Origin of the sequence: Actinospineispora spinosispora DSM 44797 (assembly GCF_000429025.1) — a bacterium.
Taxonomy (GTDB): Bacteria; Actinomycetota; Actinomycetes; order Mycobacteriales; family Pseudonocardiaceae; genus Pseudonocardia; species Pseudonocardia spinosispora.
In genome coordinates, this window is record NZ_KE386837.1 from 279,121 (window position 1) to 334,817 (window position 55,697).

Here is a 55,697-nt window from a genome sequence, read left to right on the forward strand (position 1 = left end):
TTTCGGCCTTGTCGCATGGCGGCGGTGGCTCGGTGTTTGCCGTTCCAGCCCTCGGCTACGCCGTGTTTGTTGACCACCACGAACGGATCACCGTCGCCGCCTTCCCACACGGATCTGGTCAGGTTCGGGTTCTGCATGTACCGGCGGACCCACGCTTCGTCGACGGGGGTGTCTGCCCACTTGACCTTGCGGGGATCGATCCAGCGTTTCTTGGCTTTGTCGTAGTCCGGTGTCGCGTACCTGCGCCCGTGCCCGGGTGTCTTGGTTGTGTCTTGCTTGGTCGGTTCTCCCCAGGAGAAGAAGCCCATCGGTGATTGCCTCCGGATTTCGGTGTTGAGGTGGTGGCGCACGGTCGGTGGCAGCGGTCGAGCCGGGCGCGTGGCTGCCCGGTAGGTGGCCGCCGCCGGGTGCTTGAAGGTCGAGGCTGGAACGGGCCCGTTCTGTCACTGTGTGTGAGCGTGGTGGGCAGTGGGTTGCCAGTGGACGGGCCAGTGGATGGCGGGTGGCCAAGTGGATCCCCACTTGGCCACCCACTGAGCCCATCCACTGGCCCTGAACTGGGCATGATCCGGTTCAGTGGGTCAGTGGATGTCCCTCCACAGAGCCCGAAACCGGCCCTGTGGAGGGTGTTTGACCCGGTACGGGTCATCCACTCACTGACCGTCGGCGGCGAGCGCTTCATGCACGCTGCGTGACCAAATGAACCAGTAGCCGTCCCGCTGTTTCGCCTCGACATCGCGTTCGGCCAGCTCGGCGCGCAGGGCTGAGCCGGTGAACTTCTTGCCGTAGGCGCCGTATCCAGGCCCGGCGAGGCGGCGCAGCCGGACGACCAGGTCGGTGTCCTTCGCGCGTTCCTCGTCGGGCTCGAACACCTGCGCCAGGTCCTCCAGGAGGTCCCGGACCACCGGTGCCTCGGCCCGGTGGATGACGCCGGCCCGGAGGGTTTTGGCGCGTTCGGCGATGTCGTGGGCCTGCGTGGTGTTGATGAAGTGGGTGCGCACGGTGGTGTGCGTGGCACCATTGGGCAGGTCCATCGACTCACCCGGAGCCAACACGACGGTTCCCCGGTCCAGCCCGGGGCGCAGGGCGTGGGGTGCTGCTCCGGTGTCCACCGCCGCTTCACCGAGGGCCATCTTGGCGATGGACTCGGTGCCCACGAACAGCGAGGCGCGGATCATGGCGCCTTCGCGGACGATCGCGGGGAAGTTGGCGTTGGTGGGGTTCTGGGAGAACTGCAGCAGGTGGATGTTCACCGCACGCGCCTGGTCGTGCAGCGCCTGCGCGGCCCGAGCGGCACGGGACTTCTTGCCGTTGCCGCCGATGTCGCCGCCGTCGGGGTGCTCGGTGGCGCAGCCGTAGAGCTTCTGTACCTCGTCGACCACCACGAACAGCGGCTCGAACCCACTACCAGGACCAGCGTCCGCGCGGGCGATGTCGCCCTTGCGGCCCATCTCCCGCCACACCTCATAGCGGCGGGCCATCTCGGCTACGGCGGCTTCGAGCATGTCGCAGGTGGCGATGAAGTTCTCCGCGCCGGCCCCTTCGATCAGGGTCTCGGCCAGCCCGTCGAACATCGACCAGTCGCCGAACCCCTTCAGGTCGGCCAGCCACAGCTGGCTGGAGGGGTCCAACATCAGCCACAGCACGAGCGCGCGGGCGGCGGCGGTCTTGCCCTGCTTGGACAGTCCCGCCAGCAGCAGGTGCTGCTGCAGCAGGTTCAGCTCTACCGGGTCGGCCTTGATGTCCACACCCCACGGCATCAGGTCGCGGTAGACATCGACTGGCCCGAACTCCTCATCGAGTAGCGGTGAGGGCGGCAGTTCGCCGTCCAGGGCCCCGGAGTCGCCTACCCAGATGAGGGCTTCGCGTTCGGAGTCGGAGCTGATCTCGATGTGGACCTCGTGGGCCTTGCGGTCCAGGTTCCCCGCGAGGATGGGGCGTTTGTCCAGGATGTGGCCGGCGGTGACCTGGGGCGGGAACTTGACCAGGACCTGCGCGCCGGGCCCGTAGCGGGTGATCAGCCCCAGCATCCACGCCCCGGCGTCCGGGTCGGCCTTGATCGCATCCCGCAGTGGCTTGATCCCCAGATCACGCAGCGCGGCGATCATGATGGCCGGGGTCAGGTTCACCACCTCACCCGGCGCCCGCACCTCGGTCGGTGCCATCCACGCCGGCGCCTCGGTGCGAGTGCGGCCGGTGTTCCACAGATAGGCGACCATGCAGGCGGTGGCGGTGAGTAGCAGGGTGGCGCCGTAGACGGTGAAGAACCACACCGCGAACACCACCGCGTTGATCAACCCGATGATCGGGGCGAGGATCCACGAGGCGTCTTTGTTGCCGACCGCCAGCAAAACCCCCAGGCCCAGTAGCAGCCCGGTGACCGCGAGGATGGCGATACCGATCGCCTTGATCAGGTCGATCGGTGAGCGGACCCAGTCCATCACCCGGTCATGACGGCGCTGCTTCTCGGTGACGTCGCGGGATTCCCATTCCAGCAGCGCCTCGCGGTCACCGGCGAGTTCGGCCTGGCGCATCATCCGCTCATAGCGGTTCGCGCCGTGCGCATCACGCCACCGCTTGGCCACCACGGCGGTGCCGGTGATCGGGTACCACAGGTTGCGCACCACAGCTTTGCCCGTGGTCTTCGTGTGCGGGTGCGTCACCGCCGCCCGGGTCCCCACGAGGACCTTCACTGTGCCGCGTGCGGTGGCGCTCCCGGCGCGACGCAACACCACCGCTGTACCCGGGCGCCGGCCACCGCTCACGCCGGTGTCCTCGGCCGTGCCGTCGGCGTCGATGTCGAACGTGGGCTGGTCTGTCTCGGTCACCGGCCCCGGCCGGTAGATGAACTCCTCCTCATCCTCGACCTGGCGAGGCGTTTCGCGGGGTGCCTCGCGAGTGGTGTGCTCGGTGCCGCCGCGCTGCGGGAAGCCGATCACTCGGCCACCCTCGGCCACCGCTTCGTCGTGGTTGGTGTGGTTGGCGGTGGGTCCTTTGCTCGGCGGGGATACGGGCTGTTCACTCATGACTGGGTTCCTTGCTGTCGGTCTGGTGGTTGGGTGAGCAGGTGCTGAGCCGCAACGTCTTGGTGGAGGGCGCGGCCAGCGCCATGAACGTGGGAAATGCCGTGAAGATGGGAGATGCGGTGAAGGTGGGAGTCGGGGTCATAGGGCGCTCCCGCTGAGGCGGTGCTCGCGGGCTAGGCGGACGGTGTAGCGGTCGAGGTAGTCGCCCTCGCGGACCAGCAGCCGGTGGGCCTGGTCGAACGCCCACCGCTCGGTGACTTCGCGGCCCAGCCCGAACTCACGGCGCCAGTCACGGAAGTTGTGGTAGTCCCCGTCGGAGACGTCTCGGGCGAGGGTGAACGCGGCCTTGAAGCTCATGCCCAGATACACCTGGCGAAACCGGGTCTCAGCGGCATGACCAGCCAAATCCGACACCAGCCGGCCGATCTGCCGCCGACGTGGCCACTGGGCGCTGGGCATCTCGTTGGTCTCACACATTCCGCCGAGGACCCCGCCGAACAGCCCGATGTTCAACCACACACGCTTCGGTCGTGCCCCGTTGGCCATCGCGGCGACCGCATGCCCGATCTCGTGCGCGGCCGCCGACAAATGCCGCGGATTACGGCCCCGGTCCAACGCCGCGATGATCTGATCGCTCACGCCGCACGCTCCGTCCTGTTGGCGAGTTCCTGGCTGGTCGGGTTCGCGAGCCGTCCCGCCGGTGTGCTCGTGCTGGCGTTCGCGACCGCGCTCGGGGTGGGCTCGTGGGTGGTGTTCGCGAGGTCCGCGCGCAGCGTCTTCGCGAGGAACACCGAGGTACCGTCCGAGCAACCGGTCATCCGCTTGCACCACACCGGCGACGGATCAACACCTGCCCCGGCGGCCGCGAGGTGCTCGCGGGCCTCGGCCAGGTAGTCCGCCCGCAACCTGCGCGGCTGCGGCCGCCGGCCCTTGCGCCCGGCCCGCTTGGCCGGCTTCCGCACCGCCGCAACCGGCGCGCCGGTGGGCGCCGGTTCGATGGCCGGCGGTCCAGTCAGAGCGGCCACCGAGGCAGCCAGCGAGGCGGTCACAGCGTCGGTGTGCTGACCGGCCACAACGTCTGCTGTGGCGGGCACCGGCGCGTCCTGGTCGGTGGCGTCGGGCTGGTTGGTGTCGTCGAGCAGGTGGTGCAGGGCAGCGCCGGCGCCGAGGACGAACACCGGAAGGCAGGCCACGAACACCACCACCGCGACCGGCGCGGTGACGTAGCCCCATTTGGTGAGCAGGTGATACACCACCTGCCCGACCAGTCCCAGGCCCAGCGACGCGAACGCGGACCACTTCGCGAAGCTGCGTGCCTTCGCGCTCAGCGTGCGTGAGGACAACCACGCGCCGAGGGCGTAGGCGCTGTAGGCCTCCATCCCGATCGGCAACGTGATCGCCGTGTTCAGCTCCACCCGGTCAGCGATCCCGGGCAGCAGCTTCACCACCCCGAACCCGCACATCCCACCGAGCCCAACCCATCCAGCCCAGATCGACACGGCCGCCGGCACAGCCAGTACCCACAGTGGCCACCGTCGCGCGGCGGCCCGGGTCTTTTCCGGCGTCTTGGTTATGGTCTTGGTCATCGTTTTCCTCCTTTCTCCTTGTGGCGCTCCAGGGCCGCGATGGCCTCTGAGATCGGGTCGCCCGTGTCCAGGGCAGCGCGGTATTCGCCGTCGTTGATGAGCAGGTCATCGAGGTTGCTGTGGTGGGCGCCGACGGCCTGTTCGCGGCGTTGGCGCACGCAGTCAGCCCAGGACACCCACGCCTGGTAGGCGCGTCGCAGCTCGTGCAGCGCGCGGCGCTCACTCGTCTCGATCCGAGCGCGGTACAGCTTTTCCAGCCGGGCCAACTTCGTAGGGTCCACCGCGATCACGCCCGCTTCCGGGCCAGTGCGATCTCAGCGAGCGAGCTGTTGCGTATCGCTGATTCCAGTGCCGCGCTGACCCGCTCGAACTCGGTTTTCGTCCACGGGTGCTCCACGATCAGCTCTTCTTCGAAAGCCTTCTCTTTCATCAAGCTGACCAGCCGCGCAACCTGAGCGGGTCGCACCTGATCCGAAACTCGTTCCGGCTGAGGCTTCTTGTTTGATTTGAACATCACAAGCAACTCATCTCTTGTTCTCTAGTGGCCGCGACGAAGGACTTTGTATTTCCAGTCCGGGACCCGCACGTATCGCCTTCTGCCCATCGCGTTCTTTGCCGCGATCGCGAGAACTTTCTTTTGAGGATTGGTGGGATCGACTCCGGTGTAGAAGCCAGGTGCCTCGGCCACCGTGAGCAACCCTTCCGGCAGCTCAATGCGATCACCAGGGTCCAGGTCCACAACCTGCACCATTCTGTAGCTACTCACCGCTGCTCGCTTCTATCGGTCTATCGGCTTCTGGGTCGAGAGCTGGCGCTGTCCAACTTTCCGAAGGCTGGACAGCGCCAGCTCTGGAAGGCGTCTAGCTATCGCTCGCCAGATTTGCGGTCCGTGCCCGCTACGCGGCGTTCGAGCCTTTTAGCTGACTCGTGATCGCCGTTCCGTCGGAACTCGGTAATGAGTTCGCGTGCTACCGGCCGCCAGTCTTTCCTGTTGGCCATCATGACTTCGATCTTATCTTTAAGTGCATACATTTCAGGTGTCGGATTCGGAGTAGACACGTCCTGTGAGTTCCTTTCGCAAGATGTGTATCGCTGTGTCTATGTCGGGTTAGTGGATGTGGTCGGCGACCAGGTCCAACTCATCGGCTACGCAGGTGTCGTGTCACCTCAGTTCCGCCTGCTCTTCTTCGGTGCGCGGCCACGACGATGACCGCGACGGTCGTGCTGGCTGATCAGGGCGGTGACGGTGATCAGCCGGGCGAGGCTGGCACCAGCCAGGACTGCCGGGATGCCGAACACCAACAGCACCGCCGCGATACTCAGTTCGGGTGTGCGGGTCATGACCAGCCACTGCACGCCGCAGATACCGGCCCCGATCACCACCGCGACCCCGGCGACAGCCCAGGTACGGATCACCTGGCGCCACGCCCGTTCAGCGGCCCGGCCAGCGCGAGCACCGGCCCACCACACGAGAACGCCGGCCACCGCGCCCGCGACGGTTAGCCCAGCGACGATGTTGGAATCCACCGGGCTCACCGGTGTTTGCTGACGTACTGGTACGCGGTGGATATCTCCTCGGGGGTGGAACTACGCTTCGCCGCGTTCAGCAACGCCGCAGTTTTGCGAGCTAGGGCGCCGTTCGCGGGCTTGCCTGCCCACCCTCGGGCGTGACGATCAGCGGTCATCAATTCGATGAGGCGATCGATCTGCTTCGGTCGCATGGTTGGTGCTCCTTCTTGCTGTCGTTCTGGTGGTTGGTGAACCGTGCTGGTGGTCGAACGTCTTGGTGGAGGGACGACCACACCGCGCGGGATCGCGTCGCTTAGCGACGGGCGGCCCGTCGCTTAGCGACGGGCGGCGGCTTTGCGCCGGTCTTTGTCCCGGCACGCGGAGCGGGCACACGTTGACGGGAAAGCCCCGCCGCCGTGGGGCTCCGGTATCGGCCGGTGGCACTGCTGGCAACGGCCCCGGACCCGCATCACCGGTCACCGCCCGCCACGCTCGTAGCGGGCGAGGTACCGCTCATGGCACTGGACCCGGGAACACACGTTGCCGACCCGCGAGCGGACCTGTCGGCCGCACATCCGGCAAAACACCTTCGTCGACCGGCCACCACTGCTGAACTCAACCTTGAACGCCATCTTCTGTCTCGCTTCCTCTCAACACTGTTTGTCCTGGTCACACACCTCCTGCCCAGTCCAGAACCCACTCCTCAGGGGCTGGACCCGCTACCATGAACACCTCCTTGCTGTCGCTCTGGTGGTTGGGAGAACCAGCCCGGTGGAACGTCTTGGTGGAGGGACCACCGGGCTGGACCGCAACTCGGGTCATCCGCCGCATAGGCGTCCGGTCGCTAGGCCACTTCATTCAGCGGCCCGGCCGCAGCGGTTCGAACCGGCAATGGCCGGACCACGTGCTCGTACACTCGCCGATCCGCTCGCCGGTACTTGCGTTCTGCCGCTGAACCGTCCGCTAGCGCTGCGGTAGGCCCGCTCCGAGCCACCGCCTGGCTTCTCATCTCCATGAGCAACTCATCGATCACGGTCTCGGCCAGCCCGTCCGGGCAGTACCTCGGCGAACCATCTCCGTGCGAATCGAACTGCATCTGTTTCCTCCTGTAGTTGGGTCCGTTAGTCCCCGAACCTCCACGCCATGTCCCCGCTCAAGGGCGCTCAGTGACGTGGAGGAACGGCGCACAACGGCGCCCGGCAGCCTTGTATGACCTCACATATCCCCAGTTCAGCGACCGGAGAGCGCGGGCAGGCATGCCCTTGCATGTATTGCTTCACTATTGAGTTCTCAATTAACAAAGGTGCAGCTGACCTCAGCGCTGCTGAGCAACTGAAGGTCCAGCGACCTGAGAGGGGCCCGAGCTACTTCGGGCTGTGGGGCGGAGCGCTGACTACGCCCGGGGTGTCCTAACTACGCGACGGTCGCGGCCGACGTGAGGCCCTGGTGGGCCGTGATTGCGCACGCGTCTTCGAACGGCTTGAGTGCGTACTCCGGGATGCGAACCGCGCCCTTGCTGCCGCCGATCCGCAACGCGGTCAACTGGCCGGACTCGATCGCCCGATAGATCGTGGCTACCGAGACATCGAACATCTCGGCTACTGCCTTCACTCGGTACATGCGCGTAACCTGCGACTGCATCGTTACTCCAGAGGTTTCGATGTGCGCCCCGGCCGGTGTTCCAGCACTGGTCGGGGCTTCTTGCGCGGCGCTGCCTTGAACTTGAGCGACACGAGAGACGTTAGATGAGAGGTTCAACAGTGTCAACTCTCTCATGTCTCAGGTAGCTCTGTTGACTCTCCGATAGCATCGGTCGCATGCAGAATCTCGACCCGAGCGACAGCCGAGCGCCCTACCTGCAGATTGCTGACGTGCTGCGCAAGGCCATCGCCGACGGCGAGTTCGAACCAGGAGCGAAACTGCCCGGCTTCCAGGCCGTTGCGACGAAATATGACGTGGCCCGGGGTACGGCCAAGAGGGCGTACGAGACCTTGCAGGCTGAGCGGCTCATCGTGATCCGGCACGGACAGGGCTCGTTCGTCCAGGCTGGTCGCGCTGCGACGGCCGACGACGGCGATCTGGCTGCCACCGTTGCCGAGCTGCGAGCGGAGCTTGCCGAGTTCGGGCAGCGGCTCGCTGATGTTGAGAGTCGACTGGCCGGCTCGTAGTGCTACTCCCCGGTGAGTCGGTCGAGGCCTGTTCGGTTGGGTTCCTGGTTGCGCTGCTGTTTCTGTCATAACCACATAAAACCGCTGGTCGTGGTGTTGTAATAAGGACACGGGGAGTACCCACGCTAGGTAAACCCGCCAGTAACAAACAGGGGGAGTGGAGTGGGTAGAGAACAACCGGCGGACTATCTGCCTCGTGACGTGCTTAAACGGCCCGACTTCGCTGCAGCTTGTGCGAGTCGGGACCTCGGCAAGGTCCTCCTCCTGGCAAAGCGGTGGGGAGGCGTGGGCTTCTCTGCGTCGCACCTGGCGCGACGGTGCGGGCTAACGGTCTCCCGCGTCCAGGACTACGTAGCCGGCCGTAGGCAGGCACAGCAGGTCGCCGTGTTCGAGCGTGTGGCGGACGGTCTTCACATTCCGGGTGCGATGTTCGATCTGGCTGACCGCGCCTGGGAGGTTGCCGCACCGGTGCCCGCGCTAGTGACGCCCGAGCACGTCGACCCGCTCTCCCAAGGGGACGTTGTCGTTCCGCCGAGCGGTCAAGCTGGACATGAGCTGATACCGACTGACTTCCTGTGGACGCCGGAGCCGGCTGGCACCAAGTACCTGGATTCAATCCGAACGAGCATCCAGAAGCTGTTGTCTCTGGACAATCGCGTCGGCGGTGCCGAGATCTCACGGCTGTCCGAGCAGGTCTTCGAGGCCGTCCACGAGAAGATCGGCTCAGGCGATTACGACCGGGCGATCCGGAAGGATCTGCTTGCTGCCGCCGGGGAACTCGGGGAAGTGGCAGGATGGCTGGCATACGACGCAGACCGTCAGGACGTTGTGCGCCGTATGAACCACGAGGCTCTGTACTTCACGCGACTTGCGGGCGATAAGAGTATGGAGCTGCTTACGCTGCAAAACGCCAGCATGCATGCCGGGTTTATGAATCGCCCAGCCGAAGCTCTGGACCTGGCCGAGATGGTTATCGAGGGCGACTACCGGTTGTCGCCTCGTCTTCGGGCGCTCTTCTTGACGCGGAAGGCGCGTGCCCTCGCGCAAGCTGGCGACGAATCGGCCATAAAAATATTTGCCGAGGTTCGCTCATTGTTCTTGGAGGGGACGCAAGACACTGATCCGCCGTGGGCCTGGTGGATCGATGAGCGGGAATTGGCCTGGCATGAAGCAATGTGTCAAAAGAACCTAGGCGATAGTCGACGTGCGATTGCGCAGTTCGAGAGGTCCGTCGAAGCCACAGCGCCGGGTGAGATTCGCAGTCAGTATCTGCATCGTGCTTATCTACTGGACGCGCAGGTCGGTGTCAGGTCGTGGCGTTCAGTCGAGCGCACACTAGAGGAGCTGGTGCCACTCATTCCTGAGGTTGCCTCAACCCGGACGGCTGTTCTCATTGAGAAGTCTATAGCCAGCCTGCGTCGACCGGAGATGTGTGCGCCGCGTTCTCTCCTGGAACGGGGCGAGGTAATCGGACGCGTGCTTTCACCTTCTTCTGTATGATGCGAAAATGACGACCGATGATGAGGCCATGGTGAGCCTTGCCGACGCGGCACGTGACCAGTATTTCTTGAGTTCCCCTGAGAAGCTCGCGCTACTGGTTCAAGCAGCGGACATACGGGCGAGCGATGCTGTAGTCGAGGTGGGCGCGGGAATCGGCTCCGTCGCCCGTGTATTGCCAGCAAGCGCGAGTCTGACACTCATAGAGCTCGACGATCGGTTCACAGATATTTTGAGATCAAGGTTTCCGCATGCGACAGTAATTCAAGGTGACGCGTTAACGCTGCTCCATCACGTTCCCTGTGACGTCCTGCTGAGCAACTTGCCAAGAGAGCCGACGGAGAAGGTCATTGGCGTGCTGCCACGGTTAGCGGTTAGGACGGCCGTAATCGCCACTGGCGAGAATCCCGATCTCACTCCGCTGGACGGATATTTCGAGAGTGAGGTTGTCACATCGATTGGAGGTGACGATTTCCGGCCGCCACAGCCGGTTCTATCCTTATTGATCAGGATCAGTCGAATTTCCGGATCATCCTGATAGTGCTCTTGTGGCGTCGTGTGGCGGACCTGTAGACCAATGGACGGCTCGGGGTTGGCTCCTGGCTGACCGTCGAAGCAAGTGTCATAGGCACTAGTATCCGAGATGGCCCGGTACGTGGATCGACGTTTCAGAACGACCGAAACGTCATCGGCGAGTAACAGCTAGTATGTAACTGCACGAACATTCGTTCGAAATTCTGATTGCCTCTCGCGCTGGTCGCTCCGCCTGCGGTAGCGTTCTTGAGAGCGCACACCACGTGCGCCCCCAAGAGGTGGTGTATCGCATGGCTGAGCAAGTGCTGAGCCTGAAGGTGCGCATGCGCATGTTGCTTGCGATTATTTTAGACGCAGCCTTCTTTGCGGCATGGCTGTTCGTTCTAAATTTCTTCGATCATTTAACCAACGGGATACAGGCTAGCGGTGATCTTGAATGGAAAATTGCTAAGGTCTGCTTTAGTGTATCAACACTGGGGTTGATCCTGACGTATATTTTCTGGGACCTCCGCGAGGCGAATCTCTTGCTGAGGAGTCGATTCGCCAAGCGCCGACAAGATCTTGAATTCCAGACAGGTTTTCCGGCGAATTCCTCTCCCAAGGTGCGGGAGGAGGGGCTGTAGTGAGTAGAAGCTCAAGTCGACTAGGTTTGCGTGGCTCTCTGCATCGAAGCCTCCGGCTCGACCTTGTCGATGCGAAGCGGTTTCCGTCTGTCTACGTTGCGCGGGTGGCGGTATTCGTGGCGGTTACCTTGATAGCCGGTCTGGTCGCTTTTGCTATTATTGCGATACCTAGCTCGACTGCGAATCGCTTCGTGGCGCTGCCTATCTTGGTCGGCGTTGCAATGGGTAGCAGTTATCGGTTACTCGAGCAGCCGCTGAAACAACTTATCCAATTGGCGCGAGAGCTGGTTTCAGGTGCGCCGATAGGAAGTCTATCTGCGAATACGGTAAGCAGAATTCAAGTGTATAAGGATCGCACTGGAGGCTATCGTTATCGTTTAGTTGCGAAGGATGGTCGAGTTTTGAATATAAGTCCGCAGTACGCTTCGCCAGACGAGGCAATTGATGCAGTCAATGCAATGCTTGATGTCGATCGGAGTGTTGCTGTCGAGCTGGTCTGTTAGTCGACTCAACGCTGCCAGAGCAATTAACCGATAGGTTTGTCGAAACTCAGTAGAGTAGGATCCAAATGAGTGAACCTCGCTCAAATATCGGTGCGGCCACGGCAGCCGCGCTCTGGGCGCTCAGTAACGGTACTTGTTACGCTCCCGGGTGTCCATTTCCTGTTGTTTATGAGGTCCGTCCCGGCGTGTATCGAAAGAACGTCCAGATTGCTCACATTATTGGAGTTAAAGTCGGCGCCGCTCGGCATCGAAACATCCCAGCGAGAGAGCGAGAATCTTTCTCTAATCTGGTGCTTCTTTGCTTACCTCACCACGCTGAGGTTGATGACAAGCTCACTGGAGAGGAGTACTACTCTATTGAAAAACTTCGTGGATGGAAACTGGAACGGGAGGGTGCTAACAGTAAAATTCTCGGAAACCTGCTCGTTTCTGACGAAAGCCGTCTATTTGACGCCTTGACGAAGCTTTTCGAACCTCCTATTGAAAAGCTCGAACGTCTCGCTGAGCAATTGCAGGAAACCGGGCAGCTGAATGCTGAATCTCTTGCTGAACTCCAACAGGTGGTGCTTGTTCTACGAGATAGTCCGCTGTCGCCAGACGCGAGCGTTGCGACAAACTTAATGAATGCTGCCGAAGTATTTTCGGGGCTTCATTTGGAAAATGCGGCTTCGCAGCTTATGAATGCCGCAGAGATGATGCTCGCAGCTCAGCAGAACGGATATTAATGGGCGCTTAAAGAATTCAAATCCAGACCGCTCGGGCTGCGGGGAGATGGTCTGCGTTCCGTTGCCCTCGTGCCTGCTGCGTGATGAACGCGTGCGTGGTGAGGACTCCGCGCGGGGCTCAGACGGGGGCTCAGTTTGGTTTTATACGGACTGCGTCTTGAGTGGCTCAGCAGTCACTTGACCTGCGGATGAACGATCTGGTACGGCCGTTCGGGGAGCTGAAAAGCGGTAGGTCGGCGGTTCGACCCCGCCCCTGGCCACCAGCTTTGGGTTTCCCCTGCCTGCGGAGTGCGCAGGCTTTGCGCTGGTCATTGCATTGGGGGGCCGAGCCCCCCAAACCCCCCACGGTGCGGTTGCTCTCGATCCAGCCGGGTCGTCTTTCGTGTTCTCGACCCAGCGGGGTTGTCGTTCGTGTTCTCGGTGCGGCCGGGTTGTCGTTCGTGTTTTGGGTGCGGCGGGGTTGTCGTTCGTGTTCTTGGCTCAGCGGGGTTGTCGTTGGTGTTCTCGGTGGGGCCTGGTTGTCGTTCGTGCTGTCGGTGCGGTCTGGTTGTCGTTCGCTTCGTGTTCTTGATCCTGCGGGTTGCCTTGGTGCCTCGTGGATCACCCGCAGCTGTTGCCTTCGGATAATTGGTTGTGTTGCGGGAGCCTCGTCGGTGCACTGTCTTTCGTGATGTCTCCGGGCTCTGGTTCTCACGTTCGGGTCGGGGCTCTTGTTCCGCTCTCTCGGCCCGGGTGGGTGGGGGCGGGGCGGCAGCTGCTTGCCGGGCTCGAAATGGCTGTCCGGGACGTCAACCTGGGTGGCGGGGCGCTGGGGCGGCCGCTGTCGTTGATCGTGCGGGACACCGCCGCTGATCCGGACACCGCGGCAGCCGCCGTGTCCTCGCTCGCTGACCTTGGTGTTGTTGCCGTGGTGGGGGAGTATCACAGCGTCGTCGCACGCGCCGCAGCCGCTCGGGCCTCGGCGCTGGAAGTGCCGTTCCTGTGTTCATCCGCGGTCCTCGACTCGCTCACCGACACGCCCACCGACTGGGTCGCCCGGATCGCGCCCGCCCAGTCCCACGGCTGGCGGATCTACGCGGACTACCTCCTCGGCGCCGGCCACCGGCGCGTCGCCGTCGTGACCCAGCCGAGCGTCTACTGGGCGGCCGGTACCCGAATCCTGCGGGACCACCTCGCGGCACGCGGCGCCACCCTCGTCGAACTCGACGCAGCCGAACCCGCCGCCGTGTGCGACGAGGTCGTCGCACACGGCGTGACCGCGCTCCTGCTCCTCGTCGGCCTTCCGGAGCCGGCAGTGGGGATCGTCCAGGCCGTCCGGCGCGACCTGCGCCTCGCCGACGTGCTGATCGGTGCGCCCGCCGGGCAACCCGAACTCGCGGAATGGGCGTCCCTGCTCGGTGACGACGGCGCCGGAATCCCGTTCCTGCGCTACCTGCCCGAGCAGCTCGGCCCACTCGGAGCCCGAGTCGAGACCGCCCTGCGTGAACAGCTCGACGAAGCACCCTCGTTCGTCGCCTTCGAGGGCTACGACACCGTCACCGTCCTCGCCGACGTCCTGCGGACCCACGGCCTCGACCGGACGCACATCGCCCAGGCCTGGCCGCGCGTCGACGTCGAGGGCACCCGAGGACGGATTCGGTTCTCCCGCACGCCGGGCATCGGCCTGTGGCAATGGGCGTGGCCGCCGGTCCAGGTCGCCGATCGGGACCCGGCCACCCCCGACCGCTACCGGACACTTCACACCGGCTGAGCGGCGGCCAGCCTGGCCGGGCGGGTCACGACGGTCAGGACGAGTGCGAATGCCGTGGCCACCGCCGCCACGACCAGGCACGTGATGAAGCCGTTCCCCAGATCGTGCGCGACACCCAGCAGCGGCCCGAACGTCGCCACACCGACGGCCGCACCGATCTGGCGAGAGGTGTTGAACACCGCCGACGCCGCACCGTGCAGAGCGGGGTCGACCGCCGCGATCGACTGCGACGCCATCGTGGGTACCAGCAGCCCCGAACTGAACCCGGCCGGCACCAGCGCGAGCGCCAACGGCCACAGCGCGGACGCGGTGCTCGCCCACGCCACCGACAGGAACGTGACCGCCAGAGCCGCCTGACCGATACCCAGCACCGCGCGCCGTCCGATCCGCGCGGCGAGCGGAGCCGCGCACATGCTGCCGACCGAGATGAGGCCGGTCAATGGCAAGAACAACAGGCCACTGACCAGGGCGCTGAGCCCGCGCCCCTGCTGAAGCATCAGGCTCATCGCGAACAACAGCCCGTAGAACGCGAAGTTGAACAACGCGCCCTGAGCGGCCGCCCCCGCGAAGCCCCGATCACGGTAGACACCCGGCGGCAGCAGCGGCGCCCGCCGAGGCTGCTCGGCCCAGACGAACCCCAGCAGCGCGACCACGGCGAGCACGGCGGCACCGAGCACCCACGGATCCGACCAGCCCCGGGCGGGAGCCTCGATCAACACGAAGATCAGCCCGCCGATCAGGACCGTCGCCGCGCCCATGCCGGCAACGTCCAGCCGCCGGCTGCCGCGCGCCACGGCAGGCATCGAACGCAGGCTCCAGATGACGGCCGGAATCCCGATGACCACGTTCACCGCGAACACCGCCCGCCAGTTCACCAGAGCAACGAGCCCGCCGCCCAGCAGTGGCCCCGCCGCCATCCCGATGCCACCCGCCGCGGCCCACCACCCGACGAACCGGTGCCGCAGGTGCTCATCGGTCGCCGACGCCGTCGCCAGTACGAGCGCGCTCGGCAGCAGCAGCGCCGCCCCCGCCCCCTGAACCAGTCGCGCAACGTTGAGCACCGACATCGACCAGGCCGCCGCGCAGACAGCCGACGACGCGGTGAACACCACCAGCCCCGTCACGAAAACCCGTTTTGCGCCAAGCGTGTCGGTGATCGCTCCCGCGCCGAGCATCACGGCGGCGAACGTGAGCGTGTAGGCGTTCACCGCCCATTCCAGCTCGGGCCGGGACGCATGCAGATGGGTGGCGAGCTGGGCAAGAGTGAGGTTCACGATCGTGCCGTCGACGAAGACCATGAAGGTCGCGACCAACGCGAGAACCACCACACCCCTGCGGTGTTCGATAGGCATAGAACAACTCTACAACTGATTTCGATGGTCATCGAACAGCTCAAGGTATTCTGTGTGCATGACGACGTATCCGCAGGCCCCCGCCTCCCTGGAGGTCAGTGCCGTCCTGCACGCGCTGGCCGATCCGGTGCGCCTGGACCTCGTCCGGCAACTGAGGGAATCGGACACGTCGATCGCGTGCGGCCGCTTCAATGCACCCGTGGCGAAGAGCACCCTCAGCCACCACTTCAAGATTCTTCGCGAGGCGGGCATCATCGTGACCCACCGCGAAGGCGGCTTGGCCCTCAACGTGCTGCGCACCGACGAGCTGGAAGCCTCGTTCCCCGGGCTGCTCGCCGCGATCCTGCCCGACTCCCGGCCGTAGTCGTATGCCGCGCGACCGTCAGAACGGTGGCGGTTCGTTGTCCTTGGTGGTGAGTGGCGGGATGATCACAGGGTCGCCTCGGGTGCGGTAGGTCTGGCCGAGTGGGCTGGTCCAGATGAACTGGCCTGGTTGGGGTTGTTCCAGTCGCCAGTGGCCTCGGGTTTTCAGGTCGTGGTCGTGGGCACAGAGTTGTCCGCCGTTGGTGTCCACGGTGGGGCCGCCGAACTGGTGGTCGATGGTGTGGTCGTACTGGGAGTCACGGGCCGGCCGTCGGCATCCGGGGCCTCGGCAGGATCGGTCGCGGATATGGGTGTAGCGGCGGAGTCCGGCGCTCGGGAACCGTCGGCGTGGGTCGGCGTCGGGTGTTGTCCGGGTGTCGAGCCAGGTGTTGTGCTGGGCGGCGATTTCAGCGAGTACTTGTTCCCAGCCGGGTGGTGGGTTCTCGGACAGCTCGGCCAGGAGGCCGGCGGATATCTGGAGCTCGACGGCGCCGCCGTCGCGGGTGGTCGTGGCGTGAGTGGGTCGAGAGCGCAGTACGCCTGGGGTGAGTAGGTGGCCGGTGTCGTCGCAGACGGCGAACGTCCACGATCCGCCGCGTTGGGAGAGCGCGGTGCGGCGGGTGTTGGGGGCGAGGATGGGGCCCCAGCCGGGTAGTTCGCCGGGCCGGTCGGTGAGATCGAGCAGTGTGCCCAGCTCGGCGCGGACCTCGATGCCCTGTGGCTTACCGGCGGATGTCCCGTTGCGGAGGAAGTGGGCGATCATGGCGGCGCGGTCGAGACCGTGGAGTGTCCCGTCGAGCAGTCCGCAGAAGACGTCGGCGCGGAGTTGGTCGAGCAGGGCGGGGTGTCCGGCGTGTTTGAGCGCCCGGGCGAGTCTGTCGACACGCACGCAGGCGGCGGCCATGTCTTCGGGTGCGATGCGGCCGGCGGTCAGCGTGGCGGTGCCGTCCTCGTTCAGATAACCCACGACTGTCCGTCGGGCGAGGGCTTTCTCGTAGAGGTCCTGTGCGCGGTGGGTGTCGGTGTCGATGACCAGCTTGCGTAGGTGGGCGGCGAGTTTCCCCACGGTCCATAGCGGGGTCTTGGGCAGGACGTCGGCGCAGATCGCGGTGCGTTGGGCCTCGGGCAGGTCGGCGAGGTAGGTGACGAACACCCGGGCTTTGGGTAGGTCGATCAGGCCGGTGTCGAGGGCGTCGAACACCAGGGGAAGCCGCCGGCACAGGTCGGAGGAGAAGTCCAGTTCGAGGTCGGCTTTGCGGCGGGTCCACGACAGTGCGGCTCGTAGCTCGGCGGAGGCGTACTGACCTGGCTCGGACACCGTGGCGACGGTGCGGGGGTCGGCGAGTGGGTCGCGTACGCCGATGCTGGCGATGTCCGCGGCCAGCTGTGCGGCGGTGTGGGCGTGTAGGCGGTATCGGGCTTGCAGCACGGTGATCATGTCGCCGTTGGACACGGTGTCCCGATCGATCACCGCCAGCGCGGCGGCCAGCTCCGGACCAGGCGCAAGCTGCGCCAGCCGGGAGATCACCGAGGCCGCTGTCATATCAAGCACGCTACGGGCGACCCCCGACAAAAACGGCGATCGAAGACTAGACCAACCGGGTGATATATTCCGGCATGAACCGGGCTCCCAACAGCAGAAACGACACCAGACCCGCAGACACCGCAACCGCCCGCGGCGGCCACAATGGCACCAGACCCGCGGGCACCAGACCCGCGGGCACCAGACCCGCGGGCACCAGACACCGGACCGCGTGCACCGCAATCACCTACGGCAGCCGCGCACACCACCCCATCCCCGCGATCCTGGCCCGCACTTGGCGTGGTCGGGCGGTGTCAACCCGGAACCCTCGCCCCCGAACGGCGTGCAACCAGGAACGAGTGCGAGGCCGGCGCCAGCCGGGGGTTGATACCGCCCGACCACGCCAAGACACTGACCGGCCAGCGGGGATGACACACCACAGCACTCACATATCCAACACAAGATCCCCAGAAGGCCGTGAGCAACACAGAAGGACCTGCCCATCGGACGGCGGCTCCAACGGCGACGGCGAGTAGGCGACGGCACCGGACAGCAACGGCGTGACACACAGGTGACACACCCCGGTGCGGCAGCTCCACCGGGTCGGGACGTCACAGGCCTCGGCGAGCTCCAGCACACTGCGCCCGTCGGCGGGGAACGGCGTCGAGATGCCGCTGCGCGCGAACGTGACCAGCGGTCCGGTACCCGGAGGCCCGGCCGGCTGGTGCGGAGGCCGGACGGTCCGGTCGGCCACCCCGGGGTTGATCGGCGGCAGCGCGCCGAACAGCTCGCTGTGGACCTGCTCGACGCCCAGCGCGGTCAGCGCGCCCCGCATGTCGGTGATGAACCCCGCCGGACCGCAGAGATAGGCGTCCGCGTCGGCCGGGACACCCAACGCGGCCAGCGTGTCGGCGGTGATACGGCCTGTCGTCCCGCTCCAGAACACGTGCTCGTGGGCGTTCGGCAGGGCGGCGAGCAGCGCATGCGCCTCCTCGGCAAGCGCGTACTCCCGAGGGCCTCGGGCGCCGTGGATCCACCAGACGTCGCGTTCGCTGCCGGCCGCCGCCAGCTCGTGGAGCATGGCCAGCACCGGCGTCACGCCGATTCCGGCGGAGAGGAGCAGGACCGGGCCGGTGCCGTCGCCGAGGACGAAGTCGCCCCGGGGTGCCGCCACGTCGAGGACAACCCCCGGTCGCAGCATGCTCAGATAGCTACTGACCGTCCCGTGCGGCTCCCGTTTGACGCTGATCCGGTAGGCGCCGGGCGCGCCGGACAGCGAGTAGCTGCGCACCCCGCCGGCCACCCGCAGCGTCAGGTACTGGCCGGCCCGGGCGGGACCGTCCGGCGGAGCGTCCAGGTACACCGACGTGACGGTCTCCGTCTCGGCGACCACCCGGGTCACCCGGAGCGGCCGGAAACCGCTCCACGCCGGTTCCGCCGCGACGGGCACGGCGGCGACACCGGTGTCCCCGGTCAGCAGGTCGCGGAACGAGTCGCGCCAGCCGGGGCTGAGCGCGGGGATCCGGGTCGCGGCGCGCAGCTTCTCCGGGTCACGTCCGGGCAGGTAGAGCAGGGCATCGGTCTCGGCGACGGTCAGCGACGGTGTGCCGTGGGCCGTCTTGACGATCCGGTCGCCCGCCTCGATGTGCCCCTCGGCGACCACACGCATGTAGAAGCCGGGGCGGTGCTTGCTGACCAACAGGGCGGGCAGCTCCGGCTCACCGGTCCGCAGCCCGACCCGGAAGCACGTCACGCGCGGCTGGGTGACCTCGAACTCCGCCTCGCCGATGCGGTAGCGGTCACCGATGCACACCTGGTCGTCCGGGAGGCCGTCGACGGTGAGGTTCTCGCCGAACTGGCCGAACTCGAGGTCGTCCCTGCCGAAGTGGTTCCGCCAGAACTCGTAGGACTCGGCCTGGTAGACCAGCACCGCCCGCTGCTCGCCGCCGTGCCCGGCCGTGTCGCCCTGGCCGTCGCCGTCGATGTTGAGCCTGCGCGCCATCCTCGGCCCGGTCACCGGGTGTTTCCAGGCGCCGGTGTGCACGGTCCTGCCCTGCCACTCGACGTCCTTCGGCAGCCCGACGTTGACCGAGAGCAGCACGGTCACCGCACCGCTCCCGGCGCGAGCGGCCTTTGCGGCCAGGACAAGCCCATGCCGGAGACGGTACCGATGCACCGGACCGGGTTGCTATCGCGGATGTGGGCGAAGAAGCCCGCCCTGACGTCCTTGCCGGCCCCGTCCCTAACCGGTCTCCAGTGCCCAGGGGCCCAGCCGGGAGGCCAGGTGCAGCGCCAGCTCCAGTGCGAGCCGGCGGTCGGCGGGAGCGCGGTCCAGCAGCTGTTCGGCGCGCTCCAGGCGGTAACGCACGGTGTTGTGGTGCAGGCCGAGCCGCGCCGCGGTCGCCCGGAAGTTGCTGTTCGCCGCGAAGAACGTCTCCAGTGTGGTGCGGACCTGGCGCGCGGTGTCGGTGTCGGCGGCCAGCGCGCCCAGCTCGGCGCGGACGAACCTGCGGCACCAGTCCGGATCGGCGGAACACACCGCGGCGACGGCTACGTCGTCGTAGCGGGTGAGCGTCCCGGCGCCGCGCCCGGACAGCTCCGCGACCCGCAGCGCCGAGAGCGCCTCGTGGTGGCTCTCCCGGAAACCGGCGAGCCCTCGTCCCGGACGGCCGTGTGCCGCCACCAGCGAGCCGGTCGGTGCGGGCACCGTCGTGGGCACCGTCGCCGAGGGCACCCAGCACCAGGTGGTCTCCATGTCGACCCGCACGACCAGCGGGCGCGCGGTGCTGATCGCGCCGATGAGCTGGCGGACCGACGCGTCCGGCCCGGTGGACTGGTGGCGGAAGACGAACGCCACATGACGTCCGGCCAGGTTGTAGCCGAGCCGGGAGCCGAGGGCCGCGACGTCGAGGTCCGGCTCGGACAGCGCCCTGCGTACGTCCTCGACCTGCGCCAACGATCGCTCACGGGCGAGCCGCTCGGCCTCGTCGTGGTACTCCTCGGCGAGCCGTTCGCTCACCTCGTCGAGCCAGCCGAACACGAAGCTCGTGCCCGCCTGCGCCACCGCGACCGCGTCCGTGCCCTCGGTGAGGTGCGGACCGATCGAGGCGACCCACAGCTCGTTCCAGTACTGGGCCCCGACGCGGTAGGCGCGCATCACCGTCGGGAGCGAGAGCCCGCGCTGGACCAGCGCGCGCGTGTGCTGCCGCACCTCGACCGTGGGGGCGACCGCGTGCATCGGCACACTGCGGATCAACCCGTCGAGCAGGGCGTTGCAGTTGGCCTGGCAGCTGGCAACGATCAGCTCGTGCACGTCAGGGCGGGTGAGCTCCGGCTGCCGCCGGACGATCCGTGCCGCCAGCCCGACACCCAGCTCGAGCGAGTCCGGCAGCAGCGCGGCGGCGACCCTGCGCACACAGGCGAGGGTCTCCGGGCCGGGGCTTGTCACAGCAACGGAGCTTGGCCCGTATGCGCCAAATGGTCAATTCATCGTGCCTGGTCTGACCGCTTGACCGTAGGCAGGGTGTGTCGTGGCTCATAGGGTTCGACCAACATCCCCAACGTCGGAGGTGCGTGGAATGCGGGCCAACTGCGATGTCATGGTCATCGGTGCCGGGTTCAGCGGCCTGTACGCGGTGCACAAGCTGCGCGACGAGCTCGGGCTGAGCGTCCAGGGCTTCGACCGCGCGGGCGGGCCCGGTGGTACCTGGTGGTGGAACCGCTACCCGGGCGCGCGCTGCGACATCGAGTCGGTGCACTACTCGTACTCGTTCTCCGACGAGATCCAGCGTGAATGGCAGTGGACCGAACGGTTCCCCGCGCAGCCGGAGATCCTGTCCTACCTGGAGTTCGTCGCGGACAAGCTGGACGTCCGCCGGGAGTTCGCGTTCGCCACCACCGTGTCGTCCATCGTGTGGGACGACGAGGCCAAGACCTGGACCGCCACAACCGACAGCGGCGAGACGTGCACCGCCCGGTTCGTCATCGCGGCCAGCGGCAACCTGTCCGTGGCGAAGGCCCGCTCGGAGTTCCCCGGCCTGGAGGACTTCCCCGGCGAGGTGTACGCGACCAGCACCTGGCCGCACGAGGGCGTCGACTTCACCGGCAAACGGGTCGGGGTGATCGGCACCGGCTCGACCGGCATCCAGGTCATCCCGGAGGTCGCGCGGCAGGCCGAGCACGTGACGGTCTTCCAGCGCACCCCGAACTACGCGGTGCCGCTGCGCAACGCCCCGGTCGATCCGGACCAGCAGCGGTGGAACTCGGAGAACTGGCGCACGATCCGCGCGAAGTCCCGGGACCGTTTCCTCGGCGCTCCCTACGAGATGCCCGAGCCCAGTGCGCTGGCCGCGTCGCCGGAGAACCGCCGCGAGCGGTACGACCGGCTCTGGGCGGAGGGCGGGTTCCGGATGGTCGTGTCCAGCTACGGCGACCTGCTGACCGACGAGCGGGCCAACGAGACCGCCGCCGAGTACATCCGGGAGAAGATCCGCGAGCGGGTCACCGACCCGGTGATCGCCGAGCTGCTGTGTCCCGACGACCACCCGTACGGCTCGAAGCGTGCCGCGCTGGAGACCGACTACTACCTGACGTTCAACCGCGACAACGTCGACCTCGTGGACGTCCGCTCGGCGCCGATCCAGGAGGTCACCGCCACCGGTGTGCGGACCAGCGAGGGCGAGTACCCCGTCGACACGATCGTGCTGGCCACCGGTTTCGACGCGGTCACCGGGCCGCTGGTCAACCTGGGTCTGGTCGGGCGTGACGGCGCGACGCTCGCACAGCGGTGGGCGGACGGGCCGAAGACGTACCTGGGTATCTCGGTGAGCGGCTTCCCGAACCTGTTCACCATCACCGGGCCGCAGAGCGCGGTCGCGCTGTACAACAACCCGCTGGCCATCGAGGACCACGTCGAGTTCGCGGCCGCCGCGATCAAGCACGTCCTGGACTCGGGGGCCAGCACGATCGAGACGAACCCCGAGGCGGAGCAGGCCTGGCACGCCGAGGTCGAGGGCATCCTGCACCTGACGCTGCTGCCCAAGGCGAACTCCTGGTACATGGGCGCGAACGTGCCGGGCAAGCCGCGTGCGACGTTCGTGTTCGCCGGTGGCGCGCCGCTGTACCGGGCGATCTGCTCGGACGTCGTGGCCAACGGGTACGCGGGCTTCTCGATCGGGGACGCCCCGGCGGGCCCGGTGCCGCCGATGGTGCAGCTCGACCCGGCCGTGGCGATGGTGGTCGGCGCGATGCTGATGCAGGACATGAAGCCCCTCGAAGACTGCACCCTGGAGGAGACCAGGGCGGCGATCGAGGGTTTCACCGCGATGCAGAAACCGGCGCCGTCGAGCGTGCGGGTCGTGGAGACCGGCTACGCCGCCGATCGTCCGGCGCGGATCTACATCCCGGAGGCCGAGGGGCCGCTGCCGGTGATCGTCTACCTGCACGGTGGCGGGTTCATCGCGGGCAGCCTCGACATGTGTGCCGCACCGTGCGCCGCGCTCGCCGAGGAGCTGGGTGCCATCGTGGTGACCCCCAGCTATCGACTGGCTCCCGAGGCGCCGTTCCCGGCCGCGACCGACGACACCTACGCGGCGCTGTGCTGGACCGCCGAGACCATCGCCGAGCACGGCGGTGACCCGGAGCGGATCACCGTCATGGGGGAGAGCGCCGGCGGCCAGCTGGCGGCGGTCGCCGCACAGCGGGCCCGCGACGAGAACGGGCCCCGGCTGGTGGCGCAGGTCCTGCTGTACCCGACGATCGACGCCGAGGCCGACACCGAGTCGCGGGTCACCTACGCCGCCGGGCCGGTGCTCAGCATCGACGCCGGGCGTGGCATGTGGTCGGCCTACCTCGGTGATCTGTCCCGCGCGAGCTCGCCGCTCGCGTCGCCGAACCGGGCCGAGTCGCTGGCCGGGCTGCCGCCCGCGCTCGTGCTGTCCGCCGAGTGCGACCCGCTGCGCGACGAGGGCGAGGCGTACGGGCGCGCGCTGGAGGCGGCGGGTGTGCCGACCTGCGTCACGCGTCTCGGCGGCATGGTGCACGGCGCGTACAACATGTCCGCCTACGTGCCCAGGGTCGCCGAGTTCAACAGCTCGGTCGCCGCGTTTCTGCAGCCGCTGCTGGCCCGGACCCGCGCAGCCGTCTGACAACGACCCGTGAGTGTTTTGGGCTGCTCTGGCAGCCCAAAACACTCACGGGTTCTAGATGACGGGGACGGCTCGGGGCAGGTAGTTGTCCGCGTCGCCGCCGACCACCTCGGGCGGCAGTATGCCGGGGACGCCGTGCGGCACACCGAGCTCGACGGCGCTGACCTGGTCGATGCGGGCGCGCTGCTCCGGTGTCAGGTGCACGTCGAGCGCGGTCAGGTAGTCCTCCAGCTGGGCCAGGTTGCGCGGGCCGATGATCGGGATGTGCGTGTCGGCCGGGCCGGCGTTCTCCCGCAGCCAGGCCATGGCGACCTGAGACGCGCGCGCTCCGGTCTCCTCGGCGACCTTCAGCACGGCGTCCACGACGGCGGTCTTCTGGTCGGTGTCCTCGGTGTGGACCAGGCGCTGCCAGTCGGTCAGCCTGCCCTTGTCGCTCGTGCGGTACTTGCCGGTCAGCAGCCCACCGCCGAGCGGCGACCACAGCGCGACGCCCAGGCCGAGCGCCCTGGCCATCGGCAACAGCTCGCGGTCGGCGGTGCGTTCGACCAGGCTGTACTCGACCTGGACGCCGATCAGCGGCGCCCAGCCGCGTGCGTCCGCCGTCGCCGAGGCCCATGCGATCCGCCAGGCCGGGAAGTTCGACAGACCCGCGTGCAGGATCTTGCCCGCGCTGACCAGGTCGTCCAGTCCGCGCAGGATCTCCTCGAGCGGCGTGACGCTGTCCGGATGGTGCACCCAGTACAGGTCGATGCGGTCGGTGTCGAGCCTGCGCAGGCTGTCCTCCACCGCGCGGACCATGTTCTTGCGGCTGTTGCCGGTCGTGGACAGGGTGTAGGGCGGCGGGCTGTTGGTGTATTTGGTGGCGACCACGAAGTTGTCCCGGTCCGCCTTGAGGAACTCGGAGAGGAACTTCTCCGATTCGCCGTTCTGGTAGCCGTCGGCGGTGTCGATCAGCGTTCCGCCCGCTTCGGCGAACCGGTCGAACACTGCACGCGACGCGTCGAGGTCGGCGCCGACCCCCCAACCCGTGCCGAAGTTGCCCGCGCCCAGTGCGTACTCCGAGACCCGCAGACCCGTGCGCCTGCCGAACGTCGTGTATCTCATCGCCTGCTCCCTCGAGCCGTAGTTTGCTCCTTTCTACCAGCTAAGTTGGATTCTCGTACTCAGTGGGTTCTCAACCGGGCGGCGGCCGATAGCGACGCCGGGTCGACGCGCCGACGGCGGTCAGCACCACGGTCACCGCCGCCGCGATACCGAACAGCTCCGGGTAGGCGAACCGTTCGGCCAGCGGCGCCGCGAGCAGCGACCCGATGGCGCTGCCGATGAACAACGACGCCGCGAACAGCGCCACCGAGGTGCCCCTGGCGCGCGGCACGACGGCGGTCGCCCAGGTCTGCAGTGACGAGTGCAGGAACGACCAGCCGGCGCCGAGCAGGATCGCGGCGCAGCCGATCCCGACGGGCGACTGGCTCACCGAGGCCGAGAGGAAACCGAGACACATGAAACCGCCGCCGTAGATCATCAGTTGCCAGGTCGGGGTGGACAGCCGCTTCAGGATGCGGGAGAACCCCATCGTCCCGACCCCGTACAACGCGATGACCAGCCCGGCGACGCTCGCGCTGTAGCCCCGGTGCTCCAACGCGGGAGCCAGGAACGTGAAACAGCCCAGCAGGACGGCGCCCTCGACGAGCGCGAGCGAGTACAGCAGCCAGGCCCAGCGGGTCCGCAGCACCGTCGCCAGCTGTCGCAGCGGATGACCGGGCGCGGTGCCTGTCGTCGGCTCGGGCACGGTGCGCAGCGTGACCGCCAGTGTCGCCGCCATGAGCGCGGGCAGCGCGAACACCAGCCGCCAGCTGACCAGCACCGCGAGCCCGCCCGCGATGACCGTGGCGAACGACGTGCCGAGCGCGACCGAGAGCTGCAGGTCGGACAGCACGTGCTGCCGGATCGCCATCGGCACCGTGTCGCCGAGGTAGGTCATCGAGGTCGGGATCACCGCGCCGAAGAACGCGCCGGTCAGCACCCGGAGTGCGACGAGCAGCGGCAGCGACGGCGCGAGCGCGGACAGCACCCCGCACACGGCCGCCGCCGCGAGCGTCACGCGCATCAGCTTCACCCGGCCGTAGCGGTCCGACAGCATGCCCCACACGGGCTGCGCGCAGCCGTAGGACAGGAAGTACCCGCTGGCGACCAGCACCGCCGACCCGAGCGGCACCCCCAGCCCGACGGAGATGGCCACGAGCATCGGCGTGACCGCGAACCGGTCGAAGCTGCTCAGAAAACTGGCCAGCACCAGCCCCCGAGGCACCCCGGCCGGTTTCGGCCGCCCCTCACCACCACTGTCGACCACCAGCCGAACAGTAGATCTCCCCACCCGCTCGTGCGCACACCGCACACCTCGCGTCCACGCCGCGCACCCGGCGGTGAGGCCGCGGACCTGGTGGTGAGGCCGCAGACCTGGCGGTGAGGCCGCGGACGTGGCGGGAGGGTGCGCGGCGTGGACGCGCGCCGGCGGCCTCTCGGTGCACGGGCTGCCGGCCGGATGCCGGAATGCGCCCGCGCGCCCGCTGACCGCACCTCGCAGAGCTTCACGTCGCGTCGCAGACACTGCAGTGTCTGCGACGCGACCTCAGGGTCTGCGAGGTCGTCCAGGATCCTCCGGACGGGTCAGGGGCGGTGCGCCTCGATCAGCCAGGTTGCCGAGTCGTAGCGGACGCCGTCGGTGGCCGTGTGGTGGGCGGCCATGTCGGCGCGCAGGGCGGCCAGCGCGCCGGCCTTCGTGTCCGGGTCCAGGTCGTCCAGCAGGAAGGCGAGCTGGCCCGAGATGAAGCGGCACGCGTCGTCGGGGTCGGGGCCGAAGTACATCGGCGCGCGCAGGTCAGTCAGCCGGATGTCGTCGAAACCGGCCGAACCCAGCAGGCCGTGCACGACGTCGGGGTCGCTGAGCGAGTTCGGGCCGGGCGCGCCGGGCGGTGGCACCGGCAGGTCGCGACCCGCCGCCGCGATCGGCCTGAACGTGCGTTGCCACTCGTTGTGCTCCGGCGACTGCCAGGTCAGCAGCACCAGCCGGCCGCCGGGGCGCAGGGCGCGAGCGATGTTGCCGAACGCGGCGGGCGGATCGCCGAAGAACATCGATCCGCACCGGCTCAGCGCCACGTCGAACCGCTCGGCCGCGAACGGATGGACCTGCGCGTCACCTTGCTCGTAGGTCACGTTGCCGAGCCGCTCGCGCTCGGTCAGCCGGCGGGCCAGCGCCAGCATCGGGGAGGACAGGTCGACGCCGAGCACCGAGCCGGAGGAGGCGCGGCGCGCGGCGTCGCGGGTGGTGAGCCCGTTGCCGCAGCCGATGTCGAGGACCGTGTCCGCGGGCTCGACGGCCGCCGCGTCGAGCAGCGAACCGTGGTAGCCGGCGAGGCCCTCGTTGTAGCGGTCGGCGTTCGCCGCCCAGTACTCGCCGGTCCGGCCGTCCCACCAGTCGCGCTGCTCGACGTTGGAGTCGTGCACGGCCAGGTCGTCGCTCATCGGTCCCCTTCGGTCGGTTCGGCGGCCAGCAGACGCTGCGCCGTCGCCACCAGGAACGCCCGGTGCGCCTGGCGTTGCTCGGTGCTCGCCGCATCCTCGCCGGTGATCATCTCGGCGAGCTGCGGGACGTACAGGGTCCATTCGGCGAGCCCGATGAGCAACAGCAGGATGCGCTCGGCGGGCAGCTCGCGGGTGATCAGCCCGGAGCGCTGCGCGGTCGCGATCACCGAGACCTTGGCGGCGTAACCGCTCGCGCGCTGCGTGAAGTTCGGCGCCTGTCGTGGCGTGAACGACAGCGCTTCCCACTGCACCAACCGAACCAGGTGTGGGTGGGCGGCGCAGTAGTCGAACAGCTCGCCGACGAACTCGCCGATGGTGTCCTCACGCAGCTCGACCGCCTGGGCCAGCTGTTCCAGCTCGTTCGCCAGTACCAGGCTGAACAGCTCGGACTTGTCGCCGAACTGCTCGTACAGGGTGCGCTTGTTCGCCCGCGCGCGGTTGGCGATGCGCTCGACGCGGGCGCCGGCGATGCCGTGCTCGGCGAACTCCTCGACCGCCGAGTCGAGCAGGCGTCGACGAGCATCCGAAGAGTCCCTGGGCATCGTGAACGAGTATGTCATTCCGAAACAGGCTTGTACCGAACCGTTCGGTTCGTTACCTTCCTCGCCGTGACGAGCGACAAGCAGTTGACCAGGCGAGGAATGTTGGTGGGCTCGGCGGGCGTGGTGGGCGCCGTGGGCCTCGGTGCGGTGGCCTGCGCGTCGGCGGCCCGCACGACCCGCCGGCCGCCGACTAATGCGGGCGTGAGCCTCCGCTGGTGGGGCAACAACGCCTGGGAGATCACGTTCGACACCACCACGATCCTGATCGACCCGTGGGTCACCCGATTCCACACCGGCACCTACTCGCCCGAGGGCAGCGACCCGAACACGCCGCTGAGCTGGAACCCCGACCTGGTACACCGCTGTTTCCCCAAGGCCGACACGGTGCTGCTGACCCACGGCCACTTCGACCACCTCACGGACGTACCGCTGGTCGCCGCGCACACCGGCGCCACAGTGCTCGGCACCGAGTCGCACCTGAACATGCTGCGTGCACTACGTACGACCGACGGCGTCCAGGCACCACCCGACCAGCTCGCCACGGTGACCGGCGGCGAGCTGTACCAGTACCCGGACTTCACCGTCCAGGTGCTCCGATCGGTGCACAGCGCAACCGGCAAGCGCCGCCAGGTGCCGTTCCCTGGCACCCGCCCCGGCCCCCAGCCACCCGCTGTCCGGACCATCTCGGACCTGGTCGACGGAGGCACGCTCGGCTACTTCCTGACGATCGGCGACCGGTTCCGCATCTTCGCCCTCGGCACCGGCAACTACATCCCCGAGGTCGTCGACGGGCTGCGTCCGGACCTGGCGATCGTCCCGACCGGCGGCGGCTCCATGCCCGACTACGCCAAGCGCCTGCTCGACTGTCTGGGCCACCCGCGTTTCGTCGTGCCCACCCACTGGGACGACTTCGACCTCCCGCTCACCGAGCCGGCGAAGGACACCGGCGGCCTGACGACGCTGCGCGACGCGGTGTCGGCCGCCAGCCCGGCGACCGAATTCATCCTCCTGGACCACCAGCAGCAACACACCTTCTGATCCGCCGTAGGCTGCGACCCCATGAGCGACTCCGCGCGGATCACTGTCTCTCGCACGATCGCGGCTCCGGTGGAGCGGGTGTTCGCGCTCCTCGCCGACCCGGACCGCCACCCCGACATCGACGGCTCCGGGATGGTGCGCGGTTCGCGGACCCACACCGTGCTCACCGACGTCGGCGACGTGTTCACCATGGACATGTACGTCGAGCAGCTCGGCGAGTACCAGACCGACAACGTGGTGACCAGCTACCAGCGCGACGTCGAGATCGGCTGGTCGCCGGGACCGGCCGGCCGGCCCCAGCTCGGTCACACCTACACCTACGCGCTGCGCCAGAACGGCGACGACCTCACCGACGTGACGTTGAACTACGACTGGTCCTCGGTGACCGACGAGCGGGTCCTGCCGATGCTGCCGTTCGTCTCGGCCGACCAGCTCGGCTCGAGCCTCGCGCTACTCGCCGAGGTTCTCGAAAAGCCCTGATCAGCCACACTGTCCGGCGAACCTGGGCGCGGGTGCGGGCGGCGGTCCGAGCACCATCGAGTGGACGATGCTGCGCACGGCCGGGCGCATGATGGTGTGCTCGAAGTCGCGGCGGGGCAGCGCGAGCTGACCGGCGAGCAACCCGTTGATGACGTTGACGAGCTGCGCCATGTCGGTGCGCGGGTCGCCGGACCCGAGCGCGCGCAGCGTCTCCTCGGTGATGTCTGCGTAGCCGCGGCCCCATTCGGCGAACACGCTGCGCAGCCGGGGTTCCCGGGCGGAGGCCACCTGCAGTTCGAGAGCCGCGATGCCGAGGTCACGGTCGGTCCGCAGCTGGTCGAGGAAGAACGTGCAGAGCATGTCGGCGAACCGGGTCGGGCGGTCGGCCATCGGCTCGAACCGGGGCCAGTCGGAGCGCAGCCGTTCGATGCACAGGTGCGCCAGGTACTCGAGGGTCTGCTCGATGAGCGTCTCGCGGGACCCGAAGTGGTGGATGACGGCGCCCGCCGCGGCGTTGGCCTCGGTGGTGACCGAGTGATGACTGACGGCGCTGACGCCGTCCCTGGCGATGATGCGCAGCGCCGCGCAGATCAGCTCTTCGCGCTGCTGGGCGCCCCGTTTGTTGCGCTGGCCGGCGGTGTCGCCGTCGGGGAGGCGCAGGTGGACGGACACAAGATCATCTTAACTCGTGCGGAATCCACCGAACCGTGGTAGCGCCGCGCGCCGACGACCGGCAGGCTGCTATCGGCGGTCACCGCGCCGAAGTTTCCTCGATTCTCCCCCGCCGGGGATGTCCGGATCGCGGCCCGGGCTTCGACGTCCCCGATGTCACACCGAGCAGAGGAGCGGAAGATGAAGTACTTGATCATGGTCTACGGGTCGCAGCGGGACTACGACAGCATGAACGGGAGGTCGGTCGATGGCAGCCCGGTCTGGACCCAGACCGAGGTCGCCGCGTTGCACGAGTTCATGGGGACCTTCACCAAGGAGCTGGAGGCCTCCGGTGAGCTGGTCGACGGCCAGGGCTTGACCGACCCGGTGCACGCCAGGCGCATCCAGCTGCGCGACGGGGCGCCGGTGGTCACCGACGGGCCGTACCCGGAGACCGAGGAGGTGCTGGCCGGATTCTGGATGGTGGACTGTGTCAGCTTCGACCGCGCGACCGAGCTCGCCGCCAAGGTCGCCCGCTGCCCGTCGCCGAGCTGGATGCGTGCCGAGCACATCGACGTCCGACCGGTCTACGACGGCGCACCGGTCGACTGACGCATGGAGCCCGCATCCGTCGAGGGCCTGGTGCGCGACCTCGCGCCCCAGGTCCTCGGCGCGGTCGTGCGGCGTTACGGCCACTTCGACGCGGCCGAGGACGCCGTGCAGGAGGCGTTGCTGGCGGCCGCCGTGCAGTGGCCGCGCGACGGCGTCCCCGACGATCCGAAGGCGTGGCTGATCACCGTCGCCGCGCGGAGGCTGACCGACCTACTGCGCGCTGACCAGGCACGACGGCGCCGCGAGGACGCCGTCGCGGCCAGGGCACTTCCCGAACAGTGGTGGGCCCCGGCGGCCGACCGGGCACCCGAGCCGAGCGACGACAGCCTGACGCTGATGTTCCTGTGCTGTCACCCGGCGCTGTCGCCGTCGTCCCAGATCGCGCTGACCCTGCGCGCGGTCGGCGGCCTGGGTACCGGTGAGATCGCGCGCGCGTTCCTGGTGCCCGAAGCCACCATGACCCGCAGGATCAGCCGGGCCAAGCGGGGCATCGTGGACAGCGGTGTCCCGTTCGGCCCGCCACCGGTGGCGGAGCGGGACCAGCGGCTCGCCTCGGTGCTGCACGTCCTGTACCTGATCTTCACCGAGGGCTACACGGGTACGTCGGCGGCGAGCCCGCGGCGCGGGGACCTGACCGGCGAGGCGATCCGGCTGACCCGCCTGCTCCACCGGCTGCTGCCCGAGGATGGTGAGGTCACCGGTCTGCTCGCGTTGATGCTGCTCATCGAGGCCCGCCGGGCCGCGCGCACGAGCGCCGACGGGGCACTCGTCCCGATGGACGAGCAGGACCGGGACCGGTGGGACACCGAACTGATCACCGAAGGCGTCGCACTGGTGACCGAAGCCCTCGGCGGCGGGGTTCCCGGCGAGTATCAGCTACAAGCCGCGATCAACGCGGTCCACGACGAGGCGCCGAGCGCCGAGAAGACCGACTGGGCACAGATCGTCGCCCTGTACGAGCTGCTCATGCGGCTGCGGGACAACCCGGTCGTCGCGTTGAACCACGCGGTCGCGGTCGCCATGGCACGCGGGGCGGAGGAGGGGCTCGCCCTCGTCGCCCGGCTGGCCGGCGATCCCCGGCTCGCCGACGACCACCGTCTGTTCGCGGTCCGAGCGCACCTGCTGGAACGCAACGGCGACCACGCCGAGGCCCGCGACCAGTACCTGGCGGCAGCCCGCCGCGCAACCCACGCCCCCCACCAGCGCTACCTGAACACCCAAGCATCCCGCCTCCCTTCGTGAGTGGCAAGGACGCCTACCGCGAAGCGGCGCCGAAGGCGTAGGCGCTCGGAGCACTCACGACAGCTTTTCCGTCGTGAGTGATCCGGGCGCCTATAGGCGCCCTTGCCACTCACGAGTCGACGGCGAAGCCGAGATGCCTTGGAGCCGGGTACGGGCTAAGCCGGGTACGGGGCCGTGGTCCCGACCGCGTGCCAAGAGTGCACTGCCCCGGGGTCCCTCGTGAGTGCTGAGGGCGCCTATAGCCGGTCTACGCACTCACGACGAAAAGCGTGTCGTGAGTGCGTAGAGCGGCTACCGCTTCGCGGCCCCTGCGGGGTAGACGCCCTCATCACTCACGAGGGGGCTTGGCAGGGTAGGGGGTATGACGGTTCGCCAGGCATTGACTGAGGATCTTGACGCGATCGGTGAGATCTATGCCCATTACGTCAGGCATAGCGTCACCACGTTCGAGCTCGACCCGCCGGATCGCCAGGCCTGGCGTGCGCGGTTCGACGCCGTGACAGGCGCGGGCCTGCCGTTCCTGGTTGCCGAGCTCGACGGCGCGGTGGCCGGCTACGCCTACTGCACGCCGTGGAAGCCGCGTCCGGCCTACCGGGGGACCGTGGAGAACTCGATCTACGTCGCGCCGTGGGCGACGCGGCGCCGGGTCGGCGCAAAGCTCCTGGACGCGTTGCTCGTCGCCTGCCCGGAGGCCGGTGTTCGTGAGGTGATCGCGGTCATAGTCGACAGCGGCGACCCGTCGTCGGTCGAGCTGCACCGGCGGCACGGATTCGTCGAGGCTGGACGGCTGGCGAAGGTGGGGATCAAGCACGGCTTCCAGCTGGACACCATGCTCTACCAGCGCAGCATCGGCTGACGCCGCGATGTCGTCCGCGTTCGGAGTGTCGGGGTGACGGCGTCGGGCCGACCGCTACCATGATCCGAAACTGAGAAACCTAAGAGGCTGTAAAAGCGTCGCGATCGGGCACCCCTGTGCCGTTACCATCTGGCCGAGTGGATCTTCATGGTGATCGCGAACGCTAGAACGATTGAGTAAGCAACCGGATCTTCATGTAACGATCCGGGTGTCACTATCGACTCACCAGAGGCAGCGGGACCGGCTCACAGGTCCCGCACAGGTGGATTGAGGAGCTGGTTGGTGCTCGAGCCGCAGAGGCTCGGCAAGTCGGCGTCGGCTGATGGGTCGACGTACCGCCATCGAGGGGGTGGGGGATGAGTCAGCGTGTGTCGTGGTCGGCTACCGGCCCGCACGAGCCGGTCACCGTGCCGGAGCTGTCCTCCGGTGACGTGCGTTTCGCCGATCTACTCACGGTCGAACTGAGTTCGCCCTACTCGGGCAGCCCGGTCCCGGAGCAGTTCCTCAAGCAGACCCGCGCCCGTTCGTGGTCCCGTGCCGAGTTCCAGGTCCCGAAGCTGGCCCGCTACAACCGGCTCAACAAGGTCAACTCCCGGCTCGTCACCGCCGAGCGCGGCCGCCGCCTGCCCGACCTGCCGCTCAAGGCGATCGGTCGCTGGCTGGTCGGGCTGCTGACGCTCGCACTCGTCGCCGCGCTCGTGGTGCGGGGCGTGCGGATCATCGTCGGCGACCCGTCGCTGTGGCGGGGGATCGCGCAGATCTCCGGCCTGATCGCGCTCGGCATGCTGGCCGTCTCCGCCGTCGGCGGCGTCGCGCTGCCGGCCTCGGTGGCGAAGCGGTTCAGCCGGTCGCAGATGTCGAAGGCGCACGGTTACGTCGGCGTCCTCGGCGTCGTGTTCACCGCCGTCCACCTCGTCTCGGTGTTCGCCACCAAGGAGCTGGCCATCGGCTGGGTGCAGCTCGTCGTGCCGTTCACCCGCGAGGCCGGACGCGTCGCGCAGGCCTGCGGTGTCGCCGCCGTTTACCTGATGCTTGCGGTCGTCATCACCTCCGCGCTGCGGCGCAAGCTCTCGTGGCGCTGGTGGCGGCGCGTGCACCTGCTCGCGTTCCCGCTGTTCGCGTTCGCGCTGGCGCACACCGTCCTCGCCGAGTGCTGGAACGAGCCCGACCTGATCCCGATGGCGATCGCCGCGACGATCCTGCTCGGTTGTCTACTGCAGTTCCGCAGGCGGGCCGGGCTGCAGCCGGCCGGTACCGTCGCGCTGCGCAGCAAACCGCCCGCTCCGGCGCCGAAGAGCGGCGGCGGGGACATCACGATGATGTTCGCGGTGCCGACGGCCAAGACTCTCGTGCCGGTCGCACCTCCCGTGGTCGAGACCTGCACGCTGTCGCTGCTCATCTCCCAGATCACCTGGGAGGCCGACGGGATCATGTCGCTGTGCCTGACCTCGCCGTGCGGCGGCCAGATCCCCGAGTGGGAACCGGGCGCGCACATCGACGTCGCGCTGCCCTCCGGCGGAATCCGCTGCTACTCGCTGTACGGCGACCCGAGCGACCGGTACTGCTACCGCATCGCCGTGTTGCGTCAGGACACCGGTCGGGGCGGTTCCGGCGAGCTGCACGAGAAGATCCGGATCGGCACGCAGCTGCCGGTCGGCCCGCCGCGCAACGCTTTCCGGCTGGAACCGGCCCCGTCCTACCTGCTGCTCGCCGGCGGGATCGGTATCACCGCGCTGTTGCCGATGGCCAGGGCGATCGACCGGCAGGGCGCGTCCTGGCGGCTGATCTACGCGGGCAGGTCACGGCCGAAGATGGCGTTCATCCGGCAGGCCATGGCGATGGGCGGCTACCAGCGGGTGGACATCGTCGCGCAGGACGAGGTCGGGCGGCCCGATCTGCCGGCCCTGATCGCCGGCCAGGCGCCGGGCACGGCCGTGTACTGCTGCGGGCCGAACTCGATGGTCGAGGACGTGCAGAAGCTCGTCGAGACCCGGCCGGACCTGACGTTGCACACCGAGCGGTTCGCGCCGAGCCTGCCTCAACTCGATCCGGCGCAGGCCGACGCGCCGCCGCTGACGGTGGAGCTGCGCCGGTCGGGGACGTCGGTCGAGGCCGCGCCGACCGAGACGCTGCTGGAGGCGGTATCGCGGGTCGCTCCGCAGATCGCCGGTGGTTGCGGGCAGGGAATCTGTGGTCGCTGCAAGGTGACCGTCGTCGACGGTGTGCCGGACCATCGGGACCGGTTCCTCACCGAGGCGGAACGCGATTCCGGGCAGATGTTGCTGTGCGTCTCCCGGGCACTCGGCGAGAAGCTGACACTGGATCTTTAACCGTCGCGCAAAGAATGTGTCGAAAGATCCACAAAACACACCTTGCGTCACCCCACGGACGACCGATCTGGTCGTATCATGAAGGTGCAGCCCCCCGACACATCCGGGGGGCTGCACCTTTTTTCAGCCGAGCGCCGGCTGAGGGATTAACTAGTGGTTGTCGACGCCGTCGCCGCCGCTGCTGTGGCTGCCGATGTCCTCACACTGGTCAGCGCCGACCTTCGTGCTGGAGCCGTTCGAGCCGCCGACGAAGATGTTGCACTCCACCGTGGTGGTGGCCCGGCTGTTGCCGCCGTCCGAGTCGTTGTGCGCACCGCCGTGCGTGCCCGCCATGGCGATACCACTGAAGGCGGCGGTGCCGAGAGCCGCGGTCGCGGCCACGACGGCGACGCGCTGTCCGAACTTGCGCATTATGTATCCTCCCGATTAACCCCGGCCAAGACACCTGTCGTCTTAACCCAGGTTTACCCTGGCCCGCGGCTTGCTCGCTGTCCATGTCCGGTCGACACAGCGCTGATGAATCACCTACTAGTGTGATAAGCGAATGGGGTATCCGTCATTCTTTAAGGTGCTACTGGCCGGTAGATGCTGCAATTCGTGACATTTGTGCTGCCTATTCACGCTTTTACGCTCACCCGCCGCTCAGCTGTGACGAGGACGGGTGAGGGTGAAGCGATCGACCGGATTCAAGTTGCCGTAGGCACCGCTCACGGCGTAATAGGTGACGTGGATGGCGGTGGTCGGTCCGGTGCCGCTCGGGTCCACTTCGAACGCGGCGAAACCGTAGGCGTGCTCGGGGTCGCGCACGGCCGACCACGGGGCGTCCTCCATGACATAGGTCGGCTTGCGCTTGCCGGTCGCCGGGTCCGGGTCGCCGACGGCGGTCAGTACGCGGGCCTTGGCGGGGGTGAACAGCAGCTTGTTCGACGGCGAGCTCGTGCCCCCGCCCCCGATGATCATGTGGACGGTGCCCTTGCCGGTGTCGAGCACGTCGGTGGTGGTCTGGGTCGGGATCGGCGTGCGGGTGTCGGTCGGCTGCTGACCCCGGATCGGGTGCGACCGCTCGTAGTGGTGCTCGTGGCCGCAGACCACCAGGTCCACGCCGTACTGGTCGAACAGTGGCACCCACTGCTCGCGGATCCCCAGGTCGGCGCCGTTGAACTGGTCGGCGGTGGAGATCACCACCTGGTGCATGCACACGACGATCCAGTCGATGTCCGGATCGGCCCTGCTGGTGCGCAGCTCGTTCTCCAGCCAGCGCCGCTGGGCGCCGCCGGAGTAGCCGCGCACGTAGGAGTTGCCGCCGTCCTGGATCGCGACGTCGTCGTTGTTCAGGCTGATCACCCGGACCGCGCCCGCGGTGAACGCATACCAGAGGCCGCGCAGCGTCGGCTCCGCGCCTGCGTCCGGAACGGCGAAGTACGTCTGGAACGCCTGGTAGCCGATCGGCCCGTTGCCCAGCTCGTTCTCGTGGTTGCCCGCGGCGGGCATCCACGGGCGGTGGCGCGCCGAGCGGCTGTTGTTGGCGAACCAGTCCGACCAGGTGCGGATGCGGTCCTTGCTCAGGTTCGCGTAACACAGGTCGCCGTTGACCAGGTGGAACAGCGGCGCGATGCGTTCGACACCGGCGGTCACGTCCCCGGCGGCGGGAGAGCCGAGGTTGTCGTTGACGTATGTCTCGCCTTCGAGCGTGCCGATCGTCGGGGTCGCCTGGTCGCCGAAGCTGGTGAAGGTGAACGCGGCGCGGCCCTTCGGTGCGGTGCGCGCGGTGCCCAGCTCCGGTGTGGTGCCGTCGTGCACGGCCGCGTAGATGTAGTCGGTGTCCGGGGTGAGGCCGGTCAGCCGCGCGTGGTGCACCTGGACCTCGGTCCCGGACGCGGCGTCGCGGTAGGTGCGGGTCTCGGCGGCGACGGTCTGTCCGAAACCGTCGTCGGGCTTGCCGAGCATGACCCTGGGGCGGCTCACCGACGTCGTGGTGTGCCAGGAGACCACCAGCTCGGTGCCCGCGTCGGCGCCGAACTGCAGGTGCAGTCCGCCGACCGGCGGCACCCCGTCCCTGCCCGGCCGTTGCCAGCTGACCGAGGGTGCGCATGCCGCGAGGGTGGGGACGCCGAGCGCGACGGCGCCGCCCATCGCGGTGCCGAGGACCGCGCGGCGGTTGATCCGTGGAAAGTCCATGGCCCGGATGCTCTCCGGTGCATATGAACAACACTCAAACCCGTGAGTGATTTGGGCTGCCAGGACAGCCCAGATCACTCACGGGTTGAGGACGCGGTGGGCGAGCAGGGCCAGGCCGGCGACGATCCGTTCCGGCGTGAGGCCGAGGTGTTCGCGCTGGTACCGGTATACCTCGCCGGCTATCGGCGCCAGCAGTGCGTCGGTCAGCGCGTCGGGATCGTCGGTCGCCTCGGCGATCAGTGACCGGACGTGCGCGCGCCAGAACCCGTAGCTGCCCACGCTCTGTTGCGCGGCGCCGGCGTCGACACCGAGCACCAGGTACAGGTGTCGTTCCAGGTAGTCGACCATCGCGGCGTAGAACGCGGCGAGGCGCTCGGCGGGCGGGGCGCCCGGCCCGAGCGGTGGGGCGCCGCGCAGCAGCTTCTCCTGCAGCGCGCGTTCGTGTTCGTCGAGCAACGCTTCGGCGATCGAACGGACGTCCGGGTAGCGCCGGTACAGCGTGGCGCGGCCGACGCCGGCGGCTTTCGCCACGTCGTCCATGGTCACCGAACGCGGTTCACGTTCGCGCAGCAGCTCGGCGGCGGCAGCGAGAACACGCGCGCGGTTGCGTGCCGCGTCCGCCCGTTCGGTGACCATCATCGACAGAGGTTAGGCGTGCTCGGTCGTGGCGTGCGCGAGGACGACGCCGCCGACGATCAGTCCCACCGCGAGCAGTCGTCCCGGGGTCAGGCGGTCGTGGTGCAGTGCCAGTCCGAGCGCGACGGCGCCGATCGCGCCCATGCCGGTGAACACCACGTACGCGGTGCTGAGCGGGACGGTCTTCGAGGCCATCGCCAGCAGGTAGATCACCGCGACGCACAGCGCGAGGCAGATCGCGCTCGGCCAGGGGCGGGTGAACCCCTGGGTCGGCGGAATGCTCTGCGCCCACGCGATCTCCACCACTCCCGCCGCCAGTAGCCAGAGCCAGCCGGTGCTCATGTCGAATCCCTTCAAGTGGACGTCGTGTCCGGTTGTAACGGACACGGCGTCCACTTGTATTCCTCGGGTGAGGAGTGCAACCTCGGCGGCCCCCGTGGTGTTCTTCCCGGTATGAGCACCGCAACCAGCCTGCCGCCGCCGGAACTGCTCGACTGGTCGGAGATCGCCGCCGACCTGGACGCCGATGGCGTGGCGCTCACCCGGCCGTTGCTGACGCCTGCGCAGTGCGCCGAGGTGATCTCCTGGTTCGACCGTGACGAGCTGTACCGCTCGACGATCGTGATGGCCAGGCATTCGTTCGGCGAGGGCAGCTACCGGTACTTCGCCGACCCGCTGCCGCCGCTTGTCCAGGCATTGCGCACTCGTCTGTACCCGCCGCTGGCACAGATCGCGAACCGCTGGGCAGCGCAGCTCGGCGAGGACGGCTACCCGACGGACCTGGCCGAACTGCACGAACGCTGCGCGGCGCTCGACCAGCACCGGCCGACGCCGCTGGTGCTGCGCTACGGCCCCGGCGGCTACAACTGCCTGCACCAGGACCTGTACGGCGAGCTGGCGTTCCCGCTGCAGTTCCTGATCATGCTGAACACCCCCGACGAGGACTTCACCGGCGGCGAGAGCGTCTTCGTGGAACAGCGCCCGAGACAGCAGTCCCGCCCCATGGTCCTGCGCCCAGGTCTGGGCCAAGCGGTCATCTTCCCGGTGAACCACCGCCCGGTAAGGGGCGCCCGAGGCTACCGCCGAGTGGCCCTACGCCACGGGGTGAGCGCAGTCCACACAGGCAACCGCCACGTCCTGGGCATCATCTTCCACAACGCCCGCTAGCAGTGACCCCACTCACACCCCGAGCGACTCTGCACACCTTCGTGTCGCGTCGCACACGTCCGGACATGTGCGACGCGACACCACGGTGTGCAAAGTCTTGACGCGGTTATGCACAGTGCCCGGAGTTGTCCACAGGTGAGCGCGAGTGGGTTTCCGATCGGGGCGGGCCGCGCAAGGTTGAGTGAATGGACGATGTCGCGCTCTACCGCCGTCAGGACCTGCTCTCGTCGGGATTCACCGCCGCCGAGCTGCGCCAGTTGCGGAGCTCCGGTCAGCTCAGCTTGGTGCGTCGAGGTCGCTATCTGGCCGGCGCGCAACCAGATGATGAGGCTGACCGGCATCGCCTGCTGATCGGCGCGACCTTCCCCGAGCTGGCGGCTGACGCGGTTCTGAGCCATGGCTCGGCCGCGGTGCTCCACGGGCTGCCCACCTGGGGTGTCCCGCTGGACCGTGTCGCTGTTACTCGCAACCGGCGATCGGGCGCGCGGCGAGGTACGCGCGCGCACGTCCATGCGGCACCGCTGGGCACGGACGAGGTCTGTCTGATCGATGGGTTTCCGGTGACGTCCCTGCCTCGGACGGTCGTCGACATCGCTCGTGCTCTCGTGTTCGAGTCAGCGGTCGTGATAGGTGATGCCGCACTTCGGCTGATCGGTCCGGATGAGCTCGCCGACATGCTGGCAAGGGCGCGCCGACGCCCAGGAGTCGCTCGCGCCGGTCGGGCGGTGGCATTCATGAACCCGGCGAGTGAGAGTGTCGGCGAGTCACGGAGCCGAGTCGCCATCGCGATGGCCGGGCTACCGGCGCCGGTGCTCCAGTGGGAGGTGCGAGCACCATCCGGGCGGCTCATCGGTCGTACGGATCTCGCCTGGCCGCAGCACCGGGTGGTCGGTGAGTTCGATGGCAGGGTCAAGTACGGGCGGCGGCTGTTGAAGCCCGGTCAGACCGGAGGTGACGTGGTGTTCGAGGAGAAGCGGCGTGAGGACGAGCTCCGCGCCGAAGGCCTGGCCGTCGTCCGCTGGACGTGGCAGGACCTGAGCTCGTTCGCGCCGATCGCCCACCGACTGCGCCAGGCCCTCTCCTGACTTTGCACACCGTCGTGCTGCGTCGCACACGTCCGGACATGTGCGACGCAGCACGGCGGTGTGCAAAGTGGGGGAGAATGCGGGGGTGAGCAATGGTGAGCGGGCTCCTCAGGTGATCGAGTGCGGGGGGACTGCGGGGGTTCCTGGGGTTCCTGTTGTTGAAGTGCTTCGGGGGAAAGAGGTGCTGCTCGGGGCGTCGACCACCGTGCGGCGGCTGCTTCCCACGCTCGGGCGACGGCTCGTCGGGGCCTGGTGCTTCGTCGACCACTACGGGCCCGAGGACATCGCCTCGCGGCCGGGCATGCAGGTCGCGCCGCATCCACACATCGGGCTGCAGACGGTCAGCTGGCTGCTCGACGGTGCCGTCCACCATCGGGACAGCCTCGGCAGCGACGCGACCATCCGCCCTGGTCAGCTGGGGCTGATGACGGCGGGCCGGGCGATCGCGCACTCCGAGTACTCCCCGCCGGTGCACCCGGCCGCATTGCACGGCGCCCAGCTGTGGGTCGCGCTGCCGGACGGCGCCCGCGACATCGAACCGGCGTTCGCGCTGCACGCCGACCTTCCGGTGCTGACCCAGCCGGGCCTGCGTGCCACTGTGCTGCTCGGTGCACTGGCCGGCGCGCGGTCGCCCGGCACGATCCACTCGCCGCTGGTCGGCGCCGAGCTCGCGCTGGACGCCGACGCCCGCGCGACCCTGCCGCTCGAACCGGACTTCGAGTACGCGCTGCTCGCCCCGATCGGCGCGGCCACCGTCGACGGCGCCGAGCTGGGTCAGGGCGAGCTGATGTACCTGGGCACCGGTCGCCGGGAGATCGAGATCAGCGCGCACACGCGGAGTCGGTTGTTGTTGCTCGGCGGCGAGCCGTTCGACGAGAAGATCGTGATGTGGTGGAACTTCGTCGCCCGTTCCGGCGCCGAGGTCGCCGCCGCGCGAGAGGACTGGATGGCGGGACACCGGTTCGGCCCGGTCGCCGGTGGCGATCCGCTCGCCGCACCGGAAATGCCTTCCACCCCACTCGTTCCCCGAGGTCGCGCTCGCTGACTGCGCAAACGCGCTGGACGGGCCATCATGCGTGCGTGGAACCCGAACAGGGAGCGCAGGTACTGGTGCGTGACGTGCCGGACCAGTCCCGCTTCGAGATCACTGTGGACGGAAAGCTCGTCGGCTTCTCCGAGTACCACTCGCGACCGGGTCGGATCGTGTTCACGCACACCGAGGTCTCCGAGGAGTACCAGGGCCAGGGGCTGGCCGGCAAACTGATCCGGGGCGCGCTCGACACCTCCCGCAGACGCCAGCTCACCGTCACCCCGCTGTGCCCGTACGTTGCGGCGTTCATCCGCCGGCACCAGGACTATCTCGATCTGGTCGACGAAGTGCACCGGGGTCAGCTCTCAACCTCCGAGTGAGCCCACGCGGCCCTATGGTGGAGGGGGTCGCAGTGGATGAGGAGGCCCGCCGATGCCGGAAGGGCCGTTTGGTTCGGGGTTCAATCCGCTCGAAGACCTGGTCAAGGGCCTGGTCAACGGGTTGGAGCAGTCGTTGGGTGGCGTTGTGGCGCCCGAAGGACGTGACCGGCGCACCCCCGCGCTGGATCGTTTCGGTCGGGACCTGACCGCCGAGGCGCGCGCCGGCAAGCTGGACCCGGTCATCGGGCGGGACGCCGAGGTCGCCGAGCTGCTCGAGGTGCTGTCGCGGCGCACGAAGAACAACCCGGTGCTGATCGGTGACCCCGGGGTCGGCAAGACCGCCATCGTGGAAGGTGTCGCGTCGCGGATCGCCGCCGACACCGTGCCGCAGGCGCTGCGCGGTCGGCGTCTCGTGGTGCTCGACCTGGCCGGGCTGGTCGCCGGCACCCGGTACCGGGGTGATTTCGAGGAGCGGTTCGGCGCGGTCATCGACGAGGTGCTCGCCGCGGACCGAAACGTACTGTTGTTCCTCGACGAACTGCACACGATCATCGGCGCGGGTGGTGCCGAGGGCGCCCCGATGGACGCCGGCAGCATGCTGAAACCTGCGCTGGCCAGGGGCGGGCTGCAGCTGATCGGCGCGACGACCGTCGAGGAGTACCGCAAGCACCTGGAACGGGACGCCGCGCTGGAACGTCGCTTCCAGCCGATCCTGGTCGCCGAGCCGTCCGTCGCGGACACCGTGACGATCCTGCTGGGCCTGCGCGAACGCTACGAGCAGCACCACGCGGTCCGGATCACCGAGGCCGCCGCCGAGGCGGCGGCGCGGCTGTCCGACCGCTACCTCACCGACCGGTTCCTGCCGGACAAGGCGATCGACCTGATGGACCGGGCCAGCGCCCGGGTCCGGCTGCGGACCGAGCCGTCCTCGCTCGCCGAGCCGCACCGGGTCGCGGTCGGCACGGACGGGGTGGCCACGGTCGCCGCGACCTCCGGCACCGACGTCACCGCCGACGACGTCGCGGACGTCGTCGCCAGCATCACCGGCATCCCGGTCTCCCGCCTCACCGAGCTCGACCGGCACCGGCTGCTGCACCTGGAGGACCTGCTCGCCGAGCGGGTCGTGGGCCAGCGCGACGCGATCGATGTGGTCGCCGACGCCGTCCGGGCAGGACGCGCCGGCATGACGCACCCGGATCGACCGGTCGGGTCGTTCCTGTTCCTCGGGCCGACCGGGGTCGGCAAGACCGAGCTGGCCACCGCACTCGCCGGCGTCCTGTACGGCGAGCAGGACCGCCTCGTGCGCCTGGACATGACGGAGTTCGGCGACCGGCACACGGTGTCCCGGCTGGTCGGCGCCCCGCCCGGCTACATCGGGCACGACGAGGCCGGCCAGCTCACCGACGCGGTTCGCCGCACGCCCTACACCGTCGTGCTGCTCGACGAGATCGAGAAGGCACATCCCGACGTGCTCGGCATCCTGCTGCAGGTCCTGGACGCGGGCCGGCTGACCGACGCGCGCGGTCGCACGGTCGACTTCACCAACACAGTGATCATCATGACCAGCAACATCGGGGCGCAGGCGCTGCTCGCCGCGACGGCGGCGGGCCGCGCGGTCGAGGAGGTCAGGGAACCGCTGATGGCCGATGTGCGACGGCACTTCCGGCCGGAGTTCCTGAACCGCATCGACGAGATCGTGCTGTTCCTGGGCCTCGGCCGGGTCGAGCTACGGGCCATCACCGAGCTGCTGCTGACCGAGACCAGGCAGCGGCTCGCGGCCAGGCAGGTCGGGCTGCGGCTGGACGTGGCGGCGGTGGACTGGCTGGCGATGCGCGGCTACCAGCCCGAGTACGGTGCGCGCCCGTTGCGTCGGACGATCGGCCGCGAGCTGGAACGTCACCTGTCCCGGCTGCTGCTCGGGGGTGAGCTGGCCGAAGGCCACGAGGTCCACGTCTCGGTGGCAGCCGCCGGTGACCGCCTCGAACTCACCGTCGTGCCTGCTCAAAACCCGTGAGTGGCGAGTGGTCCGATAGGACCACTCGCCACTCACGGGGAAGTGTCGTGCCTGGTCACCTCTCACGAGGTGTTGTCGGCCGCCTCTCGGGGTTCTGCGTGGGTGGCGGCGGCTTCGCGTTCGGCCCAGGCGCAGGTGTCCAGGATCGTGCGGGCGCACAGCTCCGGGTTATCGCTCATCGGGACGTGACCGCAGTCCGGCAGCGTCACGTGATGCGCGGCGGGCAGCAGCCGGGCCGCGCGCTGCGCCTGGCGCGGCGGCAGGACCCGGTCCTTGTCACCCCAGGCGATCGTCACCGGCACCGTCGGCGGCGTGCCCGCCCAGGCGTAGCCACGACCGGCCCGGATCGTCGGGGTGAACGACACCGACTCGCGCAGCGCCGTCATGTCACCGATCGCGGAGATGCGGTCGATCCGGTCCGGGTGCGCGTATAACACGCCCAGCGTGCCCGCCCGCAACCGGCCGTTGTCGACCAACAGCGACCGGATCGCGCCGGGAGCCAGCGCACCGGACCGGATCATCCGCAGCGTCAGCAGCGCGCGCGTCCGGTCCCGGCTGTCCCAGAAACCCGCCGGGGACAGCGCGGTCGTCGAACGCACCAGACCATGGGACGCCGCCTCGATCGACAGCAGCCCGCCGAGCGAGTTGCCCGCGATGTGCGGCCGTTCGACGCCGAGCGTGTCGAACACGTCGGCGAGCATCCGCATGCTGCCCTGCACATCGTGCTGGTAGCCGGCGGGCAGCGCGGGGGACAGCCCGAAACCGGGCATGTCGACGGAGATGACGTCGTGGTGCTCGGCGAGCTGGTCGAGCAGCGGGCGCCAGGCCTGCCAGCGGTGCCCGATGCCGTGCAGCAGCACCAGCGGGCTGCCCGATCCGCGTCGGTCGAAGTTGATCCTGATCATGCGTTCACCAGATCCCGGTCGGCGTTCGTCACCTGATAGTCACCCGCGCGGAACCGCAGGTCGCGGTACAGCCTGGCGACCGACCACGGCCAGTTCGCCACGTTGTGTCCCTCGGCGTCGCGGTAGTAGCTGGAGCAGCCACCCGCGTTGTACACGGTCGGCCCGAGTGCCTTGGCGACCGCCTCGTTGTACCGCCGATGGACCTCGGGGCGGACCTGCAGCGACGCCCAGCCGGAGCGGGCCATCGCCGACACCGCGTCCGCCACGTACTGCGCCTGGTTCTCGATCGTGCCGAGCACCGAGGCGTGCCCGGGCGCGAGGTTCGGCCCGAGGAACACGAACAGGTTCGGGAACCCGGCGATCGCCGTCCCCAGGTAGGCCTGGGGCGGGTCGGTCGACCAGCGTGAGGCGAGGCTGTTGCCGTCACCGTCGAACACGTACCGGGCCACCGGTGGGTCGGTGATCTCGAAACCGGTCCCGTAGATGATCGTGTCGACCGCGGCCGCCACCCCGTCCGCACCGATGACGGAGTTCGCGGTCAGTCGCGCCGCAGCCGGATGTACCTGCACGTTCGACCTGGTCAGCGCCGGATAGTAGGTGTTCGACACCATGATCCGCTTGCAGCCAAGGGTGAACGACGGGCTGAGCTTCGCGCGCAGCCGCGCGTCGCGCACCTGACGGAACAGCTGCAGCCGCGCCGCGGTCTGGACGCGGCGCATCAACGCCTCGTGCCGGAACGCGACCCCGATCGCCTCGTGCACCGCGTAGATGCCCAGGCGCACCGCCCGCCCGGTGATCGGGACGGTCCGCATGAGGTACTGCGCCGTCCACGGGATCGAGAAGTCGAGTTTCGACAGCACCCAGGACGGCGTGCGCTGGAAGACGTGCAGCGACGCGACCTTCGGCGCGATCTCCGGGATGAACTGGATCGCCGACGCGCCGGTCCCGATCACCGCGACGCGCTTGCCGGTGAGGTCGTGGCCGTGGTCCCAGCGCGCCGAATGGAACGCCGTGCCTTCGAACGTCCCGGGCAGCGAGGGGACCACCGGTTCGTGCAGCGGTCCCGGCGCGGCCGCGAGGACCTGCGCGGTGTACTCGCCGTCGCTGGTCTTCAGCCGCCAGCGCTGCGCCGCCGGGTCCCAGCGGGCCGCGGTGACGGCCACACCGAACCGGATGTCGTCGTACACGTCGTGGCGGCGCGCGCTGGCCCGGAAGTACCGCTGGATCTCCGGCTGGCGGCTGTAGAACCGGCTCCAGAACGGGTTCGGGTCGAACGAGTAGGAGTACCAGTGCGACGGCACGTCACAGCCGCAACCGGGGTAGGTGTTCTCCCGCCAGGTGCCGCCGACGTCGTCGCCCTTCTCCAGCACGACGTAGTCGGTGATGCCCGAGCGGCGCAGCGCGATCGCGGTGGCGATGCCGGACGGCCCGGCGCCGATCACCGCGACCCGTACGTCCCGCGCGCCCATCAGACCGTCAACCCCTGCGCCCGCCAGATCAGCCGGGACGCTGGAGTGATCAGCCCGAGCTCGCGGTACACCGGGATGAAGTGGTCGACGCTGCGCTGGATGACCTCGTGCGCGTGCGGGTTGGAACGCGCCGCGCGCACCGCCTCGGCCACGTCCAGCCCGGCCTCCGCGTACATCTCCGGTGTCTTGGTCGAGCGCACGACCAGGCCGATCCCGTACGCGACGGCCGCGGCGAGCGCCTCCCGGTAGGCCCGCGACAGCGTCGGGATGACGCGGAACAGCTCGTCGCGGGCGAAGCGCATGTGCCGCGCCTCCTCCACGACGTGGATGCGGAACGTCTGACGGCACAGCGGCTGGATCGTCTCGTCCCGCATCCCGATCCGCTGCAGCGCGTCGAACATCTCCTCGACGAACAGCACCGCGACGAACGCGAGCGGCTCGGTGGAGAACGCCCGCAGCAGGTCGGTGGCGAACCGGTCGGCCACGTTGAACCGGTACGGGCCACGCTGCAGCTTCTCCACCGTCCGGGAGAACATGGTCGAGTGCCGGGTCTCGTCGCCGATCTCGGTCAGCGCGTAGCGCAGGTGGTTGGACGCCGGGTCCCAGCTCAGCGCGTGCCTTGCCAGCATCTGCACGAACAGCGTCTCGACCCAGATGCCGAACGCGAGGTTGTTGGCCAGCTCGCAGCGGCTCAGCTCGATGCGGTGCGCGCGGCTCATCCGTTGCCACAGGTCCGTGCCGTACAGCGTGGACAGCTCCTCGGGAAGGAAGAACGTGTCCTCCTGCCACGGCTCGTTCCACGCCACGTCGACCTGCGGGTCGAAACTGTGCTTCAGCGAGGCGTCCAGCAGCTTGACCGCCGTGGCCTCTCGATCCCCGACCGTACGAACACGCTTGACTGCGCTGGTCATGACGTCCTCGATTCGTGGCGCGGGCTGGTGGTCGAGGGACGGGTGGGGGTGCCGAGCAGGCGGTTGCCGAGATCGGCGAGCCGGTTGAGACCGGAGTCGTTGCCGAGCTTGGCGGCGAGCCGCGACAGCGGGGTGGCGAAGTGGTAGGTGCCGTAGGAGACCCATGCGCCGAGCGTCACCGGCATGACCGGCACGCCGTAGCGGATGGCGAACGCGATGTGCCGCGCGACCAGGTCCGGCCCCGGGGCGAAGCGGCTGAAGAAGTCCTGCGCGATCCCGCCGACCGCTCCCGACCCGCCGACGAGCGTGCTGGCCGCGTAGATGTTGGTGGCGATGAACCCCGGGCAGATCGCGGTGACCCCGACGCCGTGGTCGGCCATCTCGGCCCGGATCGACTCGGACAGCATCAGCACGGCCGCCTTGGTCGCGGCGTACGCGGGCAGCAACCGGCTGGGGGTGAACGCGGCCGCGCTCGCGATGTTGACCAGGTACCCGCGCTGATCCGGCTGGTCACGGTGTCGCTGCGCGAGCTGCGCGCCGAACACCCGGCACCCGTGGACGACACCGAGCAGGTTGACGTCGACGACCCGGCGCCAGTCCTCGGCGGTGTGCTCGAGGAACGGTCCGCCCATCCCGATGCCGGCGTTGTTGACCACCACGTCGGCGACGCCGTGGGTGGTGCGCACCGACTCGGCGAACTGGTCCCAGGCGGCGGGATCCGCGACGTCGAGCGTGTGCGCATCGGCCTGACCACCTCGCTCGGTGATCCGCAGCACCGTCTCGCTCGCGGCGGACGGGTCGATGTCCGCGCAGATCACCGTCGAGCCCGAGCGGGCGAAATGTTCGGCGGTCGCGCGGCCGATGCCCGATCCGGCACCGGTCACCACCACGAGCCGTGGTTCGAACCTGGCCATAGTCGATCACTCCAGTGTGAGTCGTAACGAGCCATCACGAATGTAACATTGGTCAATGGCTAAGTACTAGCACTACTCTGGGCGGGCCATGACCGAGTACCGCATCGACGAGCTCGCCCGGGTAGCCGGCACGACCAGTCGAAACGTGCGCGCCTACCAGGAGCGCGGCCTGCTGCCGCCGCCCCGCAAACAGGGCCGGGTCGGCATCTACACCGAGACCCACCTGGCGAGGCTGCGGCTCATCACGTCACTGCACGACCGCGGCTACACGTCCACCCAGATCTCGGAGCTGATCGCGAGCTGGGAACAGGGCCGCGACCTGCGGGACGTGCTCGGCCTGGAGCAGGTGCTCAACAGTCCGTGGACCGACGAGATCCCCACCTACCTGCCGACCGAACAGGTACGGGCCTTCCTTGCGACCTCCGCCGACCCCGCCGACACCGACGCGATGTTCAACCGCGTCGCGGCTCTCGGGGTGATCAAGCCGGAGGGCGACCAGTGCCTGGTGCCGAGCCCGTCACTGATCAGCACGGTCCTGGAGCTGGTCGGCAGGGGCTTCAAGCTGGTCGATGTGATCGCCCTGCACGAACGCATCGTGCCCGCGATCAACGACATAGCCAGGCAGATGGTCGAGGCCGGCGCCGCCAGGGTGGTGGAGGAGCACGGCGAGGCCTGGTTGCCCGCCGACGGTGAGGTAGGCGAGGTGACGGCGTTGCTGGACCGCCTCCGCCAGCTGGCGATGTCCTCGATCCAGGGCCTGCTGGCGCACGCGCTGGAACACCACGTGGCGGACGTGATGGGCGAACACCTGGCAAGGGTGATCAAACAGAACACGTCGGCGGAGCCCATCCAGCGCCCAGACTTCCTCTGAGCCTGTGACCGATGGGGCTGGGCCGGCGACTTTGCACACCGTGGTGCTGCGTCGCACACGTCCGGACGTATGCGACGCAGCACGTAGGTGTGCAAAGTCGCCCTGGGACGCGGTCACCAGCTGAGGTCTTCCGTTAGGCGGAAGAACGCCTGGTTGGATGAGCGCACGCCCGGTCAGGATGGCGGGCATGGAACGCACACAGGTCGCCATCGTGGGCGCCGGTCCGGCAGGGCTGTTGCTGGGGCACCTCCTGCGGGCGCGGGGGATCGACACCGTGCTGCTGGAGGCGCGCTCCCGGTCGTACGTCGAGCAGCGGGTCCGCGCGGGTGTGTGCGAGCACCCCACCGTCGAACTTCTGCGCGAGCTGGGCCTCGCCGACCGCCTCGACCGTGAAGGACTGCCGCACCACGGGATCTCGCTGCGTTTCGACCGGGCCGATCACCGGATCGACCTGACCGAGCTCACCGGGAAACAGATCACCGTCTACGGCCAGCAGGAGATCGTCAAGGACCTCATCGCGGCCCGGCTGGCCGGCGGCGAGACGATCGAGTTCGAGGTGACCGACGTCGCGCTGCACGACCTCGACACCGACACGCCCCGGGTGACCTGGACCGACGCGACCGGGGCAGCGCACGACCTTCGCTGCGACGCGATCGCGGGCTGCGACGGCTTCCACGGCATCAGTCGACCCGCGATCCCAGCGCCGCGGTTCTACGACCACACCTACCCGTTCGCCTGGCTCGGCGTGCTGGCCGAGACCCCGCCCTCACACGAGGAGCTGATCTACGCCAGGCACACCAACGGGTTCGCGCTGCACAGCATGCGTTCGCCCGAGGTCACCCGGCTGTACCTGCAGGTTTCACCGGACGACCAGCTCACCAACTGGTCCGACGCCCGCATCTGGGACGAGCTCGCCACGCGGCTGGAGGTGGACGGCGACTTCACCCTGCGCGAGGGCACGCTGCTGGAGAAGAGCATCACGCCGATGCGCAGCTTCGTCGCCGAACCGATGCGCCACGGCCGGCTGTTCCTGGCGGGCGACGCCGCGCACATCGTGCCGCCCACCGGCGCGAAGGGCATGAACCTGGCCGTCGCCGACGTACACCGGCTGGCCCCCGCGCTCACCGCGCTGCTCCGAGGTCAGGGCACCGAGCAGGCCGACACCTACTCCGACCGGTGCCTGCGCAGGGTCTGGCGGGCCGAGCACTTCTCCTACTTCATGACCACGATGCTGCACCGGGCGCCGAACGAGGACCCGTTCGCCGACCAGCTGCAACTGTCCCAGCTCCGCTACGTGGCCACGTCGACGGCGGCGGCAACGAGCCTGGCCGAGAACTACGTGGGCCTGGACTTCTAACCCCGCCCCCGCGAGTCGGGAACGTCAGCACCGCGAGTCGGGGGTTTCAGCACACCGAGTCGGTGTGCTGCAATCGTCCGGTGACGGTGGGCGATCTGCTGGTGCTGGGCGGACTTGTCGGCCTCTGCGTGGCCATCGGCCTGGTGCTCGGGCTCCAGCGGATCGGCGTGTCGAAACGGACGTTGACGATCGCCAGCTGCGTCGCGGTGGTCGTGCCGATGGCCGCCATGGTCGTGGGGCTCGTCGTGGAACTCGGTGACTGGCGCCAGGTGCTGGTCGCGGCGGGGCTACTGGCCCCGGACGTGATCCTCGGCGTGGTGATCGCGCTGGTGATCGCCGTGGTCGTGCCGGTCACGCGCGCGTGGCGCTCCCGGCGCGCCTCACCGGGGCAGCCCGACGAAGGCGGCCATCTCGGTGGTCGTGTGGGCGAAGAACTCGTCGCTCGGGTCGACGCTCCCGACCAGCTGGCCGAACAGCTCGAAGCTGATCATGCCGAACAGCTGCGTCCAGGCCACGATCACCCGGGTCAGCACCGGGCCCGGTAGCTCAGGGGCGACCTGGGCGGCGAGATCCCGGATCTGGGTGTCCAGTCCCGGTGTCGGCTGCGTCGTCTGCGGCGTCGTCAGCCGACCGTCCGACCAGGCGGCCCGGAGGATCCCGATCAGCACGAGCGGCACCCGGGCGGCGGGAGCGACGGTGCTGCGCGGCGCACGGTAGCCGGACACCGGCGAGCCGTAGATCAGCGCGTACTCGTGCACGTGTGACCTGGCCCAGTCCCGTACCGCCGCGCACACCTCGTCCCAGTGCCGGGTCGGATCGCCGCTGGTCGCGGCACGTTCGGCGGCCTCACCGACCGAGTCGTACGCCTCGATGATCAGTGCCGTGAGCAGGTCGTCCTTGCTGGGGAAGTACCGGTACAGCGCCGAGGACGCCATGTCCAGCTCGCGGGCCACCGCGCGGAGCGACAGTGCTTCGGCGCCCACCGAGGCGAGCTGGCGCCGGGCCGCATCGGTGATCTCGCGGGTGAGCTCTGCCCTGGCGCGTTCCCTGGCGGTCCGTCCGGCGTTCATGGGGCCGAGTATGCCGCACAACGAGAGCGGCAATCAAATTCAAGAGCAGTGCTCTTGACGAAGTGCGGCCTAGAGATGTTCACTGATCTCAAGCGAGAGCACTGCTCTCGAAAACCAGGAGGATCACGATGAACACTCAGACCCGCTACCTCGCACCCGGCACCGCCACCTCGATCTTCAACCGTGTCGTCGCGGGTCTCACCCGTGCCGGCATCAGCGTCTGGGGCTCGCGCATCCTGCGGGTCCGAGGTCGCAGCAGCGGTGAATGGCGCAGCACGCCGGTCAACCTGCTCACCCACGACGGCGAGCGTTACCTGGTCGCGCCGAGAGGGCACGCCCAGTGGGTGCGCAACATGCGGGTCGCGGGCGGCGGCGAGCTGCTCGTCGGGCGCAGGGTCGAACGGTTCGAGGCGATCGAGCTGCCGGACGCCGCCAAACCCGCCGTGCTGCGCGCGTACCTCGAGCGCTGGAAGTTCGAGGTCGGCGTCTTCTTCGACGGCGTGGGCCCGGACGCGTCCGACGCGGAGCTGCTGGACATCGCCCCCGGCTACCCGGTCTTCCGCATCGCCAGCTCGTGAGTGTTGAGCATGGCTATAGCCACACTCAACACTCACGAGGTTCTACGGCGTGGTTGCGGGCCGTTGTTCGGCTGCGGGTGCCGCGGGGATCTCGTCGGGCAGGTTGCCGCCCGGCCAGGACTGCCAGGGGTGCTTGCGCAGCAGGCGCATCGCCTTGTACTTCAGCGCACCATGGTTGTTCATCGCCGCCCAGGCCGCGCGGGTGGACACGCTCATCGGCGGGATCCAGTACATCGGACCGAGCGGGTCCACCGGCTCCGGCGTGTCCAGCGTGACGGTCGCCGACACATGCGCCTCGCCGTCCTCGGCGGTGAGCCGCGCCAGCACGGTGCCGTCGCGCTCCACGATCTGCGTCTCACCGACCATGTAGGTGCGCCACGGCACGCCGGGCGCGAGCGGGGTGTCGAAGTCGATCGGACCGACGTGGGACGGCATGACGATCGGCGCCCCGATCAGCCGCGCCATCTGCCGGGGCAGCTCGCGGGCGTGCTGCAGCTGAAGGGAGTGCTCGCGGGCAGCCCACTTACCGGCGATCCCCGGCCAGTTCGTCGGGTAGGACGGCCAGCACATGCCGCCGAGTAGCAGCTGCACCCGGCCGCGCAGCCGTCGCGCGGTGCCCATCCGAGCCCATTCCCACCCGCACGCCGTGCCCACGGAGGCGCCGCCGAGCGCGGCGAGCGTCGTGCGGCCGGGATCGTCGCCGCCGGTGTAGTAGTTGTTCTCCCACATCGTCGGGATGTCCTTGTCGTGCAGGTGCGCGCGCCCGTCCGGCTCGGCCAGGACGTACGTGCCGTACACGTCCCCGCCCCGCTTGGCGAGGAACCCGCCGCCGACCACGACGTCCAGCTCACGGGCGAGCCGCTGGTACAGCTGCATCGGGGCACCGTCGACCGGCCGCGCCACGGTGCGCATCGCGCGCGAGTAGACGTTCGGTGAGGACGCCGCCTCGGGCACCGTGACGATCTCGGGGGAGTGCTCGCGCACCGCGTCCCGGATCAGCTCCTCCAGTCTGACGAGGTTCTCCTCGACCGCGCCCAGGCGCAGGGCAGGCTGAACCGTTGCGATCTTCACTGTGGTGCTCATGCGCTGATCACTGTCTCCGTGGGGTTGTCGTGAACGATCAGATCGGTCGAGATCCGGGCGACCGGGCGGGTGGGCGCGGGCGGCTTCGGGTCGGGGTGCTCGGACCCGACGACCACCCCGCTGTACCGGAACCGGCGTCCGAGCAGCTCCTGGCGCACCCCGAGGTGCACCTTCAGGTCGGCGATCGCGCCTCGGACGGTCGCGCCGACCGGCTCACCGCCGGTGCCCCGGCGCAGCGCGTCGGACAACCCGCCGATCAGTCGGGGAATGGTCAGCACCTGCGGCAGGGTGCGACCCCTGCCGAACACGTCACCGATGTCCGGGCCGTCGCCACGTGAGCGACCGGACCGCCGCACGATCTCCACCAGCACCGGGGACACCGGCTTGATCTCGGTCTCGATGTTCCCGAAGTGGTAGGCGTGGACACACTCCATGTCGCGTTCCCGCTCCCAGCGGCGCAGCGCCAGGTCGAGCTCACCCGGATCGTCCAGGACCGGGCCCGCGACCTCGGCGAGCCGCCTGCCGGACCACAGCGCGTCCCGCTGGCCCTGTCCGATGACCGGGTCCTTGAAGTGGCCCGCGTCCCCGGCAAGCGCCCATCCCGGACCGCTGGACGCGCGGAAGTACGCCGAGGTGTCGCCGGTCGCGCGCAGCTTGGTCAGGTCGGTGCAGCCGGCGACCCGCTCGGCCATCTGGGGGTGCTCGGCCAGCTTGCGCTGCCAGTACCCCTCCTGGTCGTTCATCGCCTCGGTTGCCTCCTCGGCGGCGCCCATGAACAGCATCAGCATCTTGGGGCCCGGCGCGGAGGGGAACATGAAGCCGATCGAGTCGCCGTCGCGCCACTGGTAGATCGTCTTGCCCTCACGCGTGCCGTACATCGGGTCGTCGGCGTAGCGGAACACGAGGCCGCGACCGTTGCGCGACGCCCGGTACGGCCGGAACGCGCCGACCTCGGAGGCGACCGACGAGCGGCGGCCGTCCGCGCCGATGACCAGCTTGGCCTCGATGTCGTCCTGGTTGCCGTCCGCGTCGGCGTACCGGACGCCGACCGCCCGACCGCCGCGCCACAGCACGCCGACCAGCCGGTGGCGTTCCCGCACGTCGGCGCCCGCCGCCCGGGCCGAGGTGACCAGCTCGATGTCCTGGATGGTGCGCGGCACGCACATGCAGTAGTCGATCGGGCCGGACTGGCGCCATCGTTCCAGCAGCTCGGCCTCGCCGTTGGTGCTCAGCTGCAGCCACGGGGATCGCGTGGGGTTGCTGGCGTGGATTCCGTCCAGCGCACCCATCATGCGCAGCTCGTTGACGCCGTCCGGGAAGAGCAGGTGGGTCGACATCTGGTCGGACGGGAACCGTGACCGGTCCAGCACGATCACCTTCAGGCCGGCTTTCGCCAGGTGAGCGGCTGCGCACGCCCCGGCAAGGCGAGCTCCGATGATCACTACGTCGCAACGCTGCGGCAAGGTCAACACCCCCGGGTGTGATATGTGGCACCCAGAGTGCACTGCCGAGCGCTAAAATGCAAGAGGGTTCATTTTTGAACCGACCTATAATTTGGGCGATCTAGGCAGGTTGAGAAGGTGGGCCAGGTGGAATCCGAGAGCGAACCGGCACACAGCCCCCGCGTCACCAGGCGCCGCGCGCGCACCAGGGAGCGCATCCTGGACGTCGCGGAGGAGATCTTCGGTTCCGGCTACCAGGCGGCTCGGATGGAAGAGCTCGCGGAGACCGCCGATGTCTCGGTCGGCACGATCTACGTGCACTTCGGCAACAAGGCGGGCCTCTACCTGGCGCTGGCCGAACGCGCCCTGGACCAGTTCGCCGACTATCTGAAACGGGCGGACCGGCCGGACTACTCGCCGATCGAGAAGGTCATGGCGTGCGGCGAGCTGTACCTGCGGTTCCACCTTGAGCACCCCGGCTCGTTCCGCTTCCTGGCCTTCGACGGCTTCGGAACGGAGCTGCCCCAGGTCGACGAGCAGCTGCGGACACGCGTCGGCGAGCGCCTCGACGACATCCTGGGCATCTTCCAGGCCTACATCGAGGCGGCGATCGCGGCGGGCGAGGCCGACCCGGCGTACACCCCGAGGGAGGTGTGCCGCTTCCTGTGGGGCGCGTGGAACGGAGTGGTCTCGTTCAGCCTGCGCAACGACAGGATGGCCCTGACGGACGAGGAGATAGCGACCTGCCTGCGCCTGGGCCGCCGCCTGGCCAACGAAGGCCTGACGGCCCCCAGGTTCCGAACTCCCGACGGCTACTCCCGGGGCCGTCTCGTGGATCTCTGAACCCCCCCCGTTTTCATGATCACCACCGCGTGAGGGCTGATTTTCCGTCCGGAAACAGCCGTCAGACGGTGGTGATCATGGTTTTGCGGCGCGCTAGATGGCCAGGATGAGTTTGCCCTTGTTCTCGCCCCGGAAGAGGCGCTGCAGAGTTGCCGGGAAGTCGGCGACCGTGCCCTGGACGATGTCCTCCTCGGAGCGGAGCTTGCCCTCGGCCAGCCAGCCGGCGATCTCCTTCGCCGCGTCGCCGTAGCGGTCGGCGAAGTCGAAAACCAGAAAGCCCTCCATGCGGGCGCGTTTGACCAGCAGGTTCATGTAGTTGCGCGGTCCTTCGACGCGGTCCAGGTTGTACTGGCTGATCGCGCCGCAGATCACCACGCGAGCGCCCCGGTTGAGCTGCGCCAGCCCGGCGTCCAGCACCTCGCCGCCGACGTTGTCGAAGAACACGTCGACGCCCTTCGGGATCGCCGTGTGCAGACGCCTGCTCAGACCGTCCTGCCGGTAGTCGAGGCAGTCGTCGAAGCCCAGCTCCTCGGTCACCCAACGGCACTTCTCCGGACCGCCGGCGATGCCGACGACCCGCGCGCCCTTGATCTTCGCCAGCTGGCCGACCACGGTGCCCACCGCACCGGCGGCGCCGGAGACGAGCACGGTCTCACCGTCGGCGAGTGCGCCGACGTCGAACAGCCCGAAGTAGGCGGTCAGTCCGGTGATCCCCAGCGCGCTCAGCCAGGTGGGCAGCGGCACGGTCGACGGGTCGACGGCCAGCACTCCCGAGCCGTCCGACACCGCGTACTCCTGCACCCCGAAGACGCCCGTGACATGGCTCCCGACGGTGAACGACGGGTGGTTGGACTCCATCACCTCACCGGCGGCGAAGGCACGCATGACCTCGTCGATGCCGACCGGCGGGATGTACGACGGGGCGTCGTTCAACCACCCGCGCATCGCCGGGTCCAGTGAGATATGTGAGATCCGCACCAGGAACTGGCCGTCGCCGATCGTCGGCACGGATTCGTCGGTGTGCGCCCAGTCGCTCGGCTGGATGTCGCCCTTGGGTCGCTGTGCCAGTCGAACCTGGTGGTTGATGGCCTCGGTCATCCTTGTCCGCTCCCGTTCGACGTAGTTAC

57 protein-coding genes (1 of these 57 running past the window's edge) are annotated in these 55,697 nt (G+C 68.4%); 24 read left to right on the forward strand and 33 right to left on the reverse strand.

The genetic code is table 11. The features are described from left to right. The 11 genes from G406_RS0140210 to G406_RS52835 form a co-directional block, all read right to left on the reverse strand. On the reverse strand, positions 1 to 308 hold the 5' portion of the coding sequence (locus tag G406_RS0140210; protein WP_028938250.1) for a hypothetical protein. Its footprint begins 37 nt before the window's first position; only the first 308 of its 345 coding nucleotides appear in the window; it begins with the start codon at positions 306 to 308; its stop codon lies beyond the left edge, outside the window. Positions 309 to 653: 345 nt separating this feature from the next. Beyond that, entirely contained in the window at positions 654 to 3,026 is a 2,373-nt protein-coding gene (locus tag G406_RS52820) for an FtsK/SpoIIIE domain-containing protein (protein ID WP_051343326.1), read from the reverse strand. Further along, positions 3,019 to 3,168 (reverse strand): hypothetical protein, encoded by a 150-nt coding sequence (locus G406_RS57600; protein WP_156935407.1) that lies wholly within the window; start codon positions 3,166 to 3,168, stop codon positions 3,019 to 3,021. The genes G406_RS52820 and G406_RS57600 overlap by 8 nt, the downstream gene beginning before the upstream one ends. Further along, entirely contained in the window at positions 3,165 to 3,665 is a 501-nt protein-coding gene (locus G406_RS0140220; protein WP_028938251.1) for a hypothetical protein, read from the reverse strand. Before G406_RS0140220 ends, G406_RS57600 begins: the two co-directional genes overlap by 4 nt. Continuing rightward, on the reverse strand, positions 3,662 to 4,612 hold the full coding sequence (locus G406_RS55055; protein WP_156935408.1) for a hypothetical protein: 951 nt from the start codon (positions 4,610 to 4,612) through the stop codon (positions 3,662 to 3,664). Before G406_RS55055 ends, G406_RS0140220 begins: the two co-directional genes overlap by 4 nt. After that, positions 4,609 to 4,902, reverse strand: coding sequence for a hypothetical protein (locus G406_RS0140230; protein ID WP_028938252.1), 294 nt, complete (start codon positions 4,900 to 4,902; stop codon positions 4,609 to 4,611). Before G406_RS0140230 ends, G406_RS55055 begins: the two co-directional genes overlap by 4 nt. After that, positions 4,899 to 5,129, reverse strand: coding sequence for a hypothetical protein (locus G406_RS0140235; protein ID WP_156935409.1), 231 nt, complete (start codon positions 5,127 to 5,129; stop codon positions 4,899 to 4,901). The genes G406_RS0140230 and G406_RS0140235 overlap by 4 nt, the downstream gene beginning before the upstream one ends. Positions 5,130 to 5,150: 21 nt before the next feature. After that, positions 5,151 to 5,378 carry a hypothetical protein gene (locus tag G406_RS57605; protein WP_156935410.1) on the reverse strand — a complete coding sequence of 76 codons (228 nt, stop codon included), beginning with the start codon at positions 5,376 to 5,378 and terminating at the stop codon, positions 5,151 to 5,153. A 401-nt stretch (positions 5,379 to 5,779) separates the two neighbouring features. Continuing rightward, on the reverse strand, positions 5,780 to 6,139 hold the full coding sequence (locus G406_RS52830; protein WP_156935411.1) for a hypothetical protein: 360 nt from the start codon (positions 6,137 to 6,139) through the stop codon (positions 5,780 to 5,782). Positions 6,140 to 6,144: 5 nt separating this feature from the next. Further along, positions 6,145 to 6,333 carry a hypothetical protein gene (locus G406_RS57610; RefSeq protein WP_156935412.1) on the reverse strand — a complete coding sequence of 63 codons (189 nt, stop codon included), beginning with the start codon at positions 6,331 to 6,333 and terminating at the stop codon, positions 6,145 to 6,147. A gap of 1,201 nt (positions 6,334 to 7,534) precedes the next feature. After that, positions 7,535 to 7,762, reverse strand: a complete 228-nt coding sequence (locus tag G406_RS52835; RefSeq protein WP_245607392.1) for a helix-turn-helix domain-containing protein — start codon at positions 7,760 to 7,762, stop codon at positions 7,535 to 7,537. Positions 7,763 to 7,938: 176 nt separating this feature from the next. Between G406_RS52835 and G406_RS0140250 the strand changes: the two genes are divergently transcribed. The 7 genes from G406_RS0140250 (at position 7,939) to G406_RS0140265 (ending at position 13,921) form a co-directional block, all read left to right on the forward strand. After that, positions 7,939 to 8,289 carry a GntR family transcriptional regulator gene (locus tag G406_RS0140250; protein WP_028938255.1) on the forward strand — a complete coding sequence of 117 codons (351 nt, stop codon included), beginning with the start codon at positions 7,939 to 7,941 and terminating at the stop codon, positions 8,287 to 8,289. Positions 8,290 to 8,574: 285 nt separating this feature from the next. After that, positions 8,575 to 9,789: an NsdA family TPR-like regulatory protein gene (locus G406_RS52840; protein WP_051343329.1), complete on the forward strand. Its 1,215-nt coding sequence runs from the start codon at positions 8,575 to 8,577 to the stop codon at positions 9,787 to 9,789. Between the two features lie 7 nt (positions 9,790 to 9,796). Next, on the forward strand, positions 9,797 to 10,324 hold the full coding sequence (locus G406_RS56380; RefSeq protein WP_084216770.1) for an rRNA adenine N-6-methyltransferase family protein: 528 nt from the start codon (positions 9,797 to 9,799) through the stop codon (positions 10,322 to 10,324). Positions 10,325 to 10,610: 286 nt separating this feature from the next. Then, positions 10,611 to 10,943 (forward strand): hypothetical protein, encoded by a 333-nt coding sequence (locus G406_RS0140260; protein WP_156935414.1) that lies wholly within the window; start codon positions 10,611 to 10,613, stop codon positions 10,941 to 10,943. Positions 10,944 to 11,047: 104 nt separating this feature from the next. Next, positions 11,048 to 11,446, forward strand: a complete 399-nt coding sequence (locus G406_RS57615) for a YegP family protein (protein ID WP_156935415.1) — start codon at positions 11,048 to 11,050, stop codon at positions 11,444 to 11,446. A gap of 65 nt (positions 11,447 to 11,511) precedes the next feature. Next, the gene (locus tag G406_RS57620; RefSeq protein WP_156935416.1) at positions 11,512 to 12,171 is read left to right on the forward strand and encodes a hypothetical protein; all 660 of its coding nucleotides are present in this window, start codon (positions 11,512 to 11,514) and stop codon (positions 12,169 to 12,171) included. 670 nt (positions 12,172 to 12,841) lie between these two features. Beyond that, positions 12,842 to 13,921 carry an ABC transporter substrate-binding protein gene (locus tag G406_RS0140265; RefSeq protein WP_037081012.1) on the forward strand — a complete coding sequence of 360 codons (1,080 nt, stop codon included), beginning with the start codon at positions 12,842 to 12,844 and terminating at the stop codon, positions 13,919 to 13,921. Here G406_RS0140265 and G406_RS52845 read toward each other — a convergent pair. After that, the gene (locus tag G406_RS52845) at positions 13,909 to 15,273 is read right to left on the reverse strand and encodes an MFS transporter (protein ID WP_051343330.1); all 1,365 of its coding nucleotides are present in this window, start codon (positions 15,271 to 15,273) and stop codon (positions 13,909 to 13,911) included. The genes G406_RS0140265 and G406_RS52845 overlap by 13 nt on opposite strands. A gap of 58 nt (positions 15,274 to 15,331) precedes the next feature. Between G406_RS52845 and G406_RS0140275 the strand changes: the two genes are divergently transcribed. Next, positions 15,332 to 15,637, forward strand: coding sequence for an ArsR/SmtB family transcription factor (locus G406_RS0140275; protein ID WP_028938258.1), 306 nt, complete (start codon positions 15,332 to 15,334; stop codon positions 15,635 to 15,637). 18 nt (positions 15,638 to 15,655) lie between these two features. On the opposite strand, the gene G406_RS0140280 is transcribed toward G406_RS0140275, so the two are convergent. The 3 genes from G406_RS0140280 to G406_RS0140290 form a co-directional block, all read right to left on the reverse strand. After that, a complete protein-coding gene (locus G406_RS0140280) occupies positions 15,656 to 17,179 on the reverse strand; it encodes an HNH endonuclease signature motif containing protein (protein ID WP_028938259.1) in 1,524 nt (507 codons plus the stop codon). A 424-nt stretch (positions 17,180 to 17,603) separates the two neighbouring features. Further along, complete coding sequence (locus G406_RS0140285) at positions 17,604 to 19,265, reverse strand: MOSC and FAD-binding oxidoreductase domain-containing protein (RefSeq protein WP_028938260.1); 1,662 nt, start codon at positions 19,263 to 19,265, stop codon at positions 17,604 to 17,606. 135 nt (positions 19,266 to 19,400) lie between these two features. After that, entirely contained in the window at positions 19,401 to 20,606 is a 1,206-nt protein-coding gene (locus G406_RS0140290; protein ID WP_156935417.1) for a PucR family transcriptional regulator, read from the reverse strand. Positions 20,607 to 20,736: 130 nt separating this feature from the next. On the opposite strand from G406_RS0140290, the gene G406_RS0140295 reads away from it, so the two are divergent. Then, positions 20,737 to 23,304 (forward strand): flavin-containing monooxygenase, encoded by a 2,568-nt coding sequence (locus G406_RS0140295; protein ID WP_028938262.1) that lies wholly within the window; start codon positions 20,737 to 20,739, stop codon positions 23,302 to 23,304. A gap of 54 nt (positions 23,305 to 23,358) precedes the next feature. Here the strand turns inward: G406_RS0140295 and G406_RS0140300 are convergent, their stop codons facing one another. From G406_RS0140300 to G406_RS0140315, 4 genes are all read right to left on the reverse strand, one after another. Beyond that, a complete protein-coding gene (locus G406_RS0140300; RefSeq protein ID WP_028938263.1) occupies positions 23,359 to 24,408 on the reverse strand; it encodes an aldo/keto reductase in 1,050 nt (349 codons plus the stop codon). Between the two features lie 70 nt (positions 24,409 to 24,478). After that, positions 24,479 to 25,654: an MFS transporter gene (locus G406_RS52855; RefSeq protein WP_156935418.1), complete on the reverse strand. Its 1,176-nt coding sequence runs from the start codon at positions 25,652 to 25,654 to the stop codon at positions 24,479 to 24,481. A gap of 317 nt (positions 25,655 to 25,971) precedes the next feature. Then, the gene (locus tag G406_RS0140310) at positions 25,972 to 26,826 is read right to left on the reverse strand and encodes a class I SAM-dependent methyltransferase (protein WP_028938264.1); all 855 of its coding nucleotides are present in this window, start codon (positions 26,824 to 26,826) and stop codon (positions 25,972 to 25,974) included. Next, positions 26,823 to 27,428 carry a TetR/AcrR family transcriptional regulator gene (locus G406_RS0140315; protein WP_028938265.1) on the reverse strand — a complete coding sequence of 202 codons (606 nt, stop codon included), beginning with the start codon at positions 27,426 to 27,428 and terminating at the stop codon, positions 26,823 to 26,825. The genes G406_RS0140310 and G406_RS0140315 overlap by 4 nt, the downstream gene beginning before the upstream one ends. A gap of 66 nt (positions 27,429 to 27,494) precedes the next feature. Between G406_RS0140315 and G406_RS0140320 the strand changes: the two genes are divergently transcribed. Together G406_RS0140320 and G406_RS0140325 are read left to right on the forward strand one after the other, a co-directional pair. Next, complete coding sequence (locus G406_RS0140320) at positions 27,495 to 28,466, forward strand: MBL fold metallo-hydrolase (protein WP_245607394.1); 972 nt, start codon at positions 27,495 to 27,497, stop codon at positions 28,464 to 28,466. A 21-nt stretch (positions 28,467 to 28,487) separates the two neighbouring features. Next, positions 28,488 to 28,946 carry an SRPBCC family protein gene (locus tag G406_RS0140325; RefSeq protein WP_028938267.1) on the forward strand — a complete coding sequence of 153 codons (459 nt, stop codon included), beginning with the start codon at positions 28,488 to 28,490 and terminating at the stop codon, positions 28,944 to 28,946. On the opposite strand, the gene G406_RS55060 is transcribed toward G406_RS0140325, so the two are convergent. Next, positions 28,947 to 29,618 carry a TetR/AcrR family transcriptional regulator gene (locus G406_RS55060; protein ID WP_028938268.1) on the reverse strand — a complete coding sequence of 224 codons (672 nt, stop codon included), beginning with the start codon at positions 29,616 to 29,618 and terminating at the stop codon, positions 28,947 to 28,949. Between the two features lie 180 nt (positions 29,619 to 29,798). Between G406_RS55060 and G406_RS0140335 the strand changes: the two genes are divergently transcribed. From G406_RS0140335 to G406_RS56385, 4 genes are all read left to right on the forward strand, one after another. Beyond that, complete coding sequence (locus tag G406_RS0140335; protein WP_028938269.1) at positions 29,799 to 30,209, forward strand: YciI family protein; 411 nt, start codon at positions 29,799 to 29,801, stop codon at positions 30,207 to 30,209. Positions 30,210 to 30,212: 3 nt separating this feature from the next. Beyond that, positions 30,213 to 31,451, forward strand: a complete 1,239-nt coding sequence (locus G406_RS0140340) for an RNA polymerase sigma factor (protein WP_028938270.1) — start codon at positions 30,213 to 30,215, stop codon at positions 31,449 to 31,451. 361 nt (positions 31,452 to 31,812) lie between these two features. Then, a complete protein-coding gene (locus G406_RS0140345) occupies positions 31,813 to 32,307 on the forward strand; it encodes a GNAT family N-acetyltransferase (protein ID WP_028938271.1) in 495 nt (164 codons plus the stop codon). A 356-nt stretch (positions 32,308 to 32,663) separates the two neighbouring features. Further along, positions 32,664 to 34,637: a 2Fe-2S iron-sulfur cluster-binding protein gene (locus G406_RS56385; RefSeq protein ID WP_051343332.1), complete on the forward strand. Its 1,974-nt coding sequence runs from the start codon at positions 32,664 to 32,666 to the stop codon at positions 34,635 to 34,637. A gap of 150 nt (positions 34,638 to 34,787) precedes the next feature. On the opposite strand, the gene G406_RS0140355 is transcribed toward G406_RS56385, so the two are convergent. From G406_RS0140355 to G406_RS0140370, 4 genes are all read right to left on the reverse strand, one after another. Further along, positions 34,788 to 35,048: a hypothetical protein gene (locus tag G406_RS0140355; protein WP_028938273.1), complete on the reverse strand. Its 261-nt coding sequence runs from the start codon at positions 35,046 to 35,048 to the stop codon at positions 34,788 to 34,790. A 231-nt stretch (positions 35,049 to 35,279) separates the two neighbouring features. Continuing rightward, the gene (locus G406_RS0140360) at positions 35,280 to 36,815 is read right to left on the reverse strand and encodes a purple acid phosphatase family protein (protein ID WP_037081020.1); all 1,536 of its coding nucleotides are present in this window, start codon (positions 36,813 to 36,815) and stop codon (positions 35,280 to 35,282) included. Between the two features lie 78 nt (positions 36,816 to 36,893). Further along, positions 36,894 to 37,454, reverse strand: a complete 561-nt coding sequence (locus tag G406_RS0140365) for a TetR/AcrR family transcriptional regulator (protein WP_028938275.1) — start codon at positions 37,452 to 37,454, stop codon at positions 36,894 to 36,896. 9 nt (positions 37,455 to 37,463) lie between these two features. Beyond that, positions 37,464 to 37,793, reverse strand: coding sequence for a DMT family transporter (locus G406_RS0140370; protein ID WP_037081022.1), 330 nt, complete (start codon positions 37,791 to 37,793; stop codon positions 37,464 to 37,466). A gap of 111 nt (positions 37,794 to 37,904) precedes the next feature. Between G406_RS0140370 and G406_RS0140375 the strand changes: the two genes are divergently transcribed. The 5 genes from G406_RS0140375 to G406_RS52870 all read left to right on the forward strand — a co-directional run bounded on the left by G406_RS0140375 (position 37,905) and on the right by G406_RS52870 (position 43,127). Then, positions 37,905 to 38,618: a 2OG-Fe(II) oxygenase gene (locus G406_RS0140375; protein ID WP_051343333.1), complete on the forward strand. Its 714-nt coding sequence runs from the start codon at positions 37,905 to 37,907 to the stop codon at positions 38,616 to 38,618. Between the two features lie 185 nt (positions 38,619 to 38,803). Beyond that, positions 38,804 to 39,703 (forward strand): type IV toxin-antitoxin system AbiEi family antitoxin domain-containing protein, encoded by a 900-nt coding sequence (locus G406_RS52865; RefSeq protein WP_037081025.1) that lies wholly within the window; start codon positions 38,804 to 38,806, stop codon positions 39,701 to 39,703. A 163-nt stretch (positions 39,704 to 39,866) separates the two neighbouring features. Beyond that, positions 39,867 to 40,748: a pirin family protein gene (locus tag G406_RS0140385; protein WP_245607395.1), complete on the forward strand. Its 882-nt coding sequence runs from the start codon at positions 39,867 to 39,869 to the stop codon at positions 40,746 to 40,748. Positions 40,749 to 40,783: 35 nt separating this feature from the next. Beyond that, positions 40,784 to 41,113, forward strand: coding sequence for a GNAT family N-acetyltransferase (locus G406_RS0140390; RefSeq protein WP_245607396.1), 330 nt, complete (start codon positions 40,784 to 40,786; stop codon positions 41,111 to 41,113). 52 nt (positions 41,114 to 41,165) lie between these two features. After that, positions 41,166 to 43,127, forward strand: a complete 1,962-nt coding sequence (locus G406_RS52870) for an ATP-dependent Clp protease ATP-binding subunit (protein ID WP_051343334.1) — start codon at positions 41,166 to 41,168, stop codon at positions 43,125 to 43,127. 62 nt (positions 43,128 to 43,189) lie between these two features. Here the strand turns inward: G406_RS52870 and G406_RS52875 are convergent, their stop codons facing one another. The 4 genes from G406_RS52875 to G406_RS0140415 are packed head-to-tail and all read right to left on the reverse strand — an operon-like array spanning position 43,190 to position 47,326. After that, positions 43,190 to 44,032, reverse strand: coding sequence for an alpha/beta fold hydrolase (locus G406_RS52875; RefSeq protein ID WP_051343335.1), 843 nt, complete (start codon positions 44,030 to 44,032; stop codon positions 43,190 to 43,192). After that, positions 44,029 to 45,501: a flavin-containing monooxygenase gene (locus G406_RS0140405; protein ID WP_028938280.1), complete on the reverse strand. Its 1,473-nt coding sequence runs from the start codon at positions 45,499 to 45,501 to the stop codon at positions 44,029 to 44,031. Before G406_RS0140405 ends, G406_RS52875 begins: the two co-directional genes overlap by 4 nt. Next, positions 45,501 to 46,412, reverse strand: coding sequence for an AurF N-oxygenase family protein (locus G406_RS0140410; protein ID WP_028938281.1), 912 nt, complete (start codon positions 46,410 to 46,412; stop codon positions 45,501 to 45,503). Before G406_RS0140410 ends, G406_RS0140405 begins: the two co-directional genes overlap by 1 nt. After that, positions 46,409 to 47,326 (reverse strand): SDR family NAD(P)-dependent oxidoreductase, encoded by a 918-nt coding sequence (locus G406_RS0140415; protein ID WP_037081027.1) that lies wholly within the window; start codon positions 47,324 to 47,326, stop codon positions 46,409 to 46,411. The genes G406_RS0140410 and G406_RS0140415 overlap by 4 nt, the downstream gene beginning before the upstream one ends. Before the next feature lie 88 nt (positions 47,327 to 47,414). Between G406_RS0140415 and G406_RS52880 the strand changes: the two genes are divergently transcribed. Beyond that, a complete protein-coding gene (locus G406_RS52880; RefSeq protein WP_037081029.1) occupies positions 47,415 to 48,197 on the forward strand; it encodes a MerR family transcriptional regulator in 783 nt (260 codons plus the stop codon). Between the two features lie 187 nt (positions 48,198 to 48,384). Then, positions 48,385 to 49,554 carry a 4-hydroxybenzoate 3-monooxygenase gene (locus tag G406_RS0140425; protein ID WP_028938283.1) on the forward strand — a complete coding sequence of 390 codons (1,170 nt, stop codon included), beginning with the start codon at positions 48,385 to 48,387 and terminating at the stop codon, positions 49,552 to 49,554. A gap of 46 nt (positions 49,555 to 49,600) precedes the next feature. On the opposite strand, the gene G406_RS0140430 is transcribed toward G406_RS0140425, so the two are convergent. After that, on the reverse strand, positions 49,601 to 49,909 hold the full coding sequence (locus G406_RS0140430) for a hypothetical protein (RefSeq protein WP_028938284.1): 309 nt from the start codon (positions 49,907 to 49,909) through the stop codon (positions 49,601 to 49,603). A 25-nt stretch (positions 49,910 to 49,934) separates the two neighbouring features. Continuing rightward, the gene (locus tag G406_RS0140435; protein WP_028938285.1) at positions 49,935 to 50,624 is read right to left on the reverse strand and encodes a TetR/AcrR family transcriptional regulator; all 690 of its coding nucleotides are present in this window, start codon (positions 50,622 to 50,624) and stop codon (positions 49,935 to 49,937) included. Between the two features lie 128 nt (positions 50,625 to 50,752). Between G406_RS0140435 and G406_RS0140440 the strand changes: the two genes are divergently transcribed. After that, positions 50,753 to 51,202: a nitroreductase/quinone reductase family protein gene (locus tag G406_RS0140440; protein ID WP_028938286.1), complete on the forward strand. Its 450-nt coding sequence runs from the start codon at positions 50,753 to 50,755 to the stop codon at positions 51,200 to 51,202. A gap of 42 nt (positions 51,203 to 51,244) precedes the next feature. Here the strand turns inward: G406_RS0140440 and G406_RS0140445 are convergent, their stop codons facing one another. Then, entirely contained in the window at positions 51,245 to 52,285 is a 1,041-nt protein-coding gene (locus G406_RS0140445) for a carbon-nitrogen hydrolase family protein (RefSeq protein WP_051343336.1), read from the reverse strand. Further along, on the reverse strand, positions 52,282 to 53,748 hold the full coding sequence (locus G406_RS52885; protein ID WP_169736880.1) for an NAD(P)/FAD-dependent oxidoreductase: 1,467 nt from the start codon (positions 53,746 to 53,748) through the stop codon (positions 52,282 to 52,284). The genes G406_RS0140445 and G406_RS52885 overlap by 4 nt, the downstream gene beginning before the upstream one ends. A 126-nt stretch (positions 53,749 to 53,874) precedes the next feature. On the opposite strand from G406_RS52885, the gene G406_RS52890 reads away from it, so the two are divergent. Then, positions 53,875 to 54,570: a TetR/AcrR family transcriptional regulator gene (locus G406_RS52890; RefSeq protein ID WP_037081033.1), complete on the forward strand. Its 696-nt coding sequence runs from the start codon at positions 53,875 to 53,877 to the stop codon at positions 54,568 to 54,570. A 93-nt stretch (positions 54,571 to 54,663) separates the two neighbouring features. Here the strand turns inward: G406_RS52890 and G406_RS0140460 are convergent, their stop codons facing one another. Beyond that, a complete protein-coding gene (locus G406_RS0140460) occupies positions 54,664 to 55,668 on the reverse strand; it encodes an NADP-dependent oxidoreductase (protein ID WP_028938288.1) in 1,005 nt (334 codons plus the stop codon). Between the last annotated feature and the right edge of the window lie 29 nt (positions 55,669 to 55,697).

What these genes read in the sequence shown, in the direction of transcription:
- G406_RS52820 (WP_051343326.1), bottom strand. Translation starts at nt 3,026, where the DNA reads ATGAGTGAACAGCCCGTATCCCCGCCGAGCAAAGGACCCACCGCCAAC.
- G406_RS57600 (WP_156935407.1), bottom strand. Translation starts at nt 3,168, where the DNA reads ATGACCCCGACTCCCACCTTCACCGCATCTCCCATCTTCACGGCATTT.
- G406_RS55055 (WP_156935408.1), bottom strand. Translation starts at nt 4,612, where the DNA reads ATGACCAAGACCATAACCAAGACGCCGGAAAAGACCCGGGCCGCCGCG.
- G406_RS57610 (WP_156935412.1), bottom strand. Translation starts at nt 6,333, where the DNA reads ATGCGACCGAAGCAGATCGATCGCCTCATCGAATTGATGACCGCTGAT.
- G406_RS52835 (WP_245607392.1), bottom strand. Translation starts at nt 7,762, where the DNA reads ATGCAGTCGCAGGTTACGCGCATGTACCGAGTGAAGGCAGTAGCCGAG.
- G406_RS0140250 (WP_028938255.1), top strand. Translation starts at nt 7,939, where the DNA reads ATGCAGAATCTCGACCCGAGCGACAGCCGAGCGCCCTACCTGCAGATT.
- G406_RS56380 (WP_084216770.1), top strand. Translation starts at nt 9,797, where the DNA reads ATGACGACCGATGATGAGGCCATGGTGAGCCTTGCCGACGCGGCACGT.
- G406_RS0140260 (WP_156935414.1), top strand. Translation starts at nt 10,611, where the DNA reads ATGGCTGAGCAAGTGCTGAGCCTGAAGGTGCGCATGCGCATGTTGCTT.
- G406_RS57620 (WP_156935416.1), top strand. Translation starts at nt 11,512, where the DNA reads ATGAGTGAACCTCGCTCAAATATCGGTGCGGCCACGGCAGCCGCGCTC.
- G406_RS0140265 (WP_037081012.1), top strand. Translation starts at nt 12,842, where the DNA reads ATGTCTCCGGGCTCTGGTTCTCACGTTCGGGTCGGGGCTCTTGTTCCG.
- G406_RS52845 (WP_051343330.1), bottom strand. Translation starts at nt 15,273, where the DNA reads ATGCCTATCGAACACCGCAGGGGTGTGGTGGTTCTCGCGTTGGTCGCG.
- G406_RS0140275 (WP_028938258.1), top strand. Translation starts at nt 15,332, where the DNA reads ATGACGACGTATCCGCAGGCCCCCGCCTCCCTGGAGGTCAGTGCCGTC.
- G406_RS0140280 (WP_028938259.1), bottom strand. Translation starts at nt 17,179, where the DNA reads ATGACAGCGGCCTCGGTGATCTCCCGGCTGGCGCAGCTTGCGCCTGGT.
- G406_RS0140295 (WP_028938262.1), top strand. Translation starts at nt 20,737, where the DNA reads ATGCGGGCCAACTGCGATGTCATGGTCATCGGTGCCGGGTTCAGCGGC.
- G406_RS0140300 (WP_028938263.1), bottom strand. Translation starts at nt 24,408, where the DNA reads ATGAGATACACGACGTTCGGCAGGCGCACGGGTCTGCGGGTCTCGGAG.
- G406_RS0140310 (WP_028938264.1), bottom strand. Translation starts at nt 26,826, where the DNA reads ATGAGCGACGACCTGGCCGTGCACGACTCCAACGTCGAGCAGCGCGAC.
- G406_RS0140315 (WP_028938265.1), bottom strand. Translation starts at nt 27,428, where the DNA reads ATGCCCAGGGACTCTTCGGATGCTCGTCGACGCCTGCTCGACTCGGCG.
- G406_RS0140325 (WP_028938267.1), top strand. Translation starts at nt 28,488, where the DNA reads ATGAGCGACTCCGCGCGGATCACTGTCTCTCGCACGATCGCGGCTCCG.
- G406_RS0140335 (WP_028938269.1), top strand. Translation starts at nt 29,799, where the DNA reads ATGAAGTACTTGATCATGGTCTACGGGTCGCAGCGGGACTACGACAGC.
- G406_RS0140340 (WP_028938270.1), top strand. Translation starts at nt 30,213, where the DNA reads ATGGAGCCCGCATCCGTCGAGGGCCTGGTGCGCGACCTCGCGCCCCAG.
- G406_RS0140345 (WP_028938271.1), top strand. Translation starts at nt 31,813, where the DNA reads ATGACGGTTCGCCAGGCATTGACTGAGGATCTTGACGCGATCGGTGAG.
- G406_RS56385 (WP_051343332.1), top strand. Translation starts at nt 32,664, where the DNA reads ATGAGTCAGCGTGTGTCGTGGTCGGCTACCGGCCCGCACGAGCCGGTC.
- G406_RS0140355 (WP_028938273.1), bottom strand. Translation starts at nt 35,048, where the DNA reads ATGCGCAAGTTCGGACAGCGCGTCGCCGTCGTGGCCGCGACCGCGGCT.
- G406_RS0140360 (WP_037081020.1), bottom strand. Translation starts at nt 36,815, where the DNA reads ATGGACTTTCCACGGATCAACCGCCGCGCGGTCCTCGGCACCGCGATG.
- G406_RS0140365 (WP_028938275.1), bottom strand. Translation starts at nt 37,454, where the DNA reads ATGATGGTCACCGAACGGGCGGACGCGGCACGCAACCGCGCGCGTGTT.
- G406_RS0140370 (WP_037081022.1), bottom strand. Translation starts at nt 37,793, where the DNA reads ATGAGCACCGGCTGGCTCTGGCTACTGGCGGCGGGAGTGGTGGAGATC.
- G406_RS0140375 (WP_051343333.1), top strand. Translation starts at nt 37,905, where the DNA reads ATGAGCACCGCAACCAGCCTGCCGCCGCCGGAACTGCTCGACTGGTCG.
- G406_RS52865 (WP_037081025.1), top strand. Translation starts at nt 38,804, where the DNA reads ATGGACGATGTCGCGCTCTACCGCCGTCAGGACCTGCTCTCGTCGGGA.
- G406_RS52870 (WP_051343334.1), top strand. Translation starts at nt 41,166, where the DNA reads ATGCCGGAAGGGCCGTTTGGTTCGGGGTTCAATCCGCTCGAAGACCTG.
- G406_RS52875 (WP_051343335.1), bottom strand. Translation starts at nt 44,032, where the DNA reads ATGATCAGGATCAACTTCGACCGACGCGGATCGGGCAGCCCGCTGGTG.
- G406_RS0140405 (WP_028938280.1), bottom strand. Translation starts at nt 45,501, where the DNA reads ATGGGCGCGCGGGACGTACGGGTCGCGGTGATCGGCGCCGGGCCGTCC.
- G406_RS0140410 (WP_028938281.1), bottom strand. Translation starts at nt 46,412, where the DNA reads ATGACCAGCGCAGTCAAGCGTGTTCGTACGGTCGGGGATCGAGAGGCC.
- G406_RS0140415 (WP_037081027.1), bottom strand. Translation starts at nt 47,326, where the DNA reads ATGGCCAGGTTCGAACCACGGCTCGTGGTGGTGACCGGTGCCGGATCG.
- G406_RS52880 (WP_037081029.1), top strand. Translation starts at nt 47,415, where the DNA reads ATGACCGAGTACCGCATCGACGAGCTCGCCCGGGTAGCCGGCACGACC.
- G406_RS0140425 (WP_028938283.1), top strand. Translation starts at nt 48,385, where the DNA reads ATGGAACGCACACAGGTCGCCATCGTGGGCGCCGGTCCGGCAGGGCTG.
- G406_RS0140435 (WP_028938285.1), bottom strand. Translation starts at nt 50,624, where the DNA reads ATGAACGCCGGACGGACCGCCAGGGAACGCGCCAGGGCAGAGCTCACC.
- G406_RS0140440 (WP_028938286.1), top strand. Translation starts at nt 50,753, where the DNA reads ATGAACACTCAGACCCGCTACCTCGCACCCGGCACCGCCACCTCGATC.
- G406_RS0140445 (WP_051343336.1), bottom strand. Translation starts at nt 52,285, where the DNA reads ATGAGCACCACAGTGAAGATCGCAACGGTTCAGCCTGCCCTGCGCCTG.
- G406_RS0140460 (WP_028938288.1), bottom strand. Translation starts at nt 55,668, where the DNA reads ATGACCGAGGCCATCAACCACCAGGTTCGACTGGCACAGCGACCCAAG.